At 48.2% G+C, this 57,671-nt stretch carries 44 protein-coding genes, 7 tRNA genes, 6 rRNA genes, 1 other RNA gene and 1 other annotated feature (2 of these 59 cut by a window edge); of the genes, 25 read left to right on the top strand and 33 right to left on the bottom strand.

Annotated features, from left to right (window positions below):
• The 13 genes from P404_RS0108215 to tadA all read right to left on the bottom strand — a co-directional run.
• Positions 1-31, bottom strand: a tRNA-His gene (locus tag P404_RS0108215); it reaches 45 nt to the left of the window's first position.
• A 10-nt stretch (positions 32-41) separates the two neighbouring features.
• Positions 42-117 (bottom strand) — tRNA-Thr (locus P404_RS0108210).
• Between the two features lie 9 nt (positions 118-126).
• Positions 127-202, bottom strand: a tRNA-Phe gene (locus tag P404_RS0108205).
• A gap of 26 nt (positions 203-228) precedes the next feature.
• Positions 229-304, bottom strand: a tRNA-Asp gene (locus P404_RS0108200).
• Between the two features lie 72 nt (positions 305-376).
• Positions 377-492, bottom strand: a 5S ribosomal RNA gene (rrf, locus tag P404_RS0108195).
• 48 nt (positions 493-540) lie between these two features.
• Positions 541-3,456 (bottom strand): 23S ribosomal RNA (locus P404_RS0108190).
• Between the two features lie 167 nt (positions 3,457-3,623).
• Positions 3,624-5,185, bottom strand: a 16S ribosomal RNA gene (locus P404_RS0108185).
• Together the 16S, 23S and 5S rRNA genes with 4 tRNA genes alongside form the textbook arrangement of a ribosomal RNA operon.
• A 343-nt stretch (positions 5,186-5,528) precedes the next feature.
• The gene (locus P404_RS0108175; RefSeq protein WP_014969078.1) at positions 5,529-5,753 is read right to left on the bottom strand and encodes a YaaL family protein; all 225 of its coding nucleotides are present in this window, start codon (positions 5,751-5,753) and stop codon (positions 5,529-5,531) included.
• Positions 5,750-6,349 carry a recombination mediator RecR gene (recR, locus tag P404_RS0108170; protein WP_026830499.1) on the bottom strand — a complete coding sequence of 200 codons (600 nt, stop codon included), beginning with the start codon at positions 6,347-6,349 and terminating at the stop codon, positions 5,750-5,752. The genes P404_RS0108175 and recR overlap by 4 nt, the downstream gene beginning before the upstream one ends.
• Positions 6,350-6,367: 18 nt before the next feature.
• Entirely contained in the window at positions 6,368-6,688 is a 321-nt protein-coding gene (locus P404_RS0108165) for a YbaB/EbfC family nucleoid-associated protein (RefSeq protein ID WP_012368932.1), read from the bottom strand.
• A 22-nt stretch (positions 6,689-6,710) separates the two neighbouring features.
• Positions 6,711-8,393, bottom strand: a complete 1,683-nt coding sequence (gene dnaX / locus P404_RS0108160) for a DNA polymerase III subunit gamma/tau (protein WP_026830498.1) — start codon at positions 8,391-8,393, stop codon at positions 6,711-6,713.
• Between the two features lie 95 nt (positions 8,394-8,488).
• Positions 8,489-8,755, bottom strand: an RNA gene (gene ffs / locus P404_RS18220) — signal recognition particle sRNA large type.
• Between the two features lie 48 nt (positions 8,756-8,803).
• Positions 8,804-9,310 (bottom strand): tRNA adenosine(34) deaminase TadA, encoded by a 507-nt coding sequence (gene tadA, locus P404_RS0108155; protein ID WP_026830497.1) that lies wholly within the window; start codon positions 9,308-9,310, stop codon positions 8,804-8,806.
• Positions 9,311-9,418: 108 nt separating this feature from the next.
• Here tadA and P404_RS0108150 point away from each other — a divergent pair, with 108 nt between their 5' ends.
• Together P404_RS0108150 and P404_RS0108145 are read left to right on the top strand one after the other, a co-directional pair.
• Complete coding sequence (locus P404_RS0108150) at positions 9,419-10,048, top strand: deoxynucleoside kinase (protein WP_014969074.1); 630 nt, start codon at positions 9,419-9,421, stop codon at positions 10,046-10,048.
• Positions 10,045-10,722 carry a deoxynucleoside kinase gene (locus P404_RS0108145; RefSeq protein ID WP_014969073.1) on the top strand — a complete coding sequence of 226 codons (678 nt, stop codon included), beginning with the start codon at positions 10,045-10,047 and terminating at the stop codon, positions 10,720-10,722. Before P404_RS0108150 ends, P404_RS0108145 begins: the two co-directional genes overlap by 4 nt.
• 41 nt (positions 10,723-10,763) lie before the next feature.
• Here the strand turns inward: P404_RS0108145 and P404_RS0108140 are convergent, their stop codons facing one another.
• From P404_RS0108140 to pdxS, 8 genes are all read right to left on the bottom strand, one after another.
• Positions 10,764-11,225, bottom strand: coding sequence for a DinB family protein (locus P404_RS0108140; RefSeq protein ID WP_026830496.1), 462 nt, complete (start codon positions 11,223-11,225; stop codon positions 10,764-10,766).
• Between the two features lie 108 nt (positions 11,226-11,333).
• A tRNA-Ser gene (locus P404_RS0108135) sits at positions 11,334-11,423 on the bottom strand.
• 34 nt (positions 11,424-11,457) lie between these two features.
• Positions 11,458-11,548: transfer RNA gene (locus P404_RS0108130), tRNA-Ser, on the bottom strand.
• A gap of 35 nt (positions 11,549-11,583) precedes the next feature.
• Positions 11,584-11,674, bottom strand: a tRNA-Ser gene (locus tag P404_RS0108125).
• Positions 11,675-11,811: 137 nt separating this feature from the next.
• Positions 11,812-13,089 (bottom strand): serine--tRNA ligase, encoded by a 1,278-nt coding sequence (gene serS, locus P404_RS0108120; RefSeq protein ID WP_014969071.1) that lies wholly within the window; start codon positions 13,087-13,089, stop codon positions 11,812-11,814.
• Between the two features lie 61 nt (positions 13,090-13,150).
• Positions 13,151-13,360: a binding site (T-box leader), on the bottom strand.
• A 13-nt stretch (positions 13,361-13,373) separates the two neighbouring features.
• On the bottom strand, positions 13,374-14,621 hold the full coding sequence (locus tag P404_RS0108115) for a D-alanyl-D-alanine carboxypeptidase family protein (protein WP_026830495.1): 1,248 nt from the start codon (positions 14,619-14,621) through the stop codon (positions 13,374-13,376).
• Positions 14,622-14,716: 95 nt separating this feature from the next.
• Positions 14,717-15,295 (bottom strand): pyridoxal 5'-phosphate synthase glutaminase subunit PdxT, encoded by a 579-nt coding sequence (gene pdxT, locus P404_RS0108110; RefSeq protein ID WP_026830494.1) that lies wholly within the window; start codon positions 15,293-15,295, stop codon positions 14,717-14,719.
• A complete protein-coding gene (pdxS, locus tag P404_RS0108105) occupies positions 15,289-16,176 on the bottom strand; it encodes a pyridoxal 5'-phosphate synthase lyase subunit PdxS (RefSeq protein ID WP_026830493.1) in 888 nt (295 codons plus the stop codon). The genes pdxT and pdxS overlap by 7 nt, the downstream gene beginning before the upstream one ends.
• Positions 16,177-16,306: 130 nt before the next feature.
• Here pdxS and pdxR point away from each other — a divergent pair, with 130 nt between their 5' ends.
• Positions 16,307-17,701: a MocR-like pyridoxine biosynthesis transcription factor PdxR gene (pdxR, locus tag P404_RS0108100; RefSeq protein ID WP_014969067.1), complete on the top strand. Its 1,395-nt coding sequence runs from the start codon at positions 16,307-16,309 to the stop codon at positions 17,699-17,701.
• Positions 17,702-17,764: 63 nt separating this feature from the next.
• Here pdxR and guaB read toward each other — a convergent pair whose 3' ends face one another.
• The 11 genes from guaB to dnaA form a co-directional block, all read right to left on the bottom strand.
• Entirely contained in the window at positions 17,765-19,231 is a 1,467-nt protein-coding gene (guaB, locus tag P404_RS0108095; RefSeq protein WP_026830492.1) for an IMP dehydrogenase, read from the bottom strand.
• Between the two features lie 155 nt (positions 19,232-19,386).
• Positions 19,387-19,502, bottom strand: a 5S ribosomal RNA gene (gene rrf / locus P404_RS0108090).
• 48 nt (positions 19,503-19,550) lie between these two features.
• Positions 19,551-22,466, bottom strand: a 23S ribosomal RNA gene (locus P404_RS0108085).
• 167 nt (positions 22,467-22,633) lie between these two features.
• A 16S ribosomal RNA gene (locus P404_RS0108080) occupies positions 22,634-24,195 on the bottom strand.
• 376 nt (positions 24,196-24,571) lie between these two features.
• Entirely contained in the window at positions 24,572-25,618 is a 1,047-nt protein-coding gene (locus P404_RS0108070) for an HD-GYP domain-containing protein (protein WP_014969064.1), read from the bottom strand.
• 93 nt (positions 25,619-25,711) lie between these two features.
• Positions 25,712-28,384: a DNA gyrase subunit A gene (gene gyrA / locus P404_RS0108065; RefSeq protein ID WP_014969063.1), complete on the bottom strand. Its 2,673-nt coding sequence runs from the start codon at positions 28,382-28,384 to the stop codon at positions 25,712-25,714.
• A 27-nt stretch (positions 28,385-28,411) separates the two neighbouring features.
• A complete protein-coding gene (gene gyrB / locus P404_RS0108060; protein WP_201770341.1) occupies positions 28,412-30,325 on the bottom strand; it encodes a DNA topoisomerase (ATP-hydrolyzing) subunit B in 1,914 nt (637 codons plus the stop codon).
• Positions 30,326-30,335: 10 nt separating this feature from the next.
• On the bottom strand, positions 30,336-31,490 hold the full coding sequence (gene recF / locus P404_RS0108055; protein WP_014969061.1) for a DNA replication/repair protein RecF: 1,155 nt from the start codon (positions 31,488-31,490) through the stop codon (positions 30,336-30,338).
• A 1-nt stretch (position 31,491) separates the two neighbouring features.
• Positions 31,492-31,713, bottom strand: coding sequence for a S4 domain-containing protein YaaA (yaaA, locus tag P404_RS0108050; protein WP_012368917.1), 222 nt, complete (start codon positions 31,711-31,713; stop codon positions 31,492-31,494).
• Positions 31,714-31,853: 140 nt separating this feature from the next.
• A complete protein-coding gene (gene dnaN / locus P404_RS0108045; RefSeq protein ID WP_026830491.1) occupies positions 31,854-32,987 on the bottom strand; it encodes a DNA polymerase III subunit beta in 1,134 nt (377 codons plus the stop codon).
• A gap of 186 nt (positions 32,988-33,173) precedes the next feature.
• A complete protein-coding gene (dnaA, locus tag P404_RS0108040; protein WP_014969059.1) occupies positions 33,174-34,559 on the bottom strand; it encodes a chromosomal replication initiator protein DnaA in 1,386 nt (461 codons plus the stop codon).
• 734 nt (positions 34,560-35,293) lie between these two features.
• On the opposite strand from dnaA, the gene rpmH reads away from it, so the two are divergent.
• The 8 genes from rpmH (at position 35,294) to P404_RS0108000 (ending at position 42,772) form a co-directional block, all read left to right on the top strand.
• The gene (gene rpmH, locus P404_RS0108035; RefSeq protein ID WP_012371910.1) at positions 35,294-35,428 is read left to right on the top strand and encodes a 50S ribosomal protein L34; all 135 of its coding nucleotides are present in this window, start codon (positions 35,294-35,296) and stop codon (positions 35,426-35,428) included.
• Between the two features lie 168 nt (positions 35,429-35,596).
• On the top strand, positions 35,597-35,947 hold the full coding sequence (gene rnpA / locus P404_RS0108030) for a ribonuclease P protein component (protein WP_012371909.1): 351 nt from the start codon (positions 35,597-35,599) through the stop codon (positions 35,945-35,947).
• A gap of 99 nt (positions 35,948-36,046) precedes the next feature.
• The gene (yidC, locus tag P404_RS0108025) at positions 36,047-36,901 is read left to right on the top strand and encodes a membrane protein insertase YidC (protein ID WP_014971746.1); all 855 of its coding nucleotides are present in this window, start codon (positions 36,047-36,049) and stop codon (positions 36,899-36,901) included.
• A 149-nt stretch (positions 36,902-37,050) separates the two neighbouring features.
• Entirely contained in the window at positions 37,051-38,433 is a 1,383-nt protein-coding gene (mnmE, locus tag P404_RS0108020) for a tRNA uridine-5-carboxymethylaminomethyl(34) synthesis GTPase MnmE (RefSeq protein ID WP_026830490.1), read from the top strand.
• A 42-nt stretch (positions 38,434-38,475) separates the two neighbouring features.
• Positions 38,476-40,362 carry a tRNA uridine-5-carboxymethylaminomethyl(34) synthesis enzyme MnmG gene (gene mnmG, locus P404_RS0108015; RefSeq protein ID WP_026830489.1) on the top strand — a complete coding sequence of 629 codons (1,887 nt, stop codon included), beginning with the start codon at positions 38,476-38,478 and terminating at the stop codon, positions 40,360-40,362.
• A 5-nt stretch (positions 40,363-40,367) separates the two neighbouring features.
• A complete protein-coding gene (rsmG, locus tag P404_RS0108010; RefSeq protein WP_026830488.1) occupies positions 40,368-41,084 on the top strand; it encodes a 16S rRNA (guanine(527)-N(7))-methyltransferase RsmG in 717 nt (238 codons plus the stop codon).
• A 49-nt stretch (positions 41,085-41,133) separates the two neighbouring features.
• Positions 41,134-41,967, top strand: a complete 834-nt coding sequence (gene noc / locus P404_RS0108005; protein ID WP_014971742.1) for a nucleoid occlusion protein — start codon at positions 41,134-41,136, stop codon at positions 41,965-41,967.
• A gap of 40 nt (positions 41,968-42,007) precedes the next feature.
• The gene (locus P404_RS0108000; RefSeq protein WP_014971741.1) at positions 42,008-42,772 is read left to right on the top strand and encodes a ParB/RepB/Spo0J family partition protein; all 765 of its coding nucleotides are present in this window, start codon (positions 42,008-42,010) and stop codon (positions 42,770-42,772) included.
• 82 nt (positions 42,773-42,854) lie between these two features.
• On the opposite strand, the gene yyaC is transcribed toward P404_RS0108000, so the two are convergent.
• Positions 42,855-43,472, bottom strand: a complete 618-nt coding sequence (gene yyaC / locus P404_RS0107995) for a spore protease YyaC (protein WP_026830487.1) — start codon at positions 43,470-43,472, stop codon at positions 42,855-42,857.
• A gap of 183 nt (positions 43,473-43,655) precedes the next feature.
• Here yyaC and P404_RS0107990 point away from each other — a divergent pair, with 183 nt between their 5' ends.
• The 14 genes from P404_RS0107990 to P404_RS0107925 form a co-directional block, all read left to right on the top strand.
• Positions 43,656-44,585 (top strand): mechanosensitive ion channel family protein, encoded by a 930-nt coding sequence (locus tag P404_RS0107990; protein ID WP_014971739.1) that lies wholly within the window; start codon positions 43,656-43,658, stop codon positions 44,583-44,585.
• Positions 44,557-44,745: a DUF951 domain-containing protein gene (locus tag P404_RS0107985; RefSeq protein ID WP_012371900.1), complete on the top strand. Its 189-nt coding sequence runs from the start codon at positions 44,557-44,559 to the stop codon at positions 44,743-44,745. The genes P404_RS0107990 and P404_RS0107985 overlap by 29 nt, the downstream gene beginning before the upstream one ends.
• Before the next feature lie 265 nt (positions 44,746-45,010).
• Complete coding sequence (gene ychF, locus P404_RS0107980) at positions 45,011-46,111, top strand: redox-regulated ATPase YchF (protein WP_014971736.1); 1,101 nt, start codon at positions 45,011-45,013, stop codon at positions 46,109-46,111.
• Between the two features lie 123 nt (positions 46,112-46,234).
• Entirely contained in the window at positions 46,235-46,522 is a 288-nt protein-coding gene (rpsF, locus tag P404_RS0107975) for a 30S ribosomal protein S6 (protein ID WP_012371898.1), read from the top strand.
• A gap of 23 nt (positions 46,523-46,545) precedes the next feature.
• Positions 46,546-47,073 carry a single-stranded DNA-binding protein gene (locus P404_RS0107970; protein WP_014971735.1) on the top strand — a complete coding sequence of 176 codons (528 nt, stop codon included), beginning with the start codon at positions 46,546-46,548 and terminating at the stop codon, positions 47,071-47,073.
• Between the two features lie 48 nt (positions 47,074-47,121).
• Positions 47,122-47,352, top strand: a complete 231-nt coding sequence (rpsR, locus tag P404_RS0107965) for a 30S ribosomal protein S18 (RefSeq protein ID WP_012371896.1) — start codon at positions 47,122-47,124, stop codon at positions 47,350-47,352.
• Between the two features lie 137 nt (positions 47,353-47,489).
• Positions 47,490-49,475, top strand: a complete 1,986-nt coding sequence (locus P404_RS0107960) for a DHH family phosphoesterase (RefSeq protein ID WP_014971734.1) — start codon at positions 47,490-47,492, stop codon at positions 49,473-49,475.
• The gene (gene rplI / locus P404_RS0107955; protein ID WP_014971733.1) at positions 49,472-49,915 is read left to right on the top strand and encodes a 50S ribosomal protein L9; all 444 of its coding nucleotides are present in this window, start codon (positions 49,472-49,474) and stop codon (positions 49,913-49,915) included. The genes P404_RS0107960 and rplI overlap by 4 nt, the downstream gene beginning before the upstream one ends.
• 19 nt (positions 49,916-49,934) lie before the next feature.
• Positions 49,935-51,287 carry a replicative DNA helicase gene (gene dnaB, locus P404_RS0107950; RefSeq protein WP_026830486.1) on the top strand — a complete coding sequence of 451 codons (1,353 nt, stop codon included), beginning with the start codon at positions 49,935-49,937 and terminating at the stop codon, positions 51,285-51,287.
• Positions 51,288-51,505: 218 nt separating this feature from the next.
• Complete coding sequence (locus P404_RS0107945; RefSeq protein WP_014971731.1) at positions 51,506-52,798, top strand: adenylosuccinate synthase; 1,293 nt, start codon at positions 51,506-51,508, stop codon at positions 52,796-52,798.
• Between the two features lie 249 nt (positions 52,799-53,047).
• Positions 53,048-53,758, top strand: coding sequence for a response regulator YycF (gene yycF / locus P404_RS0107940; protein ID WP_014971730.1), 711 nt, complete (start codon positions 53,048-53,050; stop codon positions 53,756-53,758).
• Positions 53,759-53,760: 2 nt separating this feature from the next.
• Positions 53,761-55,611: a cell wall metabolism sensor histidine kinase WalK gene (walK, locus tag P404_RS0107935; RefSeq protein WP_014971729.1), complete on the top strand. Its 1,851-nt coding sequence runs from the start codon at positions 53,761-53,763 to the stop codon at positions 55,609-55,611.
• Entirely contained in the window at positions 55,608-56,924 is a 1,317-nt protein-coding gene (locus tag P404_RS0107930; RefSeq protein WP_014971728.1) for a YycH family regulatory protein, read from the top strand. The genes walK and P404_RS0107930 overlap by 4 nt, the downstream gene beginning before the upstream one ends.
• A gap of 6 nt (positions 56,925-56,930) precedes the next feature.
• Positions 56,931-57,671, top strand: the 5' portion of a protein-coding gene (locus P404_RS0107925) for a two-component system regulatory protein YycI (protein ID WP_014971727.1). 96 nt of this gene lie beyond the right edge of the window; 741 of the gene's 837 nt are visible here — the first part of the coding sequence; the start codon lies at positions 56,931-56,933; its stop codon lies off the right edge, out of view.

Here is a 57,671-nt window from a genome sequence, read left to right as displayed (position 1 = left end):
TCCGGTGCGTTAACCACTTCGCCACAACCGCCATATTAAGATGGTGCCGGCAACAGGAGTCGAACCCGCGACCTACTGATTACAAGTCAGTTGCTCTACCAGCTGAGCTACACCGGCAGGTGTAAATGGTGGCTTTGGACGGAATCGAACCGCCGACACGAGGATTTTCAGTCCTCTGCTCTACCGACTGAGCTACAAAGCCATAATTAAAAATTCGGTAAATAAAAATGGCGGTCCTGACGGGATTCGAACCCGCGATCTCCTGCGTGACAGGCAGGCATGTTAACCGCTACACCACAGGACCGTGGTAACTTGACGACTTCTATAATAATATATCAATCCGTCAAAATTGTCAAATACTTTATTAAAAAAGTATGCCTGGCAACGTCCTATCCTCACAGGGGGAAGCCCCCAACTACTTTCGGCGTTCAAGTGCTTAACTTCCGTGTTCGGCATGGGAACGGGTGTGACCACTTGGCTATCGTCACCAGACGACGGGCTCGCGCCCTCAAAACTGAAGTCATCAACAAGATCATCTGCTAGAACAAAGCCTCGACCGATTAGTATCACTCAGCTCCGCATGTCGCCATGCTTCCACCCGTGACCTATCTACCTCATCGTCTCTGAGGGGTCTTTCTTGATTACTCAAAGGGAAATCTCATCTTGGAGGGGGCTTCATGCTTAGATGCTTTCAGCATTTATCCCGTCCGCACGTAGCTACCCAGCGATGCTCCTGGCGGAACAACTGGTACACCAGCGGTGCGTCCATCCCGGTCCTCTCGTACTAAGGACAGCTCTCCTCAAATTTCCTGCGCCCACGACGGATAGGGACCGAACTGTCTCACGACGTTCTGAACCCAGCTCGCGTACCGCTTTAATGGGCGAACAGCCCAACCCTTGGGACCTACTCCAGCCCCAGGATGCGATGAGCCGACATCGAGGTGCCAAACCTCCCCGTCGATGTGGACTCTTGGGGGAGATCAGCCTGTTATCCCCAGGGTAGCTTTTATCCGTTGAGCGATGGCCCTTCCATGCGGAACCACCGGATCACTAAGCCCGACTTTCGTCCCTGCTCGACTTGTAGGTCTCGCAGTCAAGCTCCCTTCTGCCTTTGCGCTCTACGAATGATTTCCAACCATTCTGAGGGAACCTTTGGGCGCCTCCGTTACTGTTTAGGAGGCGACCGCCCCAGTCAAACTACCCGCCTGACACGGTCCTCCAGCCGGATGACGGCTGCGAGTTAGAGACTCTATGCATGAAGGGCGGTATCCCAAGGGTGACTCCTCCGAAGCTGGCGCTCCGGTCTCGACGTCTCCCGCCTATCCTGTACATCATGCACAAAGCCTCAATATCAGGCTGTAGTAAAGCTCCATGGGGTCTTTCCGTCCTGTCGCGGGTAACCTGCATCTTCACAGGTACTATGATTTCACCGGGTCTCTCGTTGAGACAGTGCCCAAATCGTTACGCCTTTCGTGCGGGTCGGAACTTACCCGACAAGGAATTTCGCTACCTTAGGACCGTTATAGTTACGGCCGCCGTTTACTGGGGCTTCGGTTCAAAGCTTCGCTTGCGCTAACCCATCCCCTTAACCTTCCAGCACCGGGCAGGCGTCAGCCCCTATACGTCATCTTGCGATTTAGCAGAGACCTGTGTTTTTGCTAAACAGTCGTTTGGGCCTATTCACTGCGGCTCTACTCAATGTAGAGCGTCCCTTCTCCCGAAGTTACGGGACCATTTTGCCGAGTTCCTTAACGAGAGTTATCCCGCGCGTCTTAGAATTCTCATCCCGCCTACCTGTGTCGGTTTACGGTACTGGCACCTTCCACCTCACTAGAGGCTTTTCTTGGCAGTGTGAAATCGTGACCTTCGTCCCTACGGGACTCCGCATCGTTCCTCGACTTTGATGCCTGACGGATTTGCCAATCAGACGGTCTCGAAACTTACACATGCACTTCCATCCGCATGCGTCACTATCCTCCTGCGTCCCCCCATTGTTCAAACGGTGGATCGGTGGTACAGGAATATCAACCTGTTATCCATCGCCTACGCCTTTCGGCCTCGGCTTAGGTCCAGACTAACCCTGAGCGGACGAGCCTTCCTCAGGAAACCTTGGGCTTTCGACGGAGGGGATTCTCACCCCTCTTTTCGCTACTCACACCGGCATTCTCACTTCCAAACGCTCCACTGCTCCTTACGGTACAGCTTCACAGCGGTTTGGAACGCTCCCCTACCATTCCTTACGGAATCCGCAGCTTCGGTGGTATGTTTAGCCCCGTTACATTTTCGGCGCGGCGCCACTCGACTAGTGAGCTATTACGCACTCTTTGAATGGTGGCTGCTTCTAAGCCAACATCCTAGCTGTCTAGGCAGCGCCACATCCTTTTCCACTTAACATACACTTTGGGACCTTAGCTGGCGGTCTGGGCTGTTTCCCTCTTGACTACGGATCTTATCACTCGCAGTCTGACTCCCGAGTATAAGTTGCCGGCATTCGGAGTTTAACTGAATTCGGTAACCCTGTGGGGGCCCCTAGTCCAATCAGTGCTCTACCTCCGGAACTCTCAACCTCGAGGCTAGCCCTAAAGCTATTTCGGGGAGAACCAGCTATCTCCAGGTTCGATTGGCATTTCACCGCTACCCACACCTCATCCCCGCACTTTTCAACGTGCGTGGGTTCGGACCTCCAGTCAGTGTTACCTGACCTTCATCCTGGACATGGGTAGATCACCTGGTTTCGGGTCTACGACAACGCACTATGGCGCCCTATTCAGACTCGCTTTCGCTACGGCTCCGCCTCATCAGCTTAACCTCGCGCGCTATCGTAACTCGCCGGTTCATTCTACAAAAGGCACGCCATCACCCATTAACGGGCTCTGACTACTTGTAGGCATACGGTTTCAGGATCTATTTCACTCCCCTTCCGGGGTGCTTTTCACCTTTCCCTCACGGTACTGGTTCACTATCGGTCACTAGGGAGTATTTAGCCTTGGGAGATGGTCCTCCCGGATTCCGACGGGGTTTCACGTGTCCCGCCGTACTCAGGATCCACTCTGGAGGGAAAACAGTTTCAGCTACAGGGCTGTCACCTTCTTCGGCCGACCTTTCCAGGTCGTTCACCTACTGTCTTCCTTTTTGACTCCGTATAGAGTGTCCTACAACCCCGGAGAGCATGCTCTCCGGTTTGGGCTGTTCCCGTTTCGCTCGCCGCTACTCAGGGAATCGCATTTGCTTTCTCTTCCTCCGGGTACTTAGATGTTTCAGTTCCCCGGGTCTGCCTCACGCTACACTATGTATTCATGTAACATGTCCCATCCCATTACGGATGGTGGGTTCCCCCATTCGGAAATCCTCGGATCAAAGCATACTTACTGCTCCCCGAAGCATATCGCTGTTCGTCGCGTCCTTCATCGGCTCCTAGTGCCAAGGCATCCACCGTACGCCCTTCATACCTTGATCTAGCATTTTGGTATTCTAAGAACACACGTCTAATGACATGGTTATAAAAAATTTGATGTCTTGTTGATGTCTTCAGTTTTCAAGGTGCGAGTGTCTCTTATCGAGACTGAGAGACGAGCTCTCAAAACTGAACGATGGGCATGTCCCTTACGGGACGTTTTCCTTAGAAAGGAGGTGATCCAGCCGCACCTTCCGATACGGCTACCTTGTTACGACTTCACCCCAATCATCTACCCCACCTTCGACGGCTGGCTCCTTGCGGTTACCTCACCGGCTTCGGGTGTTGCAAACTCTCGTGGTGTGACGGGCGGTGTGTACAAGACCCGGGAACGTATTCACCGCAGTATGCTGACCTGCGATTACTAGCGATTCCGACTTCATGCAGGCGAGTTGCAGCCTGCAATCCGAACTGGGAACGGCTTTCTGGGATTGGCTCCACCTCGCGGTCTCGCTGCCCTTTGTACCGTCCATTGTAGCACGTGTGTAGCCCAACTCATAAGGGGCATGATGATTTGACGTCATCCCCACCTTCCTCCGGTTTGTCACCGGCAGTCTCCCTAGAGTGCCCAACTAAATGCTGGCAACTAAGGATAGGGGTTGCGCTCGTTGCGGGACTTAACCCAACATCTCACGACACGAGCTGACGACAACCATGCACCACCTGTCACCCTTGTCCCCGAAGGGAAAACTTGATCTCTCAAGCGGTCAAGGGGATGTCAAGAGTTGGTAAGGTTCTTCGCGTTGCTTCGAATTAAACCACATGCTCCACCGCTTGTGCGGGTCCCCGTCAATTCCTTTGAGTTTCAGCCTTGCGGCCGTACTCCCCAGGCGGAGTGCTTAATGCGTTAGCTTCAGCACTGAGGGGCGGAAACCCCCCAACACCTAGCACTCATCGTTTACGGCGTGGACTACCAGGGTATCTAATCCTGTTTGCTCCCCACGCTTTCGCGCCTCAGCGTCAGTTACAGACCAAAGAGTCGCCTTCGCCACTGGTGTTCCTCCACATCTCTACGCATTTCACCGCTACACATGGAATTCCACTCTTCTCTTCTGTACTCAAGCCTTCCAGTTTCCAATGACCCTCCCCGGTTGAGCCGGGGGCTTTCACATCAGACTTAAAAGGCCGCCTGCGCGCGCTTTACGCCCAATAATTCCGGACAACGCTTGCCACCTACGTATTACCGCGGCTGCTGGCACGTAGTTAGCCGTGGCTTTCTCGTAAGGTACCGTCATAGCATGAGCATTACCTCTCACGCCTATTCTTCCCTTACAACAGAGTTTTACGATCCGAAAACCTTCATCACTCACGCGGCGTTGCTCCATCAGACTTTCGTCCATTGTGGAAGATTCCCTACTGCTGCCTCCCGTAGGAGTCTGGGCCGTGTCTCAGTCCCAGTGTGGCCGATCACCCTCTCAGGTCGGCTATGCATCGTCGCCTTGGTGGGCCATTACCCCACCAACTAGCTAATGCACCGCAAGGCCATCTCAAGGTGACGCCGAAGCGCCTTTCATCATCAGACCATGCGGTCTGAAGAACTATCCGGTATTAGCTCCGATTTCTCGGAGTTATCCCAATCCTTGAGGCAGGTTCCTTACGTGTTACTCACCCGTCCGCCGCTCATTCCCCTCACTTCCCTCCGAAGAGTTCCGTGAGCTTCCTGCGCTCGACTTGCATGTATTAGGCACGCCGCCAGCGTTCGTCCTGAGCCAGGATCAAACTCTCCATAAAGTGTTTGACTTGCTCGTTGTTGTGACCGAAGTCACGTTGACGAAGCTTGCGCTTCATTCATTGTTTGTATCCGAAGATACGTTTTTTGCCTCATCGTTCAGTTTTCAAAGTTCGTCCGCGCCTGTTTTGGCGACTCAATTAGAATACCAAGTCTGAAACAATAAGTCAACAACTTTTCAAAAGAAGTTTTTTTCTTGTTTCCCGCAGTGCGCTCGTCCTCTTAAGGACAAGAATTAATATACCACGATAGTTACATCTTGACAACTCTTTTACTAAAATAATTTCAAAAAGAATAAAAAGAGGCGATCGCCTAGAAATAAAGGCGATCGCCTCTTCGGTTTCTTTATGATCGTAAAGTCGTTAATGAGACACGTCTTTTTTTCGCTTCTCTGATATAGAAGTAATATAGAGATTCAGCCAGTTTCATTTGAGCTTCGAGCTCACCATGATCATCATAACTGATTTCAAGCAAATGACGTTTCATAAGATAGTTCTCTTTTGCTTGAGACAGTTCCCGAAGAAAACGTTCATCATATTCGTTTCGGATTTTTTTTCGAAACCAGCTCATAACTCCCGTCTTCCCTCCATAGCACGAGACAACGTGACTTCGTCCGCATACTCTAGATCGCCACCAACAGGAAGACCATGTGCAATCCGAGTGACGCGAATGCCCGTTGGTTTCAATAATCGAGAAAGATACATCGCAGTCGCTTCCCCTTCGATATTCGGGTTCGTCGCCAATATGATCTCTGTAATCTCTTCGTCCGCTTGGAGACGTGTCAATAAGCTCGACACATTGATGTCTTCCGGTCCGATTCCTTCCATTGGACTGATTGCTCCATGTAGGACATGATACAACCCTTGATAATCACGCATTTTTTCCATTGCGATGACATCACGTGAATCTTGAACGACACAAACAATTGTCCGATTACGGTGTTTGTCGGAACAGACGTAACAGGGATCTTTATCTGTGATGTTTCCACAGATACTACAATAAGAAATATCTCGTTTCGCACTCACCAGTGCTTTTCCGAACATCAACACATCGTCTTCTTCCATATCTAAGACATGGAAGGCAAGACGAACAGCCGTTTTCGGACCAATCCCTGGTAACTTCGTGAAACTTTCAATCAAACGGCTGATTGCTTCAGGATATTGCAATTCATTTCCCCCTACAGTTTAAAACATTCCCGGCATGTTCATCCCTTGTGTAAATTTACCCATCTTACTTGAAACGAGTTCATCCACTTTCTTCAAGGCATCGTTCGTCGCAGCAAGAACCAAGTCCTGAATCATTTCAACATCATCTGGATCCACGACTTCTTCTTTGATGATGACATCGATGATATTTTTGTGTCCGTCAGCTACGACTGAGACCATTTCGCCTCCAGCTGTTCCCGTAACCGTCAAATCCTTTAACTCTTCTTGAGCTTTCGCCATATCTTTTTGCATCTTTTGCATTTGTTTCATCATGTTGTTCATGTTTCCCATACCGCGCATAATTGTTCCTCCTCAAGTAAGATTAGTCTTCAAATTCTACGATATCACCAAATCGTCCGAGCGTCTCGGACAACAGCCGATCTTCTTCCGATTCGACGGCTACTTCTTTCTCTTCTATATTACTACTATTTCGTTTCGCAACAAACTCTGCTTTTAGTTCTTTCCAGTCATTATCGAGAATCGCAAGAATTTGACGTTTGACGCCACAGACTTCAAACAAGGCTTCTTCGATGACGAAACGTGTCCGCTCATTCGTCATGACCTGTTCAAAATGCCACCCTTTACCGTTATCGAATTCAATCAACAACGTATCCCCTGAACATAAAACCGGTTTACTTTCGTGGACTAAGGAATAGATCGGTCCGTCCTGCTTCAAGATTAATTTCAAAATGGCATCCCAACGTTCCTGAATTTCAAGAAGCTGCGCCTTTTCCGCTCGGCTCAACATTTGTCTGATCCGTTCCTTGGCAATCCGGACAGTCGGTCGTGCCTGCTTTCGTTTGACCGGTTGAGCAGGTGTATTTTCAGCAGCAGGTACACCCGATACTTTCAATTGATGCATCTGTTCTTTTAGTTCCCGGACTTCTTGTTGTAAGGTCTGAACGATTTGTCCTGTCGTTCGCCCCTGTTCAGCAATCTGAATGAAGGCAATTTCAACTAGAACACGTGGATGGTTCGTTAAACGCATCTGTTGCTGACAATCATGCAGCTGTTCGATGATGTGGAAACACGTTTCCGTCTCAATCGTCTCGACAAATGTTTTAAATGCTTCCGTCGGACGGGCTCGCTCTAGGAGGTCAACTGCCGTCGGTGACGTTTTGAGTAACAGCGTATCCCGGTAGAAGAATACCAAATCTTCCACAAATCGTTTTAAATCTTTCCCGGCCCGTTGCATTTTTTCAAGTATTTGTAGAAGTTGATCGACTTGATGTGCCTGTAAGGCGTTTGCGACAGCAAGCAATGCCTCGTCCTCCACTGCGCCCGTCACTTCGAGTACAGCCGCATCCGTTAGATCACCATTCGAAAAAGCGACGGCTTGATCCAGTAAACTTAACGCATCCCGCATCCCACCATCCGCGGCCCTAGCAATTAAGCGTAACGCCGTTTCGGTATAACCAATCGTTTGATCCGATAAGATGTACTGCATCCGTTCCATCAATTGATCAACTTCATGACGCTTGACGTCAAAACGTTGACAGCGCGAAATGATCGTCGCCGGTATCTTATGCGGTTCTGTCGTCGCCAAGATGAAGATCGCATGGGCAGGCGGCTCTTCTAACGTCTTTAGTAAAGCGTTAAAAGCACCGGTCGATAACATATGCACTTCATCGATGATGTACACTTTGTAGGCTGCTTCGGACGGTGGATATTTGACCTTGTCCCGGATCTCTCGAATCTCATCGACACCGTTATTCGATGCCGCGTCAATCTCAAAGACGTCCGGACTTGAACCTTCCGTAATCGCTCGACACGTCGGGCACTCGTTACATGGTTCATTTACAGGTGCTTGTTCACAGTTGATTGCCTTGGCAATGATTTTTGCCAGGCTCGTTTTCCCCGTCCCACGTGGTCCGGAAAACAGATAGGCATGCGACATCCGTTGTTCCATCAAGGCGTTTTGAATCGTCCGGGTGATATGAGCTTGTCCCACGACTTCATCAAAACGTTGCGGCCGGTACACACGATATAATGCTTGATAGGCCAAATTTGCGCCTCCTTTTTTTATGATCCTGACTCTATTCTACCTAAAAAAGTCTACAACCGGAACCGGCTGTAGACTTGTTATCTAAAATTAAACTGCCGCGCACCATATTCTGAAATAGGTTCAACATGCGTTACTCACGCAGCCTGCTCAGTCCAAGCACTCCCGCGGCACACAGAGAGCACCACTTAAGGCTGCTTCCTTCCGGACCTGACCTGGTTCATGGGTATCTGTTGCGCAGGACTCAGACGTCAACGCTACTTACGTAAGGCAGACCACACCAATCCTATCCCTCGATATGGAATTCAGTCTCGCTATAGCGGATTGCGAGTGACAGGGAACCGCTACATCCCCACCTAGCACGGCAAATGGTTTATCGTATTTTAGTGGCACTTGTTTCGAGTGCTTTTTCATTATACTGTTTCATTCGTTGCGTTGCAACCCATTGCCCGTTTCTGTTGTTTCTTTTTCGCCCGGAGCTCCCGGAAAAACGAGGTCAGCATCTCACCACACTCCTGTTCAAGGATACCACCGGTCAACTGTGAGACATGGTTGAATCGATCATCCTGCACAAGATTCATCAATGTTCCACAGCATCCTCCTTTAGGATCGACCGCACCAAAGATGACATGTTCAATCCGCGACAGCATGATAGCTCCGGCACACATCGGACATGGTTCGAGTGTTACGTAAAGCTCACACCCTTCCAGACGCCAGTTGGCGAGCTTCTCGCATGCTGCTTCAATCGCCAATAATTCTGCATGAGCCGTCGCTTGATGATTCGTTTCACGGTGGTTGTAACCGGAAGCAATGACCTCGTCTCCTTTGACGATGACGCAACCAATCGGAACTTCACCGATTGCTTCCGCTTTTTTTGCCTCCTGCATTGCAAGACGCATATAGTATTCATGCCGTTCCATCTTCACACTTCCTATCTTTACAAAAATTCTCTCCTTGAAACTTCGGCAGGTGCCGCTTCTTTGTGCTAAAATATAAATTGCACTTTGCTGAACGGAGGGTAATTGAATATGTTCATAACGGTTGAAGGACCAATTGGTGTTGGCAAAACTTCACTTGCAAACGCCATCAGTCACCATTTCTCATTTTCTATGTTACGCGAAATCGTCGAAGAAAATCCCTTTCTTGGAAAGTTCTATGAAGACATCGAAGAATGGAGTTTCCAAACGGAAATGTTCTTCTTGTGTAATCGCTTTAAGCAACTCGATGACATCGACCGTCACTATCTTAGCAAGCAACGCTCTGTCGTCGCTGATTATCATATCTTTAAAAATCTCATTTTTGCCCATCGTTCTCTAAAAGTCGAACATATTGATAAATACGAACAAATTTATTCAATCCTGACGACGGATATGCCAAAACCGGATGCCGTCATCTATCTAGATGCGAGCATCGATACGTTGATGAAACGTGTTGCGTTGCGAGGGCGTGAGATTGAAGAAAACATGTCACGTGCCTATCTCGAACAACTCGCAGCTGACTACGAAACGTTCGTCACAGACTATCAGTTAAAACATCCAGAAGTAAAAGTCATTCGATTTAACGGAGATGAACTCGACTTCGTCAAACGTCCGGAAGATTTAGATTACGTCCTGACAAAGATCCGCAATGAATTATATGAAGGAGCGAACCACGCATGAACTCGAAGTTACGCGAAAAGTATAACATCCCGGCAGATGCCGTCATCACGATTGGTGGAATGGTCGGTATCGGTAAATCGACGATCACGAACGGTCTAGCAGACTCACTTGGTTTCCGGACATCTCTTGAAAAAGTCGATACAAACCCTTATCTCGATAAATTCTACCATGATTTCGAGCGGTGGAGCTTCCACTTGCAGATCTACTTCTTGGCAGAACGGTTTAAGGAACAAAAGAAAATCTTCCAATACGGTGGGGGTTTCATTCAAGACCGTTCGATTTACGAAGATACAGGCATTTTCGCGAAGATGCACTTCGAAAAAGGAACGATGTCACCAACAGACTATGAGACCTACTCAAGTCTGTTTGACGCGATGGTCATGACGCCGTTTTTCCCGCATCCGGATTTGTTGATTTATCTCGAAGGTTCATTCGAACAGGTCTTGGAGCGCATTCGTCTCCGTGGACGTGAGATGGAGCAACAGACACCAATCGAGTATTGGGAAGAGATGTATGAGCGGTATACAAACTGGATCAACAACTTTACGATCTGTCCTGTCCTCCGTTTGTCGATCGATGAGTACGATCTGTTAAACGAACCGGAATCAATTGAACGGATTTTATCAAAAATCGACAAGCAACTTGAAGTTGCACGGATTGCGAAGATCCGCTAATACAAAAGCCCGTTGACGAATCCGTCAACGGGCTTTTGTTGTCAAGCGGTGACTTGTTCAATTTGTGCTTGATGATGAAGGTCGTGTTGCATCATTGCCCCTAAAAAATCAAGAAGTGAAATCGTTTTGCCTTTCGACGTAAACGTATCCGTCAAACGGTCTTCCGGAATCAAGTCGACGGCAACACGCAAGCGATCGCGGCTGACTAAAAATTCATCAATCGTTAAAATCCGTTGCTGTTCCCGGCTCATTTTTGCCGCTTCTTCATTGACCGCCTGACTGTCCGGTGTCACCTCGAACGATTCATTCGCTAGTACATACGGTAAACGTTCCGCGACGATGAAGCGATCCCACGGTGATAAGTGTCCAACGATCTCAGCGACCGTCCATTTCCCTTCAGCGTAGGGTGTCCGCCATGTTTCTTCCAGTATGTGGTCAAGCTCACGAACGAAGTCAATCGTTTCTTGATAGTGGGTGAGTAAGGTTTGTTTTGTAATCGTCATGATAAGTTCTCCTTCTGCTATTTGAGATGTAGGAAAACATAGCACGCCCCTCTCCCTTGAAGCAACAAAAAAGCATCTCACAAAAAACGTGAGATGCTTATATATAAGCGGAGTCGGTGGGATTCGAACCCACGCGGGCCTTACGACCCCTAACGGATTTCGAGTCCGTCCCCTTCAGCCGGGCTTGGGTACGACTCCATATTAAATGTAATTTTAGGTAAAAAAAAAGAAATGGAAGAGGCGGTGGGATTCGAACCCACGCACGGCTTTCGCCGCCTGACGGTTTTCAAGACCGTTCTCTTAAACCACTTGAGTACGCCTCCAAGTTAAATGTAGTTTTCAGATAAAAAAAAATAAATGGAAGAGGCGGTGGGATTCGAACCCACGCACGGCTTTCGCCGCCTGACGGTTTTCAAGACCGTTCTCTTAAACCACTTGAGTACGCCTCCATACTTATAATCGAGCGTTGTGTTGCACAAGCGCCTTCCTGACATAAACTATGATAGCATCTTGGTTTTATTGTGTAAAGTCTTTTTCTAAAAAAACTTTTTTAAAAATTAGAAGGGGAAAATCTCCCCTCCCTGACTTATGCTTGAATGACTTCAAGTCCACCCATGTATGGACGAAGTACTTCTGGAATAACAACTGACCCATCCGCTTGCTGGTAATTCTCAAGGATTGCTGCGACTGTCCGACCAACGGCTAAGGCAGATCCGTTTAACGTATGAACGAATTCTGGTTTTCCGTTCGCTTCCCGGCGGAAACGAATTTGTGCCCGACGTGCCTGGAAATCTTCAAAGTTTGAACAAGAAGAAATTTCACGATAGACGCCTTGACTTGGCATCCACACTTCGATGTCATATTTCTTCGCTGCCGTGAAACCAAGATCCGCTGTACACATGCTGAGCACTTGATAAGGCAGTTTAAGTAATTTCAAGACGTCTTCTGCTTGCCCTGTCAATAACTCAAGCTGTTCGTATGATTCTTCTGGTTTGACGAAACGAACAAGTTCCACTTTATTGAATTGGTGTTGACGGATCAAGCCACGTGTATCACGACCGGCAGAACCTGCTTCAGAGCGGAAACATTGGCTGTATGCGGCATAACCAATCGGTAACTGGTCGGCTGACAAAATTTCTTCCCGGTGCATGTTCGTGACCGGTACTTCTGCTGTCGGAACGAGGAAGTAGTTCGTGTCTTCGACTTTGAACGCATCCTCTTCGAATTTCGGAAGTTGTCCGGTTCCTGTCATAGAATCCCGGTTGACCATGAGTGGCGGCAAGATTTCCGTATACCCATTTTTATCTTGATGGAGATCCATCATGAAGTTGATCAATGCGCGTTCGAGGCGAGCACCGGCTCCACGATAGAACACAAACCGGCTTCCCGTCACTTTCCCTGCCCGTTCGACGTCAACGATTTTCAATTGCTCCATCAAATCCCAATGGGGAACCGCTTCAAAATCAAAGGCTGGTTTTTCACCGACTTCCCGAATGACGACATTATCATCTTCCGAAGAACCAATCGGAACGCTGTCATGGGGAATGTTCGGAATACCTAGCAATAACAAGTTAAGTGTTGCTTCGACTTCGCGTAACTCGTCATCGAGCGCCTTGACTTCTTCCCCGACTTGACGCATCGCAGCGATGGCCTCATCTGCGTTTTCTTTGTTCCGTTTGAGTTCTGCGATTTTTTTCGTCGCCTCATTCCGTTCGGCTTTGAGGACTTCTGTTTTTGCAATCAGTTCCCGGCGCTTTTCATCGAGTGGGATAAAACGATTCATGTCCGTCAAATCTTCACCTCGGTGGGCGAGCTTTTCTTGAATCGCATCAAAATCCTGACGTAACCGTTTAATATCAATCATGTTTCTTCCTCCTTTTTTTCAATAAAAAAAGGCAATCCATCCCTCTCCGGTTCAAAAACCGAAGAGGGACGAATCACCTTGGATCCGCGTTGCCACCCTCATTGCTAGTTTCACTAGCCAACTCTAAAGACGCGATAACGGGCGTACCCGCACCTTGTTCGCAAGGTGTGTGATCCGGCTCGATTCGAAGTATCCTTCTGACTAGTTCGCACCATCCACTAGCTCTCTTAACAGAATAAACACCTTTACTTGGTCCGTTCATGACATCATGTATGAGATTAGCTTTACTTTACACTATCTCCTTTAAGATTGACAAGGGTTGGTTTATGAATCGCTTGGCTTATTTTTTCAGACCAAGCAGATATCGCACGGAATAACCGGGTCTGAAAACTCGCTAACTCGATTTTCTCAGCACTGTATAAAACGGTCTGCGGTACAGTAAAACCTGGTAGATACAATCCAGTATCTTCAACCTGAACCGTACCAATCGCTTCTCCCTGTTTGACTGGCGCATCTGTTTTCGAGAAATGAAAGACCGGTGGATGTTGTCCTGCCTGCTTTTTCGAAACCGTGACGTATAACGACGTTTCTGTCACGACATCATGGTTCAATCGTTCTGCCCCTTTGATTGGTAACACACGTTTGATGGATTCCCCTTTTCCGTAATACGTCAGCGGTTCAAAAGAGGAAAAACCGTAATCGAGTAATTTTTTTGTTTCTGTAAAACGAGCTTTGTCCGATGTCGTGCGCATCACGACCGACACCAGTGTCAAATTCCCTCGTGTCGCGACACTTGCAAAACAGTAACCGGCAAGATCCGTCGTCCCTGTTTTCATACCACGCATGCCCGTATAGGCATATGGTTGGCGTGCCAACATCTTATTCGAATTCTCGATTTTCGTCCCGTTGATTATCATCGTAGAACGTTTGGTGACATCCAGTACGTCAGGATATGCTTGAATGTAGCGGATGATCAAAAGTGCGATATCCATCGCCGTCATCAGATTCGCTCCGGGTAACGTCGCATCGACAGCGTCTAATCCGGAGGCATTGGCATACTCGGTATCTTTCATCCCGAGCGACCGGGCAGTCGCATTCATCTGTTCGACAAACTTCTTTTCCGTTCCGCTGACGACTTCTGCCAGCAAAACGGCGGCATCATTGGCCGATTTAATGAAGGCGGCGTCATAGAGTTCACGAATCGTATACGAGGTCTTTTTTACCGGAAGACGGGCAATCCCTTCCGTTTCTGCCAGTTTCAATACTCTGGCACTTGGTTTGACAGTCTGACTCCACGATAATTTTTTTTGTTCAATCTGTTGACGGACTAAATAAAGTGTCATCAACTTTGTCATTGAAGCCGGAGGTAACGACAAATCGGCTTCTTCCGCTAATAAAACCTTCCCTGTCACGGCGTCAACCATTATGTAGGATTCTGCCTTGATTGCCGGAGTATCGGCATAGCTTGTCACAGGAAACAAACTTGTCGTCAGTAGCAGGGCACTCAAGAAGAGTGTGAAAAAACGTTTCATCGGTCCTCTCCTTCAACTGATGTTATGTCTTTTTAGTGTAGCACAAAAAAAGGAACCGACAGTTGAAAAACTGTCGGTTCCTCTTAGGGTTCTTCTCATACAGAAATAGTTTGACGCTGTTTGATTTTTTGAATGAAATAACGGTGAAGCCGTGTATCTGTCGTCAGTTCAGGATGGAAGGAGCAGGCCAGGTGCAAATCCGTTTCAACGGCGACAACTGCATCCGAGACTGTTGCCAGTACCCGAACACCCTCTCCAATTCGTTCCACATAAGGAGCACGAATGAAAACCGCTTCGATATCGCTCCCGATCCTTTCGATTGGAAGCCGTGTTTCAAAACTATCGACTTGGCGGCCAAAAGCATTTCGTCTTACCGTCATTGGAATCCCTTTGAGATGAGCCGTACCTTGACTTAGTTCGGTCGCCAGTAAGATCATCCCGGCACATGTCCCGAACATCGGTAACGTCCCAACTTTTTCGCATAAGAGGTCAAACAGATCGTATCGATCAATCAATCGTCGCATCGTCGTCGACTCACCACCTGGCAAAACTAAACCGTCGATTGTTTCTAGATCAGTTGCCGACTTGACGATGACCGTGTCGACGTCGAGTGCCTGAAGCATTTCTTGATGCTCCCGAACAGCACCTTGGACACCTAATATACCGATCACCATCCGCGTGGTGCCATCCGTTCCTCGAATGGCATCGATGTGACGTCGATGCCTTTCATCGCTGTCCCGAGCCCCTTCGATAAATAAGCGATCCGTTCGAAATCATCCTTATAGGTAACGGCTTCGACGATTGCTTTCGCAACACGTTCCGGATGCTCCGATTTAAAGATACCTGAACCGACGAAGACACCGTCTGCTCCGAGGTGCATCATTAATGCTGCGTCAGCAGGTGTCGCAATTCCACCTGCTGCAAAATTGACGACAGGAAGGCGACCGGCTGCTTGAATCTGTTGCAAGACTTCGTAAGGCGCTCCCCACTCTTTCGCTCGTGTCATCAGCTCATCTGGCTGTGTATGCAAAATCTGATTCAATTGACTTTGGATCTTTCGCATATGGCGGACGGCTTCGACAACGTTTCCCGTGCCAGGTTCCCCTTTCGTTCGGATCATCGCAGCACCTTCTGCAATCCGTCGTGCCGCTTCCCCTAAATCGCGGGCTCCACAGACAAAAGGAACGGTAAACGTTGATTTCAACAGATGGTATTCTTCATCGGCTGGTGTCAGCACTTCACTTTCATCAATGAAATCTGCCCCTAAGGATTCAAGAATCCGGGCTTCGACGATATGTCCGATTCGGCATTTCGCCATGACTGGAATCGATACTGCATGTAAGACCTCTTCCGTGATGCGAGGATCTGCCATCCGTGCCACTCCGCCATCCCGGCGAATATCGGATGGCACCCGTTCGAGCGCCATGACAGCGACGGCGCCAGCAGCCTCTGCGATTTTAGCTTGTTCCGCGTTGACGACATCCATGATGACGCCACCCTTCTGCATTTCTGCCATTCCCCGCTTTACACGATCTGATCCTTGTTGTCGTTCCATCATGTGTAATTCCCCCTTAAAAAGTATGTTGGTTTTAACCGGTGATACTTCTTAGTATATTCTCGGTTGACTATTTTAAAAGTATCAGTTTATGATGAATTGACAAGGTCAGTTAAAAAGGGGATACATCATGGACATGTTATCGTTTGAGTTGGTCCGCGACGGTCATCGTCCGTTGTATGAACAGCTCTATCAACAAATCCGTCAGGAAATCATCGAAGGACGTCTTGCTTACGGGACAAAATTACCATCCAAACGAAAGCTCGGTCAGTTTTTGAATCTCAGTCAAACGACGATTGAACTCGCTTATCAACAACTCGTTGCCGAAGGATACGTCGAATCGATTTCACGAAAAGGTTACTTTGTTTTGGCATACGAAGAACTGGCTTATGTCAAAACGGCACCCTTGATGACGAGCCAACGTGTGAGCGAGCAACCCGTCATGCGGTACGATTTCCATCCAAGTAAAATCGATGGTTCATCGTTTCCCTTCTCCCGTTGGCGAAAACACGCCAAGGATGTCATTGATGAACAGCATCAATCGTTAGTATCGCTCGGACATCCTCAAGGTGACTTATCGTTACGCATTGAAATTGCGACCTATCTCTATCATTCGCGTGGTGTCGTCTGTTCTCCAGAACAAATCATCATTGGATCGGGTGTGGAACAGTTATTGCCTCAAATCATCTTCTTATTAGGAAAAGGGACCACATACGGTATTGAAGATCCGGGGTATCATGCGACTCGACTGATTCTTGAAAGTCATGAACGGATAACCCTACCGATTCCTGTCGACCAAAATGGCTTGACGATCCGGGCACTTGTTGAGAGTAACGCTGATATCATGTACGTGACACCGGCCCATCAATTTCCTTCCGGCAGTATTTTATCGGTTAACCGACGCCGTCAATTACTCAACTGGGCGTCTGAATCCGATACACGCTATATCATTGAGGATGACTATGATAGTGAATTTCGATATAGCGGAAAATCAATTCCCTCTTTGCATAGCATGGACAGCGAGCGGGTGATTTATGTCAGCACGTTTTCGAAATCGTTAATGCCTTCTTTGCGGATTGGATACATGGTTTTACCCCGTCTTCTCTTAGAACGGTATCAGACGGAATTTCCTTATTATACGTGCAGCGTATCGCGGTTTGATCAGACGATTCTGACCCGTTTCATGAAAGAAGGCGACTTTGAGAAACATTTAAATCGGATGCGAAAAATCTATCGCCGTAAACTTGATGTTGTTGTCCACTCGTTACGGGATATTCCGTTTTTGCGATTAACCGGTGAAAGTGCGGGACTTCACGTCGTCGTTTCCGTCTCGAACGGGATGAGCGAACAAGAGTTACTCCAACGTGCGAAGGACGCATCCATCCGAGTCTATGGTTTATCCGATTATGCCCAATTACCGTTATCCACAACCTATCCACAGATCGTCTTAGGATTTGCAAGCTTGACCGAACAGTCGTTAGAACGCGGACTGGCTGAACTCGTTGCTGCGTGGCAGTTGCGATAAGGTTATCCACAACCTTATCCACAAAAAAACCCTGTGACCAATTTTGGTCGACAGGGTTTTGAATTATTGACGTGTATAGTTGGATGCTTCTTTTGTGATTTGAATATCGTGGGGATGACTCTCTTGTAAGCCGGCTCCCGTCATACGGATGAACTGTGTTTCTTCACGTAACTCTTCGAGTGAAGCAGAACCACAATACCCCATACCTGAACGAATCCCTCCGACGAGTTGATAGACAGAGTCTCCTAGTTTCCCACGATACGCGACACGACCTTCAATTCCTTCTGGAACGAACTTCTTATCCGCTTCTTGGAAATAACGATCCTGACTTCCTCGTTTCATCGAGGCTTCCGATCCCATACCACGATACGTCTTGAACTGACGCCCTTGATAAATTTCCATTTCTCCCGGGCTTTCTTCCACACCTGCGAGGAGGCTACCTAACATGACAGCATGTCCTCCTGCTGCAAGTGCCTTGACGATGTCACCGGAATACTTGATTCCACCATCTGCAATGATCGAGATACCATGTTTACGAGCTTCTGTCGCACAATCAAAGACCGCTGTGATTTGTGGAACACCTACTCCAGCAACGACACGTGTCGTACAAATCGACCCTGGTCCAATACCCACTTTGATGACCGATGCACCGGCTTCGATCAAATCACGTGTCGCTTCAGCCGTTGCCACGTTTCCAGCGATGATTGGCAAGTTCGGATACTCATCACGAAGTTCACGTACTTTAACAAGAACCCCTTCTGAATGACCATGTGCTGTATCGACGACCAATGCATCCACACCAGCATCCACAAGAAACTTCGCACGAACCGAAGCATCTTTTGTGACACCAACAGCCGCTGCGACAAGCAGACGACCAAATGGGTCTTTGGCAGCATGTGGATATTGTTCCACTTTTTCAATATCCTTTGTTGTAATCAATCCTTTTAAAACACCGTTCTCATCAACGAGTGGTAACTTTTCGATTCGATGCTTATGGAGAATTTGCTCGGCTTCTTCTAGTGATGTGCCCACTTTAGCCGTCACCAGTTCCTCTGTCGTCATGACCGTTTCGATAACCGTCGAGTAATCTTTAACAAAACGAAGATCGCGGTTCGTTAAAATCCCGACTAGTTTTCGTTCTGTTTCGTTATTGACGATTGGAACACCTGAAATGCGGTATTTGCTCATTAAATACTCAGCATCGTATACTTGCCGTTCTGGTGTGAGATAAAACGGATTTGTAATGACACCATTCTCAGAACGTTTGACACGGTCAACATGCTCTGCCTGGTCTTCCATCGACATATTCTTGTGAATGACACCGAGCCCACCCTGGCGTGCCATCGCAATCGCCATTGGTGCTTCCGTCACAGTATCCATTCCAGCACTGATTAAAGGAATGTTCAACGTGATCCCTTCACATAATGTTACAGATAAATCTACATCTCGCGGTAAGACACTTGAACGACGTGGTACGAGCAAGACGTCATCAAACGTCAAGCCTTCTTTAGCAAATTTGTTCTCCCACATGTTATCCACTCGCTTTCTCTTCTATAAAAGAATATTGATGTTATGGTAACAAGCTAGAGGTGTCATGTCAATGACTCCACCAATAATCAGAACAATCAGAAGTTTTACATAACACAAAAAAACCGACCTGCGTATGCAGATCGGTCCTTTCAATGGCCTGGCAACGTCCTATCCTCACAGGGGGAAGCCCCCAACTACTTTCGGCGTTCAAGTGCTTAACTTCCGTGTTCGGCATGGGAACGGGTGTGACCACTTGGCTATCGTCACCAGACGACGGGCTCGCGCCCTCAAAACTGAAGTCATCAACAAGATCATCTGCTAGAACAAAGCCTCGACCGATTAGTATCACTCAGCTCCGCATGTCGCCATGCTTCCACCCGTGACCTATCTACCTCATCGTCTCTGAGGGGTCTTTCTTGATTACTCAAAGGGAAATCTCATCTTGGAGGGGGCTTCATGCTTAGATGCTTTCAGCATTTATCCCGTCCGCACGTAGCTACCCAGCGATGCTCCTGGCGGAACAACTGGTACACCAGCGGTGCGTCCATCCCGGTCCTCTCGTACTAAGGACAGCTCTCCTCAAATTTCCTGCGCCCACGACGGATAGGGACCGAACTGTCTCACGACGTTCTGAACCCAGCTCGCGTACCGCTTTAATGGGCGAACAGCCCAACCCTTGGGACCTACTCCAGCCCCAGGATGCGATGAGCCGACATCGAGGTGCCAAACCTCCCCGTCGATGTGGACTCTTGGGGGAGATCAGCCTGTTATCCCCAGGGTAGCTTTTATCCGTTGAGCGATGGCCCTTCCATGCGGAACCACCGGATCACTAAGCCCGACTTTCGTCCCTGCTCGACTTGTAGGTCTCGCAGTCAAGCTCCCTTCTGCCTTTGCGCTCTACGAATGATTTCCAACCATTCTGAGGGAACCTTTGGGCGCCTCCGTTACTGTTTAGGAGGCGACCGCCCCAGTCAAACTACCCGCCTGACACGGTCCTCCAGCCGGATGACGGCTGCGAGTTAGAGACTCTATGCATGAAGGGCGGTATCCCAAGGGTGACTCCTCCGAAGCTGGCGCTCCGGTCTCGACGTCTCCCGCCTATCCTGTACATCATGCACAAAGCCTCAATATCAGGCTGTAGTAAAGCTCCATGGGGTCTTTCCGTCCTGTCGCGGGTAACCTGCATCTTCACAGGTACTATGATTTCACCGGGTCTCTCGTTGAGACAGTGCCCAAATCGTTACGCCTTTCGTGCGGGTCGGAACTTACCCGACAAGGAATTTCGCTACCTTAGGACCGTTATAGTTACGGCCGCCGTTTACTGGGGCTTCGGTTCAAAGCTTCGCTTGCGCTAACCCATCCCCTTAACCTTCCAGCACCGGGCAGGCGTCAGCCCCTATACGTCATCTTGCGATTTAGCAGAGACCTGTGTTTTTGCTAAACAGTCGTTTGGGCCTATTCACTGCGGCTCTACTCAATGTAGAGCGTCCCTTCTCCCGAAGTTACGGGACCATTTTGCCGAGTTCCTTAACGAGAGTTATCCCGCGCGTCTTAGAATTCTCATCCCGCCTACCTGTGTCGGTTTACGGTACTGGCACCTTCCACCTCACTAGAGGCTTTTCTTGGCAGTGTGAAATCGTGACCTTCGTCCCTACGGGACTCCGCATCGTTCCTCGACTTTGATGCCTGACGGATTTGCCAATCAGACGGTCTCGAAACTTACACATGCACTTCCATCCGCATGCGTCACTATCCTCCTGCGTCCCCCCATTGTTCAAACGGTGGATCGGTGGTACAGGAATATCAACCTGTTATCCATCGCCTACGCCTTTCGGCCTCGGCTTAGGTCCAGACTAACCCTGAGCGGACGAGCCTTCCTCAGGAAACCTTGGGCTTTCGACGGAGGGGATTCTCACCCCTCTTTTCGCTACTCACACCGGCATTCTCACTTCCAAACGCTCCACTGCTCCTTACGGTACAGCTTCACAGCGGTTTGGAACGCTCCCCTACCATTCCTTACGGAATCCGCAGCTTCGGTGGTATGTTTAGCCCCGTTACATTTTCGGCGCGGCGCCACTCGACTAGTGAGCTATTACGCACTCTTTGAATGGTGGCTGCTTCTAAGCCAACATCCTAGCTGTCTAGGCAGCGCCACATCCTTTTCCACTTAACATACACTTTGGGACCTTAGCTGGCGGTCTGGGCTGTTTCCCTCTTGACTACGGATCTTATCACTCGCAGTCTGACTCCCGAGTATAAGTTGCCGGCATTCGGAGTTTAACTGAATTCGGTAACCCTGTGGGGGCCCCTAGTCCAATCAGTGCTCTACCTCCGGAACTCTCAACCTCGAGGCTAGCCCTAAAGCTATTTCGGGGAGAACCAGCTATCTCCAGGTTCGATTGGCATTTCACCGCTACCCACACCTCATCCCCGCACTTTTCAACGTGCGTGGGTTCGGACCTCCAGTCAGTGTTACCTGACCTTCATCCTGGACATGGGTAGATCACCTGGTTTCGGGTCTACGACAACGCACTATGGCGCCCTATTCAGACTCGCTTTCGCTACGGCTCCGCCTCATCAGCTTAACCTCGCGCGCTATCGTAACTCGCCGGTTCATTCTACAAAAGGCACGCCATCACCCATTAACGGGCTCTGACTACTTGTAGGCATACGGTTTCAGGATCTATTTCACTCCCCTTCCGGGGTGCTTTTCACCTTTCCCTCACGGTACTGGTTCACTATCGGTCACTAGGGAGTATTTAGCCTTGGGAGATGGTCCTCCCGGATTCCGACGGGGTTTCACGTGTCCCGCCGTACTCAGGATCCACTCTGGAGGGAAAACAGTTTCAGCTACAGGGCTATCACCTTCTTCGGCCGACCTTTCCAGGTCGTTCACCTACTGTCTTCCTTTTTGACTCCGTATAGAGTGTCCTACAACCCCGGAGAGCATGCTCTCCGGTTTGGGCTGTTCCCGTTTCGCTCGCCGCTACTCAGGGAATCGCATTTGCTTTCTCTTCCTCCGGGTACTTAGATGTTTCAGTTCCCCGGGTCTGCCTCACGCTACACTATGTATTCATGTAACATGTCCCATCCCATTACGGATGGTGGGTTCCCCCATTCGGAAATCCTCGGATCAAAGCATACTTACTGCTCCCCGAAGCATATCGCTGTTCGTCGCGTCCTTCATCGGCTCCTAGTGCCAAGGCATCCACCGTACGCCCTTCATACCTTGATCTAGCATTTTGGTATTCTAAGAACACACGTCTAATGACATGGTTATAAAAAGTTTGATGTCTTGTTGATGTCTTCAGTTTTCAAGGTGCGAGTGTCTCTTATCGAGACTGAGAGACGAGCTCTCAAAACTGAACGATGGGCATGTCCCTTACGGGACGTTTTCCTTAGAAAGGAGGTGATCCAGCCGCACCTTCCGATACGGCTACCTTGTTACGACTTCACCCCAATCATCTACCCCACCTTCGACGGCTGGCTCCTTGCGGTTACCTCACCGGCTTCGGGTGTTGCAAACTCTCGTGGTGTGACGGGCGGTGTGTACAAGACCCGGGAACGTATTCACCGCAGTATGCTGACCTGCGATTACTAGCGATTCCGACTTCATGCAGGCGAGTTGCAGCCTGCAATCCGAACTGGGAACGGCTTTCTGGGATTGGCTCCACCTCGCGGTCTCGCTGCCCTTTGTACCGTCCATTGTAGCACGTGTGTAGCCCAACTCATAAGGGGCATGATGATTTGACGTCATCCCCACCTTCCTCCGGTTTGTCACCGGCAGTCTCCCTAGAGTGCCCAACTAAATGCTGGCAACTAAGGATAGGGGTTGCGCTCGTTGCGGGACTTAACCCAACATCTCACGACACGAGCTGACGACAACCATGCACCACCTGTCACCCTTGTCCCCGAAGGGAAAACTTGATCTCTCAAGCGGTCAAGGGGATGTCAAGAGTTGGTAAGGTTCTTCGCGTTGCTTCGAATTAAACCACATGCTCCACCGCTTGTGCGGGTCCCCGTCAATTCCTTTGAGTTTCAGCCTTGCGGCCGTACTCCCCAGGCGGAGTGCTTAATGCGTTAGCTTCAGCACTGAGGGGCGGAAACCCCCCAACACCTAGCACTCATCGTTTACGGCGTGGACTACCAGGGTATCTAATCCTGTTTGCTCCCCACGCTTTCGCGCCTCAGCGTCAGTTACAGACCAAAGAGTCGCCTTCGCCACTGGTGTTCCTCCACATCTCTACGCATTTCACCGCTACACATGGAATTCCACTCTTCTCTTCTGTACTCAAGCCTTCCAGTTTCCAATGACCCTCCCCGGTTGAGCCGGGGGCTTTCACATCAGACTTAAAAGGCCGCCTGCGCGCGCTTTACGCCCAATAATTCCGGACAACGCTTGCCACCTACGTATTACCGCGGCTGCTGGCACGTAGTTAGCCGTGGCTTTCTCGTAAGGTACCGTCATAGCATGAGCATTACCTCTCACGCCTATTCTTCCCTTACAACAGAGTTTTACGATCCGAAAACCTTCATCACTCACGCGGCGTTGCTCCATCAGACTTTCGTCCATTGTGGAAGATTCCCTACTGCTGCCTCCCGTAGGAGTCTGGGCCGTGTCTCAGTCCCAGTGTGGCCGATCACCCTCTCAGGTCGGCTATGCATCGTCGCCTTGGTGGGCCATTACCCCACCAACTAGCTAATGCACCGCAAGGCCATCTCAAGGTGACGCCGAAGCGCCTTTCATCATCAGACCATGCGGTCTGAAGAACTATCCGGTATTAGCTCCGATTTCTCGGAGTTATCCCAATCCTTAAGGCAGGTTCCTTACGTGTTACTCACCCGTCCGCCGCTCATTCCCCTCACTTCCCTCCGAAGAGTTCCATGAGCTTCCTGCGCTCGACTTGCATGTATTAGGCACGCCGCCAGCGTTCGTCCTGAGCCAGGATCAAACTCTCCATAAAGTGTTTGACTTGCTCGTTGTTGTGACCGAAGTCACGTTGACGAAGCTTGCGCTTCATTCATTGTTTGTATCCGAAGATACGTTTTTTGCCTCATCGTTCAGTTTTCAAAGTTCGTCCGCGCCTGTTTTGGCGACTCAATTAGAATACCAAGTCTGAAACAATAAGTCAACAACTTTTCAAAAGAAGTTTTTTTCTTGTTTCCCGCAGTGCGCTCGTCCTCGTAAGGACAAGAAATAATATACCATGGCTTTTATTATTGTACAAGTGTTTTTTATAAAAAAAAGAAAAACTCTTTTTTTCACTCATCATACGATGAACAAAAGAGTTTTTCTTCTATAGAAGAACATAGTACTAAACAGGTTTTAAGACAATTGTTTCAGTCCATGAGTTGGATGATGTTCAGCTGACGTTCTTCCATTAAATCTTTGACAACTCGTTGGTTATGTTCTTCATAGGCAATCACCGGGCGATCAAAAACCGGATTCTTTCGAAGGACCGTCGCGATTTTACCGTTGCTGATCAACACACGGTCCCCAATTTCGATCGGCAGCAACAGTTGTCCGAGCAGTGTGACGTATTTCGAATCGTATTGCATCGGTCGCGATTTTAAATGACAGTAGGCATCATACACAGTATATGCTTCACGGTACGGACGCCAACTGGTCATAGCGGCGAATACATCTGCAACGATGAAGAGTCGGGTATGATCCATGATTTTATCGCCTTTGACTTTTAACGGGTAACCCGATCCATCTAACCGTTCATGGTGTTGGACAATTAATCGTTTGACCGTATCTGAAATGACACTTTCTTTTTGTAAGGCTTGAAAAGCCATTGCTGGATGACGATGAAAAATCTCTTGTTGCATCGCTTCATACCGTTTTGTATGGCGCCACTCCATGATCCGGGCCAACCCACAATCTGCAAAATAGGACGCAACCCATAAATCATGAAGCATCTTCCGTTCTTTTCCTACTTCTTCTGCTAGTAGCTGGGCAATCGCCCCACGGTAAATCGCGTGCCGGACTGTGTAGGCTTCTGTTCCCCGTTCTAAGAAGTACGGTAAGATATCTTCCCGACGGACCATTTCCGGCATCGACTCCTTGACCCAACGTAACGCATCATAGACGTTCGGGACTAATCCTTGTTCCCACGATGTAAAAACGTGATTGTACGTATCGATCAATTGATCAAATGGACTGCTCTCTGTCATGTCGCCTACTTCGACATCCATCAACGGATCCTCGTTCATCCCTTCTGGTCGTTCCTCGATGTCGACTTCTTTTATCAAAAACCGTTTGATCCGTCTTAATTCATCTGCTCCAAGTTTTTTTCCTGCTTCAACGATCGGGATATCAGTATGTAAAAAAAGAGATTCCGTTATTCGGTCACCAAGGATGAGCCGCTCACTTGCCACACGCATCTTTGTCTCGTTCCTTCCTCATAATGATTTTTAGAAAAACAGCAGAGTAAAGACAAAACTGTCCTCACTCTGCTGTACCTCATTCTACTCGGTTTATTCTTCTGGCGCCTGTTCAGATTCCTCACTTACTTGAGAAGCAGCGTCATCCTGTTCATCTGAAACAGTGACTCCTTCTTCTAAGATAGCGAGTTCTTCCTCGGCAACATCTTCTTTTTTCAGTTTTGCAACGGTCGCGACACGGTCACCTTCTTCGATTCGAATCACTTTCACCCCTTGTGCGTTACGTCCGACACTTGAGATGTTTTGTGAATCCGTCCGAATGACGATTCCGCTTTCTGTCATGATCATGATGTCATCATCCACATCAACAATCCGAAGCGCAACGATTTGACCAACACGTTCCGTCACTTTACTCGCGATCAGTCCTTTACCACCACGTGATTGCGTCCGGAATTCGGTCATTGGCGTCCGTTTCCCGAACCCTTTTTCCGTGATAACAAGTACGTCCTGGTCGTCTCGGGCAAGCTCCATCCCAATGACGATTGCGTCTGCTGACAGGTTCATCGCTTTGACGCCTCGTGCACCACGTCCCATCGAGCGGACATTCGTAATGGGGAAACGGATCGCTTTCCCACTATTTGAGACCGTAAAGACTTCATCTTCCGTTGAAGCCAGTCGAACGGATGTCAGTTCGTCGTCTTCGAATAGACGAATCGCAATCAGACCATTTTTATTGATACGAGCGTAGGCAGATAACGGTGAACGTTTGACACGCCCTTTACGGGTCATGAAAATCAACGACTTCTGCTCGTCTTGCATCACTTCTTCTGTATCTAAGACTTCTTCCGGTTCTTCCAGACCTTCTGAAGATCCAACCGTCTCATCCGACTCAACCGCAACATCGATGACCGTTTCCGTCTCTTCCGTTGCTTGTTGTTCTTCGAGATACCGTTTGAAGTTGACCGGAATCATCGTTTCTACTTTTTCATCGCGCTCGATTTGAATCAAGTTGATGATTGGTACACCTTTTGAGGTCCGGCTCATCTCCGGTACTTCATATCCACGAATCCGGTAGACTTTACCACGGTTCGTAAAGAACAAGATCGTATCATGCGTCGAACATGATAAGAGACGCGTCACGTAATCGGCATCATTCGTTCCGATGCCTTGGACACCGCGTCCTCCACGACGTTGAGCACGATATGAATCCGTCGTCAAACGTTTGATGTAGCCGCTGCTTGTCAACGTGATGATGATGTCTTTTTCCGGAATCAAATCTTCATCTTCGAATTCGATATGGTCCATCCGAATTTCAGTCCGACGTTTATCGTTGAAGCGTTCTTTTACTTCTTCGAGTTCTGTCCGAATTAATTCGAGTAACTCTTCATCACTTTCGAGGATGGTTTTGAGTTCCGTAATCAACTGCATGATTTCATCGTACTCAGCATCAATCTTCTCACGCTCAAGACCGGTCAAACGTTGGAGACGCATATCGAGAATCGCTTGTGATTGTTTCTCTGATAACGCAAAACGTTCCATCAACTGCTCGCGGGCAGCATCTGCCGTCCGGTTCGCACGAATGATCCGGATGACTTCATCCAAGTGATCCAACGCAATCCGTAAACCCGCTAAGAGATGTTCACGTGCTTCCGCCTTCTCAAGATCAAACTGCGTCCGGCGACGAACGATTTCTTTTTGGTGCTCTAAATAGTGATACAACATTTCCTTCAACGTCAACGTACGTGGACGACCATTGACGATCGCAAGCATGTTGACCCCAAATGTCGTTTGCATCGACGTTTGTTTGTACAGGTTGTTGAGGATGACACTTGCATTCGCATCACGACGGATTTCCATCACGACACGCATACCACGGCGATCCGACTCATCCCGTAAGTCGGTGATGCCTTCAATTTTCTTCTCCCGGACGAGATCGGCAATTTTTTCAACGAGACGGGCTTTATTGACCTGGTACGGCAACTCCGTCACGATGATCCGTTCGCGATCTTTTTTTGTCTGTTCGATTTCCGCTTTGGCTCGGACGATGATCGATCCGCGACCTGTTTCGTAAGCACGACGGATTCCACTGCGTCCTAAGATTTCACCGGCTGTCGGGAAATCAGGTCCTGGTATATGTTGCATCAGTTCCTGGATCGTGATGTCCGGGTTATGCGAAAGAGCTAACACGCCGTCGATGACTTCACCGAGTTGGTGAGGTGGGATGTTTGTTGCCATCCCGACCGCGATCCCACTCGAACCGTTGACGAGTAAGTTCGGGAAACGAGAAGGTAATACTTCTGGTTCCCGTTCCGAACCATCGTAGTTGTCTTTAAAGTTGACGGTGTTTTTATTGATATCGCGGATGATCTCCATCGCGATTTTTGACATACGAGCTTCCGTATACCGCATGGCTGCGGCCGAATCCCCATCAACGGATCCAAAGTTTCCGTGACCGTCGACGAGTTCATAACGGTAACTGAAGTCCTGCGCCATTCGAACCATCGTGTCGTAAACGGCAGAATCACCGTGCGGGTGATACTTACCGATGACTTCACCAACGATACGGGCGGATTTTTTATGTGGTTTGTCGGCGCGAATACCTAAGTCGTTCATCGCGTACAAAATACGACGATGACCTGGTTTCAAGCCATCACGGACGTCCGGTAAGGCACGTGCGACGATGACACTCATCGCATAATCCATGAAGGACGTACGCATTTCTTGACTGATGTTGATATCTTTAATGATCCCTTGTTGATCGGACATTCGTATGGCCACCCTCTCTATTCAACGTTAAATATCCAAGTTCTTCACATAGTGTGCGTGCGACTGGATAAAGTCACGACGTGGTTCTACCTGGTCTCCCATCAAAATATCAAAGACCTCATCTGCTTCGATCGCATCTTGAAGCTCGACACGGAGCATTTGGCGACCACTTGGATCCATCGTGGTTTCCCACAGTTGCTCCGGATCCATCTCACCGAGACCTTTGTAACGCTGAATGTCGTATCGTGCATTTTCTGGAAGTGCTGCTAATGCTTCGTTCAGTTCACGTTCGTTATGCACATACGTGATGTTTTTCCCTTGTTTGATGCCGTAAAGCGGTGGCTGAGCGATGTAGACATACCCATGCTCGACAAGGGGACGCATGTAGCGATAGAAGAATGTCAATAAGAGTGTCCGGATGTGGGCACCATCGACATCGGCATCGGTCATGATGATGACTTTATGATACCGGGCTTTCTCGATGTTGAATTCAGAACCGATACTCGTCCCAAGCGCCGTGATGATCGTCCGGATTTCGTTACTGCCAAGAATCTTGTCGAGACGTGCTTTTTCGACGTTCAAGATTTTACCTCGGATTGGTAAAATCGCCTGGAAGTGACGGTCACGTCCGGATTTTGCCGAACCACCCGCTGAGTCACCCTCAACGATATAGATTTCAGAGATCGTCGCATCACGTGACGAACAGTCGGCCAGTTTACCCGGAAGTGAGCTGACTTCGAGAACGCCTTTACGCCGTGTTAATTCACGCGCACGTTTCGCAGCCATTCGGGCGCGAGACGCCATCATTCCTTTTTCGACGATTGCACGGGCACTCGTCGGATTCTCCATCATGAACTGCTCGAATGCCGAAGAAAATAGCGTGTCCGTAGCAGTCCGCGCATCGGAGTTGCCGAGTTTCGTTTTCGTCTGTCCTTCGAACTGTGGATTCGGGTGTTTGATCGAGACGATCGCTATCATCCCTTCACGCACATCTTCGCCAGACAATGTGCCGTCTGCATCTTTCATCAAACCAAACTTTTTCGCATAGTCGTTGACGACACGTGTCAACGCGGTCTTAAAACCGGTTTCGTGTGTCCCACCTTCATGCGTCGGGATGTTGTTCGTAAACGAGTAGATGTTTGCTGCAAATCCATCGTTGTACTGTAACGCCACTTCGACTTCGATGCCGTCGCGGTTGCCGTGTACATAGACCGGCTCTTCGTGAACGACTTCTTTCGAACGGTTTAAATGCTCGACATATGACTTGATTCCGCCTTCGTAATGGAAACTACGCGTAATCGGTTCATCAGAACGGTCATCCGTGATCTGAATCGTCAGTCCTTTATTTAGGAATGCCAGCTCACGTAAGCGTGTCGCAAGCAGATCATAATCGTATTCGAGTGTTTCTTGGAAAATCTCATCATCCGGGAAGAAACGAATCATCGTTCCTGTCTCTTCTGACGTACCGATGACCGCTAAATCTTCAGCCGGTACACCACGGTGATACGCTTGGTAGTACAACTTTTCATTCCGCTTGACGAAAACTTCCAGTTTCGTCGAGAGCGCGTTAACGACGGATGCCCCGACACCGTGTAGACCACCGGATACTTTATATCCGCCGCCGCCGAATTTACCGCCCGCATGAAGGACCGTCAAGATGACTTCTACTGCCGGACGTCCCATCTTTTCTTGAATATCGACCGGGATGCCCCGTCCGTTATCCTCGACTAAAATCGAATTCCCTGATTCAATCGTCACTTTAATCGTATCGCAATACCCTGCGAGTGCTTCATCGATCGAGTTATCGACGATTTCCCAGACTAAATGGTGAAGTCCCTTCGACGCAGTCGATCCGATATACATACCCGGACGTTTCCGAACGGCTTCTAGACCTTCAAGCACCTGAATCTGATCGGCACCGTACCCTTGTTCTACTTCCATATCTTCATGATTACTCATCGGTTTTCTCACCTACTATTTCTTTGTATGATGTCTCTTCCAAAATGACAGCCCCCTGTTTCACGTGGAACAACTTTGCCTGTTTGATCGTTTCGTGTGCAATTCCATCGACGCTTGTCGTCGTCAGGATCGTCTGCACTTTTTGTTGCATCGTATCGAGCAAATGGGTTTGACGATGATCATCGAGCTCGGATAAGACATCGTCTAGAAGTAGCAACGGATATTCCCCCACTTCTTCATGAATCAATTCAATCTCTGCTAATTTCAAAGAGAGTGCCGCCGTCCGTTGTTGTCCTTGTGAACCGTATGTCTGGACATTCCTTCCGTTGACTTCCATTTCAAAGTCATCGCGATGGGGTCCGAACAGCGTCACACCTCTTCTAATTTCGTTTGTCTTCATTTTACCAAACTTCTGCGTATAAGAAGCAGTCATTCCTTCGACATCGAGCAAATCATTGCTAAATGTATCGGAACGATAGATCAAGACGAGCTTTTCCTGTCCGCGACTGATTCCTTCATGAATCGGACGTGCCCATTTTTCAAGCTGGGCAATGAAGTGATGGCGGCGCTGGACGATTTTAACGGCAAGCGTAATCATCTGCTCCGTCAAGACATCGAGGAACGTCTCATCTCCACCTTTGATCGACAACTGTTTCAACAGCGCATTACGTTGTTTGAGGACTTTTAAATACTGACTTAATTCATGTAGATAGACCGGACTGACCTGACCAATTTCCATATCCAAAAAGCGACGTCTGATTTGCGGGCTACCTTTGACGATGTGTAAGTCCTCTGGCGCAAACAACACGATGTTCAATGCCCCGACATAATCACTCAGGCGGCGTTGCTCGAGATGATTCAACTTCGCCTTTTTCCCACGACTTGAAATGACGATTTCCTGTGAATGGGATCCTCTACGTTTATGAATCCGTCCTTCCACCCGCGCCGTCTCCGCATCCCACTGGATCAATTCCTTGTCGTGCGTCGTCCGGTGGGACTTGGCGAGAGCCAGTACATAGATGGCTTCAAGCAGATTCGTTTTCCCTTGGGCGTTTTCCCCAATCAGAACGTTCGTCTTTTCTGAAAAAGATAATTCCAACGACTCGTAGTTGCGATAATGACTGAGTCGGACCGAATCGAGTCGCACGTTAGTTCCCCTCGTTCTTAATGATGAACTGACCGTAATCTTCTACGTCAATCACATCTCCATCCCGTAGTTTACGACCACGTCGCTGATCGACTTCACCGTTGACGAGAATGGGTACCTCAGCGAGAAATGGTTTGGCTTGTCCACCGCTCGATATGATATCTGAAAGTTTCAGGAACTGACCTAATGTGACGTATTCTGTTGAAATCTTGATTTGATTCATGGTTTGACTCCTCCTACCTACATATTATAAATGACGTACTCTTTATTGTACTAAAAAACTCGCGATTTGGCAAAATGAACGAACGTATATACGGATTTCAAAAAAAGCCCAAGGAACAGAGGCTGTTCCTTGGGTGCAAATCATGCCGTTCGAACCGGTAAGATCAGCTGTAAGACATTGTCTTGATCGACAGGGTGCAAGATGAACGGTCGAATCGAACCGGTGAACTGGATTTCGATATCCGTCGCATCCAGTGCCTTTAAGGCGTCCATCATGTATTTCGAATTGAACGAGATTTTTAACTCTTCTCCTTCAAGTGACAAGATGCTGACCTGCTCCGATACTTTACCGACTTCTGGTGAATGAGACGAGATTTCAACAGCCGTCGTCCCTTCCGCCGCGAACTTGATCACGTTGTTGCGGTCTTCACGTGCGAGCAAAGATGCGCGATCGATCGCTTGCAACAAGTCTTTTGCGTTCATTCGGACAGCAGTCCGGTACTCTTCCGGGATCAGACGGGACGTATCCGGGTAATTGCCGTCAAGCAGACGCGAGAAGAATAGGACATGTTTCATCTTAAAGAGGATCTGTTGATTCGTAATCGTGATATCGACATGACCATCACTAAGTAATTTCGATAACTCGTTTAAACTTTTCCCTGGAACGATGACGTTCTGGAACGAGATTTCATGATCCGTCTCAAATTGTGCGCGGCGTAACGCCAGTCGGTGACTGTCCGTCGAGACGCACGTCAAGATGTCTTTATCCGCCGAGAAATTGACACCTGTCAGTACGGGACGTGTTTCCTGTACTGCGACGGCAAAACTCGTTTGACGAATCATTGACCGCAATAAGTCTGCTGGTAAACGGAACTGTTGTCCGCCATCGACTTGCGGAAGACGCGGGAACTCATCTGGATCGAGTCCGTTTAAATGGAATTCTGCCGTACCGGACTGAATCCGTGTCATGAAGTTCGGTGAGACTTCGAGGATCACTTCATCCGTTGGTAACTTTTTCACGATATCTCCAAAGAAGCGGGCGTTTAAGACGACGCTTCCTGCACGATGGACCGTGACGTACGACGTACCGTTCTCTTCCGCATAAATCGTCCGTTCGATCGAGATTTCTGTATCGCTTCCTGTCAGCGTCATACCATCTCCATGAGCCTCGAGTTTAATTCCTGTCAGGATCGGAATCGTCGTTCGGGATGAAACGGCTTTTGCTACATCTTGAATTGCTTGGATTAAAGTATCACGTTGAATTGTAATATGCATATTGTCGTTAAGCTCCTCTCAAAATGGGCGTTACATCATCATAACATAATAATATATTTTTTTAATAATAGTATTAGGGGCTGTGGATAGTGTGGATAAGTCGGTGGATAACTTGGTATAGAGCCAAAACGCTTGTGGATAACTTGTGGATAACTAGCCTCTTTTATCCACAGCTTATCCACAGGTTTAAGAATGTTTCAATTCATGCTTGATTTGTTCGATGACTTTTCCCGTTTCTCCGTCTGATTTGACGAGTGTACTGATTTTCTCATGGGCATGGATGACGGTCGTGTGATCACGCCCCCCAAACTCTTCACCGATTTTCGGCAAGGAGCTTTCTGTCATTTCCCGTGACAGGTACATCGCAATCTGACGGGGGAAAGCAATCGACTTCGTTCGCTTTTTAGCTTTTAAATCATCAAACGGCAGATTAAAGTGTTTACTGACCGATTCTTGAATGTCACGAATCGTCACTTTGCGGGGTTCACTCGCAGGCATGATGTTATGCAAAGCTTCGGCAGCAACATTCGGATCAATCGTTCGCCCGACAAGGTTCGCGTAAGCAATGACACGGGTTAAGGCGCCTTCAAGTTCCCGGATGTTCGTATCGATCTGGCTGGCGATGTAGAGCATGACTTCATTGGAAACATCCAATTGTTCCGCATTGGCTTTTTTTCGGAGAATCGCAATCCGTGTCTCAAGATCCGGTGGCGTGATATCCGTGATCAGTCCCCATTCGAAGCGTGAACGCAGTCGATCTTCGAGCGTCGGGATTTCTTTAGGCGGACGATCACTTGAGATGATGATTTGTTTCTGATCGTTATGCAACGCATTGAAAGTATGGAAAAACTCTTCCTGCGTCTGTTCTTTTCCGGCAAGAAACTGAATATCATCTATTAATAGAACATCGATGTTCCGATATTTGTTCCGAAACTGAACCGTTTTGTTATCACGAATCGAATTGATGAAGTCGTTTGTAAACTGTTCCGATGAAACATAAGCAATTTTGGTACCGAGTTTTTGATCTTGGACGTACTGACCGATCGCATGCATCAAATGCGTTTTTCCAAGTCCGACCCCACCATAGATGAAAAGTGGATTGTAGGCTTTAGCCGGTGCTTCTGCCACGGCCAAAGAGGCAGCATGGGCAAAGCGGTTGCCCGACCCGATGACGAACGTATCAAAGGTATATTTGGCATTGAGTTGTCCCAGCTCACTCATGACGAGCTCATCCGTCGGTGTACGTTTCTTTGGGACTTTTGTTGGTGGAGCTGCTTCGATTACTTCCTCATTTTGACGATCGAGCATATGTTTTGCTTGACCTTCCTCGATGAATTGAATATCAAGCCGGCTTCCTGTCACTTCTTCGACGGTATCTTCTAATAGAGATAAGTACTGACGTTCTAACCAAGTTACTGTAAAAGCTGCTGGTGCGGAGACGATCAAGGTCGTTCCATTCAGCGTGACTCCTTCTGTAGACTTTAACCACATGTCGTAACTGGCTTTTGGGGTACGTTGTTCTTCCTCGATTACAGATAATACATTGTGCCAAAGTTCGGCAGCGTTTTTCATAAATACCCCCCTTTTTCTATCATAATATAAAAAATTATACACAGGTTTATACACAGGACTAACTTAATGAAGAAACACGACTTATCCCCAGAACATAAAAACTGTGGATAACGTTATCCACAGGGGTTGATTTCTGTGTATAAAGTTATCCACAGGCTGTGTATAACTTGAAGAATCAATTTGTCTTACGTTCATGTTATGCACAATTAGTGTATCAAATGAAATGGGGTCTGGCAATGGTTAGAACGATTTATCCACAAGTAAATCAACATATACACAGGCAGTTACCCACAGGCTGTGGATAGTGTGGATAAGTTGTGGATAAGATGTGTATAACTTTTCGAAAGAGGAAGCGTTCAAAAAAGTTATACACAAAATCAAAGAAGTTGTGCAAAAAAAATCCGGAAACAGACCTTGACGTTGATTTTAAAAAATACTATTGTAGACAAAGTGATAAGTTATCCACGGAACATGTGGATAGTGTGGATAAGTCTGTGGATAGTTTAAACGAGGAAGTTCTTGATCCGTCTTACGAAGCAAACGATATCGTATGATATGAAACAGGCTGGTGAATTCTATTTCCATGAATCGCGTTCATGATTGCTGAAAAGGCTCATGATAATTCTTATGAACTTTCATTGACAAGGTCACTTTTGATTTATATAATATACAAGACTGCCTTAAAGTAGAAAACGATGATTTTTATAGAGTATTTTTAAAGGAGGTGCAGACTAATGAAACCAACTTTCAACCCAAACAACCGTAAGCGCAAAAAAGTTCACGGATTCCGTGCGCGCATGGCAACTAAGAGTGGCCGCCGGATCTTGGCTGCTCGCCGTCTTAAAGGCCGCAAAGCCTTGACTGTATAATCGAGCGATGATGAGATCACTTCTGGCGATGCCTGGAGTGATCTTTTTTTTGTTGTTTTTTAGGATGTTCGTGTTTTTGTCACAAGACGACTCTCGCAGAGCAGGTTTATTCTATGATATGATGAAAGACGACGAATTTTCGTGATGTCAGGATGGGGTGTGATCAAGGTGAAAAAGGAATACCGCGTCAAGAAAGACAAGGAGTTCCAAGCGGTGTTTACTCGAGGAGCCTCTGTCGCAAATCGGCAATTTGTCGTATATGCACTAAAAAAAGAGCAGCAGACTCACTTTCGGATTGGTTTATCGGTGAGTAAGAAAATCGGGAACGCCGTTGTTCGCAACCAAGTCAAACGTTACGTTCGCGAAGCCTGTCAGCTTCATGAAGCGTCGCTTGCCCCGAATTATGATTTTGTGATCATCGCGCGCAATCCGGCTGCGAAGATGACTGCTCAAGAAGTCGCGGACAGTTTGCGCCACGTCTTTAAACGTTCTGGTGTCTGGAAGCGACAAGTTAAATAAACGTGCAGTATATCCTGTTGATTTGTAGCGGCCGCTCGCCTACTTCTATCATATAGAAATACGAGGACCGACCACGTGTAAACATTACTAGGAGGAATTATGAACAAGAGAACTAAGATTTGGCTGACGCTTGGGCTGATGTCCGTACTCGCAATCGTTCTATCTGGTTGTACCCCTGGAACATACGGGACCGGTGAACCGATTACCGCTGATACAGAAGGTTTCTGGAAACACTACTTTGTTTGGCCGATGGCATGGTTGATTGGTAAATTTGCTGAGTACTTTAATGGAGATTACGGGATTGCGATCGTTATCACAACATTGATCGTCCGTCTGGTCATCTTACCGTTGATGATTAAACAAACGAAGAGCATGGGTGGTATGCAAGTCATTCAGCCAGAAATGATGAAACTTCGTGAGAAATATAGTTCGAAAGATCAAGAAACACAGCAAAAATTGCAACAAGAAATGATGAAGCTGTATCAAGAACACAACGTCAATCCGCTTGCCGGCTGTTTACCAATCTTGATTCAGATGCCGATTTTGATTGCTTTCTACAATGCGATCATCTATACGCCGGCGATTTTCCAACATTCGTTCCTCTGGTTCGATCTCGGAAAACCGGATCCGCTTTTCATCCTGCCGATTTTGTCAGCCGTCTTTACGTACTTGCAACAGAAAATCTCGATGGCCGGTCAAGACGATAATCCACAGATGAAAATCATGTTGTATGTCTTCCCAGTCATGATCTTCGTCATGGGTGTGACGTTACCATCTGCCTTGTCTCTCTACTGGGTCGTTGGTTATATCTTCTCCATTATCGTGACAATCGTCATCATGAAACCGATGCGCGAGAAGATCAAAGTGCAGACGGAAGCAACAATTGCTTCAAAACGTGAAAAAGAAGCGGCTGAAGCAGCTCCTGCTCCAAAGAAACCGAAAAAGAAACGTTAATCACAAATGAGGGCGATACTCCGTTTTTACAGAGTGTCGCTCTTTTTCTTTTGGGCTATTTCGTGTATAGTTGTCACGTTATACCCATTTATATCATTCCTGAACATTAACTATAGAAAAGCTTGCAGAAAACGAGGTGTGAACAACAGATGATGGAATTTGATACGATAGCCGCGATTTCAACACCGATGGGGGAAGGAGCGATTGCGATTGTTCGCTTGTCCGGTCCACAGGCGGTCGCAACAGCCGATCGTGTCTACCGTGGCGCGAACCGCTTGAACAACGTCCCGACGCATACGATCCATTACGGTAAATTGGTCGAACAGACGACTGAACAAGTCGTCGATGAAGTGATGGTCAGTGTCATGCGGGCTCCGAAAACCTTTACGCGTGAAGATGTCGTGGAATTGAACTGTCACGGAGGCATCGTCGCCGTCAACCGTGTACTCGAATTGATTCTGGAGCAACCAGATGTGCGATTAGCAGAACCCGGCGAATTCACGAAACGTGCCTTTTTGAACGGACGGATCGACTTGTCACAGGCGGAAGCCGTGATGGACTTGATTCGTGCCAAAACAGACCGGGCGATGACCGTCGCCGTCGGTCAAATCGAAGGACGTCTCTCGAAACTGGTCCAAGATTTACGGGAACAATTGTTACAGACGATTGCTTCGATTGAAGTGAACATCGACTATCCGGAATATGATGCGGAAGAGATGACACAACAAATCGTGCAAACGAATGCAGGAGAAGTACGACAGATCTTAACGGAATTGCTCGCAACGGCGCGCCAAGGAAAGATCCTCCGAGAAGGGTTATCGACAGCGATCATCGGACGACCGAACGTCGGGAAATCGTCCTTGCTCAACACATTGGTGCAAGAAGCAAAAGCGATCGTCACCGACATCGCCGGGACGACCCGCGATACGATTGAAGAATACGTCAATGTCCGTGGTGTTCCACTAAAGTTGATCGACACGGCCGGGATTCGGGAAACGGAAGATATCGTCGAACGGATGGGTGTCGAGAAGTCAAGGCAGGCACTCAATTCCGCCGATCTGATTTTACTTGTCCTGAACGGGAACGATGAACTGACAGAAGAAGATGTTCTGTTATTCGAGGCGATTCGTGGGATGAACGCCATCATCATTGTTAATAAAAGTGATTTACCGCAACAGATTGATCTCGAGCGCGTGAAACAGTTGGCAGATGACCGTCCGATCGTGACGACGTCCCTGCTGGAAGAAGCAGGGGTCATGGATCTTGAAGCAGCAATCGCGGCCCTCTTCTTTGAACAAGGAGTCGAGGGGCAGGACATGACGTATGTCTCGAATGCCCGTCATATCCAGTTGATCAAACAAGCAAGTCAGATGATCGAAGATGCCCTTGGTGCAGCGGAAGCATCGATGCCAATCGATATGGTACAGATCGATTTACGCCGTGCGTGGGATACGCTCGGAGAAATCAATGGCGATACGGCGCAAGACAGCTTGCTCGATAAATTGTTCTCACAATTTTGTTTAGGTAAATAATAGATAGTAGGTTGTTGATTTTTAAAAGGAGGAACCACAGTTATGGCTTATCAAGCAGGTGAATTCGACGTCATCGTCATCGGAGCGGGTCATGCGGGAATTGAAGCATCCCTCGCTGCCGCTCGAATGGGTTCGAAGACTGTCATGTTGACGATGAACCCCGATATGGTCGGATTCATGTATTGTAATCCGTCGATCGGCGGTCCGGCAAAAGGAATCGTTGTCCGGGAAATCGATGCACTCGGTGGAGAAATGGCACGTGCCATCGATGCGACGTATATTCAAATGAAAATGCTCAATACTTCAAAAGGTCCAGCCGTCCGCGCACTGCGGGCACAAGCGGATAAGTTCGAGTACCAAAACCGCATGAAGAAGGCACTCGAAGATGAACCGAATCTCTTGTTGCGTCAAGCCCTCGTCGAACGACTATTGATCGAAGACGAGACGTGTGTGGGTGTCGTCACGAATACAGGAGCAGAGTACCGGGCGAAAGCGGTCATCATTACGACCGGGACGTTCATGCGCGGAAAAATCATCATCGGCGAATTGTCGTATGAGAGTGGTCCGAACAATCAGATGCCTTCGGTCAATCTTTCGAAACATCTGGAGGAACTCGGATTTGAATTAGCCCGTTTCAAAACAGGAACACCACCCCGAATCGACGGCAAAACAATCGATTATTCGAAAACCGAGATTCAACCAGGTGACGCGGTTGCCTTGCCGTTCAGCCATGAAACAACACAGATGATCACAGAACAGATTCCATGCTGGTTGACGTATACGACCGAATATACGCACCAGTTGATTGATGCGAATCTTCATCGGTCACCGATGTTCTCCGGGATGATCAAAGGAACGGGTCCCCGTTACTGCCCGTCGATCGAAGATAAGGTCGTTCGGTTCAGTGATAAACCCCGTCACCAGATTTTCTTAGAACCAGAAGGTCGTGACACGGAAGAAGTCTACGTCCAAGGATTATCGACGAGTCTGCCGGAAGACGTCCAGCACGATATCTTACGGTCGATTCCAGGTCTTGAGAAATCGGAAATGATGCGTCCCGGTTATGCAATCGAATATGATGCGGTCGTGCCGACACAACTCTGGCCGACACTTGAGACGAAACGGATCGCCGGATTATTTACAGCCGGACAAATCAACGGGACAAGCGGATATGAAGAAGCAGCCGGACAAGGTATCATGGCGGGTATCAATGCGGCACTCAAGGTCCAACAAAAAGACCCGCTCATCCTGTCACGTTCCCAAGGCTATATCGGCGTCATGATTGATGATCTCGTGACAAAAGGAACCAATGAACCATACCGTCTGTTGACATCACGTGCCGAATACCGGTTATTGTTACGTCATGACAATGCCGATTTACGCTTGTCGGATATCGGTCACGAACTGGGACTGATCACTGAGGCCCGCCATGCGAAATTAGCGGAGAAAAAACAAGAAATCGAGCGGGAAATGAAACGTCTTGAAAAAGTTGTCATCAAGGCAACGAGTGACGTCAATGAACAGTTGACGGCAATCGGCGTCTCCCCGTTAAAAGAAGCATTGCATGCCATCACGTTACTGAAACGTCCAGAAATCACATACGCGATGATTGCCGAGATGACGCCAGCACCAGTCGCACTTTCACCGGAAGCAGCCGAGCAAGTCGAAATCCAGGTCAAATATGCGGGTTATATCGACAAGCAGCTGGATCAAGTCGAGCGGATGATGCGGATGGAGAAAAAACGGATTCCTGAACGTCTTGACTATGATGTGATCAGTGGTCTTGCGATGGAAGCGAAACAAAAACTAAACCAAGTGCGTCCGCTCTCGATTGGACAAGCCTCACGTATTTCAGGCGTCAATCCGTCTGATATCTCGATTTTGCTTGTCTACATCGAACAAGGCCAATACGCATTGACTGCGGAGTGAATCAGATGAATCAACAGCAATTCGTAACAGCATTAGCGGAACAAGGGCTTGACGTCTCGGAGCACCAATTGAAACAGTTCCAACGGTATTATGAACTACTCGTCGAATGGAACGAAAAGATGAACTTGACGGCGATTACGGCGGAAGAAGATGTGTACCTGAAACATTTTTACGATTCGATCACAGCGGCGTTTTACTTTGATTTTACAGAAGTCGAAACCGTCTGTGATGTCGGTGCCGGTGCCGGATTCCCGAGTCTCCCGATTAAAATCATGTTCCCACACCTCAAAGTCACCATCATCGATTCGTTGAATAAACGAATCGGATTCTTGAACATGCTGGCGACGGAACTGGGTCTTGAAGGAGTTGCCTTCCATCACGGTCGTGCGGAAGAATTCGGTAAAAATAAACAATTCCGGGAACATTTTGATGTCGTGACGGCACGTGCCGTCGCCCGGATGTCGGTCCTTGCGGAATACTGCTTGCCCCTTGCCAAAGTAGGCGGACAATTCGTCGCCTTGAAAGCCGCCAAACTGGGAGAAGAGCTGGAAGAAGGCGCAACTGCCTTGAAAGTGTTGGGTGGGAATTTGCGGGAAAGTTTCCAATTCCAATTGCCAGGTGAGGAAAGTGAGCGTAATATCGTTATTGTCGACAAAAAACGATTAACACCCGGGAAATATCCGCGTAAAGCAGGTACACCGGCGAAAGACCCACTAGGTTAACACACCGTTTCACGTGAAACGATGACTGATGAAGGCGAGGTACACCAACGTGAAGAATGCAATTGCCAAACTGCTCGGTAAGGGAGGAACCGTTTCCCTAGAGCTAGATCCACAAGATACCGTCCGTGAGTTGAAGTTAACGGAATTGGTCGCCAACCAGTTCCAACCGCGGACCGTCTTTGACGGGGAACGGATTACCGAACTAGCGACCACGATTGAAGAACATGGTTTACTGCAACCGATTGTCGTCCGAAAACAAGGCGAAGGGTATGAAATCATCGCCGGGGAAAGACGTTTTCGGGCTGTGCAATCGCTCGGATGGGACACGATTCCCGCCATCATTAAGCAGATGACGGACGAGACGACGGCTGCCCTCGCACTCATCGAAAATCTACAACGTGAAGAGCTGACACCAATCGAAGAAGCAGAAGCCTATGCCCGCTTACTCGCGATGCAAGACATCACACAGGAAGTGTTGGCGAGAAGACTCGGACGTAGTCAGTCCACGATTGCGAATAAACTTCGCTTACTCCGTTTGCCGGACGTCGTCCGCGAGGCACTCAAACAGCGAAAGATCACAGAACGGCATGCCCGTGCCCTTCTGCCATTAAAAGCAACGGATTTACAGACCCAGGTCTTACTTGAAATCATCGAACGGGAATGGAACGTCAAGGAGACGGAACAACGTGTCGAACGATTACTGACCCCGAAGGTCCCTAAAAAGCGTCATAAAAGTTTTGCGCGGGATACACGGATTGCGTTGAATACGATTCGGGATTCGGTCGATATGATTGAACGGACCGGATTGCTGGTCGAAAAGGAAGAAGTAGATTGTGAAGAATATGTCGAGGTGCGGATCCGCATCGTGAAGGCACGTCCGTAAACAGCGGTCGTGCCTTCCGCTACGTTTAGGAGAGATTAGCATGAATGAAATACCCATTGGAGCGATTCGCCCCAATCCGGGACAACCTCGGAAACAGTTTCATGAAAAAGCATTAGAGGAATTGGCGAATTCCTTAAAACGGCATGGGATGATCCAACCGATTGTCGTCCGTCCACGCGAAGGGTTTTATGAAATCGTTGCCGGTGAACGGCGGTATCAAGCGGCGAAACAGGCGGGTTTTACACGTGTCCCCGTGTTGATCATTGAAGCGAATGAGACCCGTGTCATGGAACTGGCTTTGATCGAAAACATTCAACGAGCCGACTTGAGCGCAATCGAAGAAGCGATGGCCTATGCCGAGATGTTAGAGGAATTTAACGTGACGCAAGCCGAACTCGCCGCACGTGTCGGGAAAAGCCGTTCTCATATCACAAACAGTCTCCGGTTGTTGCAGTTACCGGTCAACGTCCAGCAAGCGGTGATGGAAGAACGGTTGTCGATGGGGCATGCCCGTGCCTTATTGTCTTTAAAAAACCCACTGAAAATTGAACGGATGGCAGAACGCGTCATGCATGAAAATTGGAACGTCCGGCGTCTTGAACAAGAATTACGGGAAAAAAAACAAGTCCGTCCTGCGACGAGAAGATCGACCGAACTTGATTTTATCGAAGAAACTTTACGGGAACGAATCGGTGCGACCGTCCGGATCAAAACGACGAAACAGGCCGGGAAACTCGAAATCGATTTTACGGATGAAGAGGATCTGAATCGGATTCTCGAGCTCCTCTTGCCGGAAGACGACTGACTGTTAAAAAGGATCCACTCCGCTGTTTTTCGGAATGGATCCTTTTGTTGTATCAGGATGACCAAATGGGGAGGCGCATCGATTAGATCGAGCGTGGTGTGAAGGAAATCGTCGTACGTGTCGTCTCAGCGACCAACTTCGTATCGAGTAATGCAAAACTGTCGGCGACGAGTTCTGCTAGCTCATAGACCAGGTGAAGACGTGTATTTTGGAGAATCATCATTTCCATGAACCCACTGACGTTGACGACGGCTTTGATATTAAAATCACCGACAGCCGGAAGTTCTTTTTGGACACCAGCGCCAGGCGCAAGTGGTCCTTCGGAGAAAAAGACATGACCGACACTCGATAAGCGACCGAGGCAAGCATCGATGGCGATGACGAGTGGACGATAATGGGTCGTTTGAATCGAGTGGATCGTCTCAGCCAAATTCAAAGCATGGACAGGCTTTGCTAACGTCCCGTAAACATGCATGTTTGCCGGACGATTTTTTTCTAAAAATGTACCGACGAGTGGTCCAAGTGAATCTCCTGTCGAACGATCGGAACCGATGCAGACGAGAACGACAGGTCGATTTTCTTTTAGTGCACTGACCTGTTCATGTAATTGTTCGGCAAGTCGTTCTTTCGCGAATGGTTCTGTATATTCTAGAAAGAAGGAATAGGGCTTTTTTTCGTGGGAATGGAAACGGAAGTTCATCTAGATCATCCTTTCTTCTCCTGGTGTCAGCGTCCTGGTGTCATGGTGAGAGTGAAGGCGTTCTGTAATGATTTTCCTTTCCCGGTTTTTAAGGAAATCTAACGTCAAAATCGGTTCTTTAGTTGAAAGTCATTTAAAATCACGTATACTGTCGTAATAGAGAGAACTGAAAGGATGGAGAGAATGGCTACCAATCAAGATGTACAAAATTCAGTCGCCCAGGTCGATCGAATTCTGGAGCAAGTAATGGACGCAGACATGTGGATTCGTTTTGGACTCAAATTGTTGATCGCCCTGATCATCATCGCCGGGTTTTATATATTGACACGTGTTTTGACAGGGGCGGTGTCGAGGTTATTTACGATTCGAAAGATTAATGAACACGACTATTTGGCGCAACGACAAAATGAAACGTTGTTGAAATTACTCCAAAATGCCATTCGTTATGTCTTAGGAATCGTCATGTTGTTGACCGTGCTCAGTCAGTTTGGAATCAATATCACGGGACTGGTCGCAAGTGCCGGTATCGCGGGTCTGGCGATTTCATTTGGTGCCAAAAACTTAGTCCAGGACATCATTACGGGAGCCTTCATCATCTTTGAGCGTCAGTTCAAGGTCGGAGATTTTGTTCGTGTCGGTCTGATCGAAGGGGTCGTCACAGAACTTGGGATTCGAACAACGAAGTTGAAGGGATTGAATGGAGAAATTCATATCATTCCGAATGGTCAAATCTTACAAGTGACGAACTTTTCGGTCGATAACAGTTTCGCTTTGGTCGATGTCCAAGTGTCGTATGAAGAAGATTTGGAACGCGTCGAACGGGTCTTGCACCAAATTGCCGATACGACGACTAAAAAATATGAAGACATGTTCGTCGAACCGATTGAAATGCTGGGTGTTCAGACGCTTGGTCCTTCTGAAGTCGTCTACCGGCTGATGGCGGAGGTCCCACCGATGCAGCACTTCCAGGCAGGACGCTTAATCCGGAAAGAACTGAAGCAAGGACTCGAAGTGGAAGGAATCAAGATTCCATATCCACGGATGGTCATGATGAATACAGAACAAGGGAATGGTGGTCAAGCCGATGATGCCAAAAACGTACAATCTTCATGATTATGTCGAAATGAAAAAACAACATCCATGCGGCACAAACCGCTGGCAGATCATTCGGGTCGGAATGGACATCCGGATCAAGTGTCAAGGGTGTGGCGCAAGCATCCTGATGCCACGCCGTGACTTTGATAAACGTTTAAAAAAAGTCTTACCAGAATGAATTCGGATCAAGCCCTTGACGATGAAGCATGTCGTCAGGGGCTTTTCGTTGGATCCACACGTATAAAAAAACCGATGGCTTGCTTCGAATTACAGAAAAACGTACATCAAACAGCCATGTCTTTAAAAAAGAATTCGCATCTCCTTGCTTAAAAAAATTGAACTATCTATAATTGTGAAAGATGTGCTGACGTGGTGTAATCATTCTACCCACTGCGGCCGCTAGCACGGATTTCCTAGGAAATACCGAAAAGGAGGAATTCCAAGTGGGATTAACAGCCGGAATCGTTGGCTTACCAAACGTAGGAAAATCAACACTTTTTAATGCAATTACACAAGCAGGTGTCGAGGCGGCGAACTATCCGTTCGCAACGATCGATCCAAACGTCGGTGTCGTCGAAGTACCAGACGCACGCTTGCGTAAATTAACAGAACTCGTCAACCCAAAGAAAACGATCCCGACGGCATTCGAATTCACGGACATCGCCGGAATCGTCAAGGGTGCATCAAAAGGAGAAGGGTTAGGAAATAAATTCCTCGCCAATATCCGTGAAGTGGATGCAATCTGTCAGGTCGTCCGTTGTTTCATTGACGAAAACATCACACACGTCTCAGGAAAAGTCTCACCAATCGATGACATCGAAACAATCAATCTCGAGTTGATTCTTGCCGATCTCGAATTGGTCGAAAAACGGATCCAACGTGTCCAAAAACAAGTCAAGTCGCGTGATAAAAATGCAGCAGGTGAACTCGAAGCACTCGAAATCATCCTTGCTCTATTAGAAGACGAAAAACCAGCCCGTCTCGCTGAACTAAACGAAGATCAAGCAGCAATCGTCAAACACTTCCAGTTACTGACGATGAAACCGATGCTTTACGTCGCAAATGTCGGCGAAGATGAAGTCGCGGATGCGGACAGCAACGAAAACGTCCAGCTCGTGCGCGAATTTGCGGCAAAAGAAGGCGCAGAGGTCATCATCATCTGTGCCCGCATTGAAGAAGAAATCGCAGAACTCGAGCCGGAAGAACGCCAAGAGTTCCTGGTTGATCTCGGAATCGAAGAATCAGGTCTCGATCAACTGATTCATGCTGCGTATAACACGCTGGGTCTCGCAACGTACTTCACGGCTGGTGAAAAAGAAGTCCGTGCTTGGACATTCAAAAAAGGCATGAAGGCCCCACAATGTGCGGGTGTCATCCACTCTGACTTCGAACGTGGTTTCATTCGTGCTGAAGTTGTCGCATACGATGACTTAGCAGCAGCTGGGAACATGGCGACGGTCAAAGAACAAGGACGTTACCGTTCTGAAGGAAAAGAATATGTCTTCCAAGATGGCGATGTTGTCACATTCCGCTTCAACGTTTAAGAGGAGCGAACGAATCGTTATTGCATAAACCAAAATACTTTGATAGTATTAACAAATGTGAGTAATGAATTATTGCTCCTTGCTCGATGAATCGAGCCGCCAGTCCAAGAGGAGGTGACAGATATGCGTAAATACGAAGTACTTTACATCATCCGTCCGGAAGTTGATGAGGAAGCACGAAAAGCTCTAGTTGAGCGTTTCAACAAAGTCCTCACTGACAACGGTGGTACAGTTGAAAAAACAACTGAAATGGGTAAACGTCGTTTTGCTTACGAAATCAATGATATGCGTGAAGGTTTCTACGTTCTTCTTAACGTGACTGCTGAACCAGCAGCTACAAAAGAACTTGACCGTCTCATGAAGATCAGTGACGATATCGTTCGCTTAATGATCACAAAAGACGAGAAATAAGCTGAAACAGGAGAGTGATTCTGATGATTAACCGCGTCGTTTTAGTCGGTCGGTTAACTCGTGACCCTGAAATGCGTTATACGCAGAGCGGGATTGCGGTAACGCGATTCACACTCGCTTGTGACCGTCCGTTTACAGGACAAGATGGGAAGCGAGAAGCTGACTTCATCGATTGCGTCGTATGGCGCAAGCAAGCAGAGAACGTTGCTCAGTATTTGAAAAAAGGGAGCCTCGCAGGTGTTGAGGGTCGCCTTCAGATTAGTAGCTATGACGATAAAGATGGTCAACGTCGTTATCGTGCAGAAGTCGTCGCGGATAGTGTTCGATTCCTAGAATCACGCAATGCAAGCCGTTCTTCCGATAGTGATAGCTACTCTTCAACTTCAAATACAGGTGGAAACGGAAATGCTGCAGGATGGGGTTCACAGCAACAGCAGAACAACTCTTCCTCGCCAGCACCCGCTTCATCTTCATCGAATTCGGGCTTCGGCGCTGATCCGTTCAGCGGCGGCAGTTCGATCGATCTTTCAGACGACGATCTCCCGTTCTAATCGGGAACGTCGGACTGAAAAATTTACTCTAAAAAGGAGGTTAATCACATGGCACGTCGTCCAGGTGGAAAACGTCGTCGTAAAGTATGTTACTTCACGTCGAACCACATCACTCATATCGATTATAAAGACGTAGAACTTCTTAAACGTTTCATTTCGGAACGCGGTAAGATTCTTCCACGTCGTGTGACTGGTACTTCAGCGAAATACCAACGTCCACTTACAATCGCAATCAAACGTTCACGTCAAATGGCTTTAATTCCATACGTAGCTGACTGATTACGGTCTAGCGCTTTTCCTTTTCGAAGGGAAGGCGCTTTTTTTCGCTTCGCTTTCAACCTGTCCTGCTTTTCGGTTATAATATACAAGTTAACGAATTTTTTAGATGAGTATATTCAGTATACAAGGAGGACGCGATGGGGTTAGGTCAGCAAGTATCACCCGAACGAGAACGGCGATTCTTTCGTTTCGTTCCGTATCTATTAATCGTGGCTCTACTTTTTGTCATTGCCGTCGATCACCCCGTTATCGCGGCCATCGGTGCCGTCTTGACGATGGGTCTGTTCGCTCTTCATATCCTGGAGGAGCGACGTGGGCGTAAGTCGTGGGAAAGTTATGTCGCCGGCATATCGATTCAGGTGGAAGACACCGGTCAGGATGCGCTGACGAACATGCCAATTGGTATTTTACTTTATGATGAAGAAACACGCGTCACCTGGTTTAATGATCCGATGCGTGAGATTTTTGATGATTTGGCAATGGGACAGGTTTTGACGGATCTTGATTCTCTGTTCGTCGAGATGATTGCGGTCGATGAAGATCAAGCGACACTCGAGATCGGCGAGTCCGTCTATCGGGTGTTTTCAAACAGTGAGAACCGGACGTTTTATCTGTTTGATATGACAGAAGAAGCCCAGGTCGAACAGCAACTCGTCGATAATCAAACGGTCATCGGTGTCATTTATCTCGATAACTATGATGAGATGACACAAGGGATTGAAGATCAGCTCCGGAGTGAGTTGAACAGTCGCGTCACGCAACTGTTGAACCACTGGGCAGCCGATCATGGTACGTACATCAAGCGGACGGCTTCCGATCGTTACTTTATCGTGACGACGGAAGAAAATTTACGGGTCTTGGAACGATCGAAATTTACAATCCTCGATACCGTCCGTGAAGAGACGAGCCAACGCGGTGTCCAGTTGACCTTGTCGATTGGGATCGGGTGTGGAAGCGATCCAATCCCAGCGCTTGGTCTGATGGCTCAATCAAGTTTAGACTTAGCATTAGGACGTGGTGGAGACCAGGTCGTCATCAAACGGGATGGCAAAGTTCGCTTTTACGGTGGAAAAACCAATCCAACGGAAAAACGTACCCGTGTCCGCGCGCGGGTCATTGCCAACTCCCTGCGTGATTTAATGCAGGAGTCGAGTCGAATCCTCATCATGGGACACCGGAATCCGGATATGGATTCACTGGGATCCTCGATCGGAATTCTGAAGTTGGCTGAAATGAATGAGAAAGAGGCACACATCGTCTTGCCGGAAGCAGAAATCGGACAAGGTATTCGACGGATGATGCATGAAATCAGTCAAGAACCAAAACTTGCGACCCGTTTCGTCAACGCGTTCCAGGCCGATCAGTTGATTGATGATCAAGCTTTACTGATCATCGTCGATACACATAAACCGTCGCTTGTCGTCGTGCCCGCTCTGCTTGAACGGTTTGAACGGATGGTCGTCATCGACCATCACCGACGGGGAGAAGACTTCATCGAAGAGCCAGTCCTCGTTTACCTCGAACCGTACGCGTCGTCGACTTCGGAACTGGTCACGGAATTGATTGAGTACCAACCGACGAACGAAAAACTGGCGATGCTTGAAGCGACGGCGTTACTCGCCGGCATCATCGTTGATACAAAAGGGTTTACGTTACGGACCGGTTCGCGGACGTTTGACGCGGCGTCCTACCTCCGCTCCCAAGGGGCGGATACGGTCTTGGTCCAAGAGTTTCTCAGCCAGGATCTTGAGACATATGTCGAACAGTCGCATATCTTAGAACGGACGGAAGTCTATACGGCCGGGATGGCGATTGCGACGGCAGAGCCCGGTGTGATTCATGATCAAGTCTTGATCGCTCAAACGGCGGATCAATTGTTATCGCTCCAAGGTATCCGAGCCGCTTTCGTCATCGCGGAATTACAGGATGGTCGGACGGCGATCAGTGCCCGTTCACTTGGTGAAGTGAACGTCCAGTTGATCATGGAGACGCTCGGTGGCGGCGGTCATTTAACGAATGCTGCGACTCAGATGACAGAATCGGTTCTGACCGTCGCAATTGAATTACGAAAAGCGATTGATCATTATTTAGCAGATGAAACAAAAGGAGAGGAAACAGAATGAAAGTTATTTTCTTGCAAGATGTAAAAGGTCAAGGTAAAACAGGGGACGTCAAAGAAGTCGCCGATGCGTATGCGAACAACGTGTTGTTCAAACAGAAATTAGCACGCCCGGCAACAACCGGAAACCTCAAACAACATGAGGCCCATGAGCGAAAAGCGGCAGAACAAGCGAAACAGGTGTTGTTAGACGCACAAGCGTTAAAAGAGAAGATTGAAAAAGAAACGATCGTCGTCTCAACGAAAACAGGTGAAGGTGGTCGGGTCTTCGGATCGGTCACAAGCAAACAAATCGCCGATGAGCTAAAACAGATGGGCTACAAGATCGATAAGCGTAAAATCGAACTCGAGCACCCGATCAAAACACTTGGCGTAACGAAAGTACCACTCAAATTGCATAACGAAGTCACAGCAACGTTAAACGTTCAGGTCAAAGAAGCGTGAGTAGAAAAGGGGACCGGTGATGAGTGATGTAATGCAAAATACGCCACCCCAAAGCATTGAGGCGGAACAAGCCGTCCTTGGGGCGATCATGATCGATGCGGATCGACTGATCAGTGCGTCCGAACGATTATTACCACAAGATTTTTATCGTGCGGCCCACCAACGGATTTTTGAAACGATGCTGGTGTTATCTGACCGTGGCGAAGCGATTGACTTAGTAACGGTCACGGCGGAGCTGAGTACGCTTGGCATCTTGGAGGAAGTCGGTGGACTCCCGTACCTCGGTGAGCTTGCGGAAGGTGTTCCGACCGCGGCGAACATCAACTATTACGTCAATGTCGTCGATCAAAAATCGACACTCCGCCGCCTGATCCGGACAGCCAATGAAATCGTCACGGATGGATATGAACGACAAAATGAGGTCGACGTTTTGCTCAACGAAGCAGAACGGAAGATTCTCGAAGTGTCACAAGGAAAAGGGAGCGCCAGTTTCATTCCGATTTCTGACGTCTTGACGAGTGCCTATGCAACGATCGATAAATTGCATAAGCAAAGTGGCGAAACGACCGGGATTCCGACCGGGTTCCGTGATCTTGATAAGGTGACGGCCGGATTCCAACGAAATGATTTGATCATCGTCGCGGCCCGTCCATCCGTCGGTAAAACAGCGTTTGCCTTGAACATCTCCCAAAACGTCGCGACCCGTGCCGACGAAAATGTGGCCATCTTTAGTCTCGAGATGGGTGCAGAACAGCTCGTCATGCGGATGTTGTGTGCGGAAGGGAATGTCGACGCGCAGCGCCTCCGGACCGGACAACTCGAAGATGAGGACTGGGGTAAGTTATCGCTTGCGATGAGCAGTTTGTCGCAAGCCGGAATCTATATCGACGATACACCAGGAATTCGTGTCAATGACATTCGGGCGAAATGCCGTCGTCTGAAGCAGGAACATGGTCTTGGTATGATCATGATCGATTATTTGCAATTGATTCAAGGGAATGGTCGTTCAAGCGATAATCGCCAACAGGAAGTCTCAGAGATTTCCCGTTCCCTGAAGTCGCTTGCCCGTGAACTTGAAGTCCCGGTCATCGCGTTATCGCAGCTGTCACGGGGTGTTGAGAGTCGGCAGGATAAACGACCGATGATGTCCGATATCCGGGAATCCGGAGCGATCGAGCAGGATGCGGATATCGTCGCCTTCTTGTACCGCGATGATTACTACAACAAAGAAACGGAAGATGAGAATACGATCGAGATCATCATCGCCAAACAGCGGAATGGTCCGACTGGTACCGTCAAACTCGCTTTCCGGAAAGAATTCAATAAGTTCGTCGATCTTGAACCAAGTAATTCCTATGCACCACCCGCTTGAACAGGTTCAAAACTCCTCTGTCGATTCCGGCAGAGGAGTTTTTTGAATCGTTATGTTTGAATATCTTGAAGAGAAAGGAAAAAAGTGAATTAAAACAGCGAATTAAACGAACGAAAAAGAATTGTAACAATTAATTGTTCGGTATTTGGTTGACTTCTGTTTTTTTCCGCGTTACACTTAGTCGTGGTTTTGAATCGTACGTGGAGGTGGATGAGAATATGTCATCAGTAGTAGTAGTCGGAACACAGTGGGGCGACGAAGGAAAAGGAAAGATCACCGATTTTCTTTCGAAAAAAGCCGATGTCGTTGCACGTTATCAAGGTGGAGACAACGCAGGACATACGATCGTATTTAATAATGAGACGTATAAGTTACACCTGATTCCTTCAGGGATCTTTTACTCAGACAAGAAATGTGTCATCGGGAACGGTTTGGTCGTCAACCCGAAATCGCTCGTCAAGGAATTGAAGTATCTGCACGATCGTGGTGTTTCAACAGATAACTTACTCATTTCAAACCGGGCACATGTCATCTTGCCATATCACCAACTGCAGGATCAGCTCGAAGAAGAAGCAAAAGGCGATGCGAAAGTCGGAACGACGCTGAAAGGAATCGGACCGTGCTACATGGATAAAGCGGCACGGATCGGAATTCGGATGGCGGATTTACTCGACAAAGAAACATTCGCAGAAAAATTACAGATTGTTCTCGAACAAAAAAATCGGATGTTCACGAAGATGTACGACGCTGAACCGATTGCGTTCGATGATATTTTCGAAGAATATTATGCATACGGTCAAGAGTTCGCGAAATATGTCTGTGACACATCGGTCGTCGTCAACGACAGCCTCGATAAAGGCGAAAAGGTATTATTCGAAGGCGCACAAGGTGTCCTGCTCGACCTTGACCACGGGACGTATCCATTCGTCACGTCATCGAATGCATCAGCGGGCGGTGTCGCATCAGGTGTCGGCGTCGGACCAGCTCGGATTGATCACGTCGTTGGTGTCTGTAAGGCCTACACGTCACGTGTCGGCGATGGTCCTTTCCCAACGGAACTGTTTGACGAAATTGGTCACCACATTCGTGAAGTCGGCCGTGAATACGGTACGACGACAGGTCGTCCACGTCGTGTCGGTTGGTTTGACTCGGTCGTCGTCCGCCATTCACGCCGGACAAGTGGTTTGACGGATCTTGCATTGAACTCAATCGATGTCCTGACAGGGATTGAAACGCTTAAAATCTGTACGTCATACGAGTTTAAAGGCAAACAGATTGACGAGTACCCAGCAAGCTTCCGCGATCTTGAAGCATGTGTCCCGGTCTATGAAGAGTTACCAGGCTGGAAAGAAGATATCACGCACATTCGGAAGTTTGAAGATCTTCCACTCAATGCCCAAAATTATGTAAAACGAATTGCTGATTTGACGGACATTTCACTCGTCACGTTCTCAGTCGGACCAGGACGAGAACAGACGGTTGTCCTGCGTGATCTGTACGAAGAAGCATAATTTTTTTCAGAGGAGCGGATCCAGATATCAAATCTGGATCGGCTTCTTTTTTGATGAGGAATCAAGCGAAAACATTCACAACATGAATCAAAAGAGCGTATACTAAAAGTAATGTTTCACGTGGAACGATGGACGTGAACGGGTCATGTAGTCAGCAGAGTGGCGTCGGGAGTTTCCGTCGCCACCTTTCTATATGCCTCAAAAACAGGTAAAATAGATTGAATAGAATTTTTTAAGGGGGAACACCCAGTGACGGAACGTAAAATCCTCGTCGTCGACGACGAGCAGCCGATTGCCGATATATTAAAATTTAAATTAGAAAAAGAAGGTTATAGTGTTGCAGTAGCAAATGATGGTGTCGAAGCACTAGAGAAAGTCGAGGAGTTCAAACCCGACCTGATCTTACTCGATATCATGTTGCCATTGATGGACGGAATGGAAGTCTGCCGCGAAGTCCGGAAGACATCAAAAGTCCCAATCATCATGTTGACGGCAAAGGATTCTGAAATCGATACGGTTTTAGGACTTGAGCTTGGCGCAAACGATTATGTGACGAAGCCATTCAGCTCACGTGAACTATTAGCGCGAGTCAAAGCACATCTACGAAATGTCAACGCAGTAGAGGCAACTCCTACGAACGCCGGTCCTGGTCCGTTAAAAGTGGGAGAACTGTATATCGATACAAATTCTCATACCGTGACACGGAAAGATCAAAAAATCGAACTCACCCAACGTGAATTCGAGTTGTTGCATTATTTAGCGAAAAACATCGGACAAGTCATGACGCGTGAGCACTTGTTACAGACGGTCTGGGGTTACGACTACTTTGGAGATGTCCGGACGGTCGATGTGACGGTGCGCCGTCTGCGTGAAAAAGTCGAGGATAACCCAAGTACACCGATCTATATCATGACCCGCCGTGGTGTCGGCTACTATCTCCAAGACGGGGAGAATGAATAACGATGTTAAAAGGAACGAACTTTTTTAAATCGATCCAGTGGAAGCTTGTCGTCATTTATGCGTTGTTGATTTTAGTCGCGATGCAAGTCATTGGTGTTTACTTCGTTCGTTCTCTTGAAAAGCAGTACATTACGAACTTCTCAAAATCTGTCGAAGACCGGGCCGGACTTGTTGCGTACAACGTCGGGAAGGAATTTGATAAGACAGGCGATGATGAAGCCTCAAAACGGCAGTTGTCTGAATCTCTTGGACAACTGCTGTCTGAGTTTAGTAGTGGCTCCACTTCAAGAAACGATATTCTCGAGGTCCAGATCATCGATCAGGACTCGATCATTCAAGCGACATCTGATGAAGACAATCAGTCGGCCGTCGGACAACGGGCGACGAATTCACTGATCAAAAAAGCCCAAGCGACCAGTTCCTCACGTGTCGATACGGTGCTTGATCCGGGGACGGAAGATAAGATTCGGATCTTTGCAGTACCTGTCACATCGGAACGGACCGGTGCGACGACAGGGATGATTTATGTCCGGGCTTCGATGGAGTCGATTTATGCTCAGATGCAACAAGTCACACGGATCTTAGCGACGGGGACAGTGATCGCACTTGTCATCACCTCGATCCTCGGTGTCCTGTTATCGCGGACGATCACTCGTCCGATTTCCGATATGCGGCGTCAGGCCATCGAAATGCGGCGCGGGAATTTCTCGCGTAAGGTCAAAGTCTATTCGGATGATGAGATTGGACAGCTCGCGCGGTCCTTTAATGAATTGACGGATGAGTTGCTCGAAGCCAATGCGACGACGGAAGCCGAGCGGCGGAAGTTGACGAGTGTCCTCGAAAACATGACGGACGGTGTGATCGCGACCGACCGGACGTTACGGGTCATCTTGATGAACGATCAGGCGAAAGATATCGTCGGAGTGGATGACGCGGGAATCGTCGGGACGAATCTGAAGGATTTGCTTGCGCTAGGAGACGACTTCATGATTCCGGAAGACGGAACGATGCCCCCTCGTTTACTTGATTTCAGTAGCGAAGACGAACTGTTTCTCGTCCGGGCCTTTTTCTCTCCGGTCAAAAAACACAGTGGACCGATTACCGGGATGATCATCGTCCTGCATGATGTCACGGAACAAGAACAAGTCGAACAGGATCGCCGGGAATTCGTGGCGAACGTCAGTCATGAACTCCGGACACCGCTGACGACGATGCGCAGTTACCTCGAAGCGTTAGCAGAAGGGGCCTATCAAGATGAGGAACTGGCCCCACGTTTCCTGGAGACGACCCAAAACGAGACAGAACGGATGATTCGTCTTGTCACCGACTTGCTCCAACTGTCGAAAATGGACAGTAAGGAATACAAGATGAACAAAGTCCGCTTTGACTACATTCAATTCTTAAATGAGATTCTCGACCGGCATGATATGACGAAACCGGAACGGATTCGTTTCCGCCGGAAGATCATGAAACGGAGAGTCTACATTCGAGGCGATCAAGATAAATTGATTCAGGTCGCGGATAATATCTTGACGAATGCAATCAAGTATTCACCGGAAGGCGGAACGATTACCGTCCGGACGATGTTGCGGGCGAAACGAATCGTCATCAGCATCAAGGATGAAGGGGTCGGGATTCCAAAAGCCAACCTACAAAAGATTTTCGAACGTTTTTACCGGGTCGATAAAGCCCGGGCACGAAAGATTGGTGGAACCGGACTGGGTCTTTCGATCGCCAAAGACGTCGTCTCGGCGCACGGTGGCGACATCTGGGCAGAAAGCGAGTGGGGACGCGGTACGACGATTTACTTTACGTTACCGTATGAGGTGATCGAAGAGGTGGATATCGGATGACGAAACAGCGACTGAAAACCGTCCTCTTGATTTTGCTTGTCAGTGGCTCGATAGTTCAGACAGCCATGCTGTGGACGTATCATCCGAGCAGTGAATCGATCGAACAGGAACAGGTGTCGTTTAATGAGATCGATGCCTCGAAGACGGTCGAAGGGAATCAGCTCGTCAATCCGGAGCTCGTCGTCTACTCGAACGGTGAAACCGCTTATCAGACACAAATCATCGGCCGGACGATCTTGAACCGGATCGGGGCTTCCTTTGATGTTGGTGTTTTAGTCTTGACGGATAAGGCCTCGAACATCCCGGCGAGCAAACGAAGTGTCGAGATGATTTTCCCGACTCCGATCAGTGCAAAGATGCTGGAGGAATTGCTCGGAGAAGACCAGATTGCGATGTCAGAACCAATCAAACGGTTGTATCTACTGGACTATGAGGGTCCGATTCTGCGGCTCGAGTCAACGACAGGACGGTTCAAGGACTTTAAATTGATTGGTGACGAGACGGTCTTAAAACGACTGTTTGCCTACGATAAGAAAAAAACGATGACGAAAGTCGAGCTGAAAGGTGGCGACTATACGTATGTCCCAAGTACGACACCTAAGCTCGAAGAAGTATTCGTCTACGATGATATCGCGCAGGATCCGAAACCACTCAGTCGGATCGAAAGTGCCTTCTTTACGGAAAATTCGAACGTCCAACAAATCAAGAGTCGGGATGACCTCGACGTCTTGACGGACGGAGTCAGCGTCTCGACGTACGACCGGGATTACAACGCGTTTCGATTCAATACGTTATCACCGAATACCCAGACGTCTTCCGTCGATTACAGTACGATCGTCAGTTACATCAATATTCACGGCGGCTGGCTTGATCAGTTGACGCAACGTAGCGGTTTCCGCTATTACTTCGATCAGATGTCGAAAACGGATGAAGAACAGGCAGCGACGTTCCGTCTGTATCTGAATCGGTATCCGGTGTTTGGCGAAGCCGGACCGTTGCTTGAGCAACCGGATTTTGATTTAGCGACAATCAAGGTGACGTTCGAGGAAAATCAAATCCGTTCGCTCAGTCGGAGCATGCTCCGGGCAGACCGGAAGCTGTTGCTTCGGGAATCCAGTTTGCCATCCGTCGAACAAGTCCAACAACAACTGCAGGCAGCAGATGTGCTGGATGAGATATCGGGCATTCGGATGGGATACAAGATGACCTACAAGATTTCAACAAGCCGCTACGCCTTGTTTGAACCGGCTTGGTTCATCAAACGGAACGGGAAATGGACCACGGTCAATCAAGCTATCGGAAAAGAGGGATAAGGTTTCATGGATTGGAGTAAAGCAAAAACATTACTGATTCTGACTTTTCTGATCCTGAACGTCTATCTTGCCGTTCAATTGATGGATCGAATGGTCGATCCCCGAGTTGTCACGACCAATGCGGATGGGAAAACCGTATTGAAGGAACGAAAAATTGATGAGAAAAAACTACAATCCGTCTCAAAAGAGATTGGATATTTGACGGCAGAAGTCGATGCCAGTTCGCTCGCCCCAAAAGCGGGTTCTTCGATTGAAGATGCGATTATATCGGTCAAAAACCAAATTGAATGGTCGGTCCGTTTGACGAAATCGTATCCGCTCGAAGCCAAAGCGATGCGTGATTCCGCGACATCATTTGTCCGGTCTTCCGTCGCATATGGTACGGATTATACGTTTTGGAAGTATGACAGCAAACATAATGAGATGACGTTTGTCCAGACGTATAAAGAACAACCGCTCTATTCGACGCCACAACAATCGCGTGAAGACGATGCGATGATTGGTCCGTCGTTGCTCGTCCTTCAGTTAAACGAACAAAAGGAAATCGTCAGCTATAAACAACGTCACTTAAACAAGGTCGTCCGTCAGGCACAAGATGTCACGTTGTTGTCGGCCAGTGAATCCATCATTCAACTGTCAGAGCAGGGATTGTTCCGAGCCTCAAAACGAATGACGAGCCAGCAGCTTGGCTACTTTTGTCTCGTGACAGAAGGAACGACGTCGGTCCAGATTTTACCGCCGACGTGG

This window comes from Exiguobacterium antarcticum DSM 14480, from assembly GCF_000685865.1.
GTDB classification, from domain to species: domain Bacteria; phylum Bacillota; class Bacilli; order Exiguobacteriales; family Exiguobacteriaceae; genus Exiguobacterium_A; species Exiguobacterium_A antarcticum.
The sequence above is the reverse complement of the archived record's forward strand: the minus strand, read 5'-3'. Positions and strand labels throughout refer to the sequence as shown.

Coding starts and splice junctions, on each gene's coding strand:
- gyrB (WP_201770341.1), bottom strand. CDS start 30,325: ATGGAAGTAGAACAAGGGTACGGTGCCGATCAGATTCAGGTGCTTGAA.
- rplI (WP_014971733.1), top strand. CDS start 49,472: ATGAAAGTTATTTTCTTGCAAGATGTAAAAGGTCAAGGTAAAACAGGG.
- guaB (WP_026830492.1), bottom strand. CDS start 19,231: ATGTGGGAGAACAAATTTGCTAAAGAAGGCTTGACGTTTGATGACGTC.
- rpsR (WP_012371896.1), top strand. CDS start 47,122: ATGGCACGTCGTCCAGGTGGAAAACGTCGTCGTAAAGTATGTTACTTC.
- pdxT (WP_026830494.1), bottom strand. CDS start 15,295: ATGGTGATCGGTATATTAGGTGTCCAAGGTGCTGTTCGGGAGCATCAA.
- tadA (WP_026830497.1), bottom strand. CDS start 9,310: ATGGAACGGCATGAATACTATATGCGTCTTGCAATGCAGGAGGCAAAA.
- P404_RS0108000 (WP_014971741.1), top strand. CDS start 42,008: ATGAATGAAATACCCATTGGAGCGATTCGCCCCAATCCGGGACAACCT.
- P404_RS0107945 (WP_014971731.1), top strand. CDS start 51,506: ATGTCATCAGTAGTAGTAGTCGGAACACAGTGGGGCGACGAAGGAAAA.
- P404_RS0108145 (WP_014969073.1), top strand. CDS start 10,045: ATGAACTCGAAGTTACGCGAAAAGTATAACATCCCGGCAGATGCCGTC.
- P404_RS0108140 (WP_026830496.1), bottom strand. CDS start 11,225: ATGACGATTACAAAACAAACCTTACTCACCCACTATCAAGAAACGATT.
- dnaN (WP_026830491.1), bottom strand. CDS start 32,987: ATGCATATTACAATTCAACGTGATACTTTAATCCAAGCAATTCAAGAT.
- yidC (WP_014971746.1), top strand. CDS start 36,047: ATGAACAAGAGAACTAAGATTTGGCTGACGCTTGGGCTGATGTCCGTA.
- pdxS (WP_026830493.1), bottom strand. CDS start 16,176: ATGGAACGACAACAAGGATCAGATCGTGTAAAGCGGGGAATGGCAGAA.
- dnaB (WP_026830486.1), top strand. CDS start 49,935: ATGAGTGATGTAATGCAAAATACGCCACCCCAAAGCATTGAGGCGGAA.
- rpsF (WP_012371898.1), top strand. CDS start 46,235: ATGCGTAAATACGAAGTACTTTACATCATCCGTCCGGAAGTTGATGAG.
- mnmE (WP_026830490.1), top strand. CDS start 37,051: ATGATGGAATTTGATACGATAGCCGCGATTTCAACACCGATGGGGGAA.
- mnmG (WP_026830489.1), top strand. CDS start 38,476: ATGGCTTATCAAGCAGGTGAATTCGACGTCATCGTCATCGGAGCGGGT.
- P404_RS0108175 (WP_014969078.1), bottom strand. CDS start 5,753: ATGAGCTGGTTTCGAAAAAAAATCCGAAACGAATATGATGAACGTTTT.
- yaaA (WP_012368917.1), bottom strand. CDS start 31,713: ATGAATCAAATCAAGATTTCAACAGAATACGTCACATTAGGTCAGTTC.
- P404_RS0108150 (WP_014969074.1), top strand. CDS start 9,419: ATGTTCATAACGGTTGAAGGACCAATTGGTGTTGGCAAAACTTCACTT.
- P404_RS0107930 (WP_014971728.1), top strand. CDS start 55,608: ATGACGAAACAGCGACTGAAAACCGTCCTCTTGATTTTGCTTGTCAGT.
- dnaA (WP_014969059.1), bottom strand. CDS start 34,559: ATGAAAAACGCTGCCGAACTTTGGCACAATGTATTATCTGTAATCGAG.
- P404_RS0107960 (WP_014971734.1), top strand. CDS start 47,490: ATGGGGTTAGGTCAGCAAGTATCACCCGAACGAGAACGGCGATTCTTT.
- pdxR (WP_014969067.1), top strand. CDS start 16,307: ATGGACATGTTATCGTTTGAGTTGGTCCGCGACGGTCATCGTCCGTTG.
- P404_RS0108070 (WP_014969064.1), bottom strand. CDS start 25,618: ATGCGTGTGGCAAGTGAGCGGCTCATCCTTGGTGACCGAATAACGGAA.
- yyaC (WP_026830487.1), bottom strand. CDS start 43,472: ATGAACTTCCGTTTCCATTCCCACGAAAAAAAGCCCTATTCCTTCTTT.
- rpmH (WP_012371910.1), top strand. CDS start 35,294: ATGAAACCAACTTTCAACCCAAACAACCGTAAGCGCAAAAAAGTTCAC.
- P404_RS0107970 (WP_014971735.1), top strand. CDS start 46,546: ATGATTAACCGCGTCGTTTTAGTCGGTCGGTTAACTCGTGACCCTGAA.
- gyrA (WP_014969063.1), bottom strand. CDS start 28,384: ATGTCCGATCAACAAGGGATCATTAAAGATATCAACATCAGTCAAGAA.
- P404_RS0107985 (WP_012371900.1), top strand. CDS start 44,557: ATGATGCCAAAAACGTACAATCTTCATGATTATGTCGAAATGAAAAAA.
- P404_RS0108165 (WP_012368932.1), bottom strand. CDS start 6,688: ATGCGCGGTATGGGAAACATGAACAACATGATGAAACAAATGCAAAAG.
- walK (WP_014971729.1), top strand. CDS start 53,761: ATGTTAAAAGGAACGAACTTTTTTAAATCGATCCAGTGGAAGCTTGTC.
- P404_RS0108115 (WP_026830495.1), bottom strand. CDS start 14,621: ATGAAACGTTTTTTCACACTCTTCTTGAGTGCCCTGCTACTGACGACA.
- rsmG (WP_026830488.1), top strand. CDS start 40,368: ATGAATCAACAGCAATTCGTAACAGCATTAGCGGAACAAGGGCTTGAC.
- serS (WP_014969071.1), bottom strand. CDS start 13,089: ATGATTGATATTAAACGGTTACGTCAGGATTTTGATGCGATTCAAGAA.
- P404_RS0107990 (WP_014971739.1), top strand. CDS start 43,656: ATGGCTACCAATCAAGATGTACAAAATTCAGTCGCCCAGGTCGATCGA.